The following is a 57,671-nucleotide window of genomic DNA, read 5'->3' as shown; positions in this document are numbered from 1 at the left end:
TGTTTAAAGGGGATGTGCTTACCCATGCTTGGGGGAAGACGGCGACATTAAAAGCAAATCCTTTGAACGTTTCGTTTTCTGCTGGTAAAGTGTTTATGATAGGACATGAAGGTCTTATTTTTGATCCGCAGATTCAGCTTATTTATCAACATCTTCAATTTGATAAGTTTCGTGATATTGATGGATTTGATGTTGAGATGAAAAAAATGAGTCAATGGTTGATGCGTATTGGTGGGCGTTTAAATAAAACATTTTCAGAATCTGAAAAGGATCATATTATTTGTTTTTATGGTAATATTCATCTTTCTAATCGTTTTGGTAAAAAACAATTTGTTCACTTTAAAGATGTTTTCCAGTTGGGTTCTTTTGGTTCTTCTTTAGAAACAGGTTTGGGTATTAATGCGCAGTTTTCTTCTAAAGTTACACTTTACAGTGATCTTAGCTATCAGCATAGGTTAACCAAGGCTGGTTTTTCTGGAGTTCATTTTTCTGGTGGTTTGCGCTATCATTTTTAATAAATCGTTTTAAAAATAATGAATGTGCTTTTTAAAGTTTTGTTTTATTGTCGGGGTCAAAAGCATTGATGGTGCAGAATTTTAATCACTTCTTTTAATAATGGTATCATGAGTTTTAATAAGTATAAAAGGATCACGTTGATTTATTTTTTATCTGGTTGATAGGGATGCTTAAATGCTTCAAAAAAATTGACAATAAGACTGTAAATCTATTTGTGTTATTTTGGCTATAAATATTTGGGATGTATTCGTCATAAGCTTTTTTAAATAGTAGCATTATTATCCTATCATGCTGTAAAGTACTGTCATTTGAGGTCGCTGATATCAATTATGAAAGGCAGGGAGATATTGGTTGCTGATTAAGAGCTTTTGCTGTTAAGCAAAGGAGGGGATTTGTAAAATATACAGCTCTATCGTTTCGTGGATGATGCGCATTTTTCTGCTTTAAAATTTTGCAAAAAGCGTTTTTGAAGTTGTTTGTATCGTTTGAATTGTTGTCGGTGGATAATAAGAAAAGTGGTAAAGCGTGAACACTTTTACCATCAAATTCAATATCTTCCGTTCTTATAAGAATAAATCCTTTAAAAAAATTGGTCTAATGGCTGTATTGAATATATAAACAAGATCATGTCTTATTTGTTAAATAGATATGAAATATAAGTTTTAAATCAAAGTGGGGGAGGTAAGATCTTTTTTTCTTCTTTGAGACGTGGGGAGAAGAGGTTGAGCGTATCAAAAAAGTCGTTTAGAAGTTTTTATTATTGTTTCCAATACAGAAACATTGAAGAGCTTTTATTAAAATGGGGTGTAAAAGTAGATTATATTTTCCTGAATTCCTGTTTTTTGAAATATGCATCTTTAATGGAAAAATGTTTGCAAAGTTTTAGGCAATCTCATTGTGACTTCGTTTGTATATCGATAAGATTTATATCAAAGTTGAGCGTCAGTAGAAATATCTTTATCGGACTATTGATAAACATGGTGTTTCCATATGATGCTTAAGGTGTCATCGAGCCATTTATGGTAATTGTGTGCTTCTTCGTTTGAGTTATGAACAGAGAAAATAAAACCAGGATATCCGCCAAATGCTGGTGGAGGTAGTGAAATATGATTGGTTTCAAAGAAAATGATAGTTCTGGCGGTTTGAGGATGCTGTGCAACCTTATCTAGACCTGAAAATTCAGAAAACCGTCCATAACCATGAAGAGGAATAATGTAATTTGCAGCCACTTTTTTAGCTGGGAGTATATCGGGAAGGTCTAAGTTTTTTTCAGCTAAAGCGGCATTCATACATAGTTTTGCAAATGAAATCCCTGTACCTTGCTCAACAATAAAATGGGAGACACCCGATCCACCTATACGAGCGCCTATCTCAATGACATAAGGTAAATTATTAGCATCTAGGCGTAGCTCTACATGGGCAGCCCCCATATTTATACCAAGAGCTTTAACTCCAGAGCATGCAGCCTCACATAAAGCAATAATTAAAGGATCATCTATATCACAGCGTTGACGATAAATTGTTTCTTCAAACCATGGTCCCTCAGGCTGTCCCTTGTCTCCAACGGATAGAACGTGTACACCTGTTGTATCAACAAAGCATTCTACGACAAACTCTTTTCCTGGCAAATACTGTTCTACGACTAAACCTACAGGTTTATTTTTATCATTAAAACGTGCCATGTCTTTATGCTGAACATTCCATACGGCTTTAATGAGATTAGAAAGTTCAGCGGGATTTTTAGCTAACATGACGCCTGTACTTGCCCATCCAGAGACGGGTTTAATAACGAGCGGATAGTCTAAGGCATGTACTTGTGATAGGTCTTCTGGATTATCTATATAAAGGAATCCTGGTGTTCTTAAGCCTGCTTTAGCAAAAGCTTGACGCATGAGATATTTATTTCTGGTTAATGCTGCTACTTCTGGTTCAATACTTGGAGTATTGATTTTTTTTGCAGCCAAAGCTGTCCATAGAATGGCTTCTTCGCGAAGGGTCATAACCCCAGCAATATTGCGTTCTTTTGCTCCTGTTGCAAAAGTGTCTAAAGCTGCCTCTGGGTTATCAAAAACAGGAAGTTGCCAAGTTGAAGTGACTGCTGCGGGGTGTTGAGAGGGAGCGCTTTCAGCGGTATCATAGATCATTACTAATTCGATATTAGCTGCTTGTGCTGCTTCAAATATAAATGGTAGTTTTGCATTGCGCTGGCAAACTAACGCGAGTTTTTTCATTTTGTTTCCTCATTAAATTTGGAATTTTGGACACGACGTTTCTGTTGCCATGTAGATACCTTTGATGCATCTATAAATAAGAGTGTCATCCCTATAACAACTACAATCATAGCAATTATTTTGATAATATTGAGAGAAGGGCTCGAGCCGATTATCCATTCACATGCAACCACTGCAAAAGGGGATAATACGCCGATAGTATTGGCGTATAATACGCCTCCTTCGGCTAAAACTTTTTGATATAATACGTAAACTGGTGCCGAGCAAACAGTTCCTAAAATCAATATTTTAAATATATCTTCTAACTTAAGATATAAGAGTGGGGCAGGATCAAAAATAAATAATGGCATAAATGATGCTGCAGAAATTGTCGTGATCCAAGCCAATGAGGTGAGCAAAGGTAAATTTTTAAGATAACGTTTAGACAATAAGCCATAAGCAGAATAAGAAAGTGCTGCTGTTAAGGCAAGAGCTATTCCTATTAGGCTGTATCCACCTTCTCCACTGTTTATATTGAATGCCACAGCTGCTACACTGACAATTATCACTCCACTAAGCTTCAGCCATGAGAATTTAAGGACATTTGTCAATGCACCTAATATATAAGTAATTCCTGGAATAGTAGCGAGCACCATGGTTAAATCACTGGCTTTGAGCGATTTTAATGCACCAAAGCTGCATACAAAATACAGGGAGAATCCTAACACTGAGAGAATTAAAAAAGAAGGTATCATGGAAAGCAATGGTAGGGATCTGAAAACAGCTTTCTCACGAAATATTGCAATCAGCCATAAGGTGGCAGCGGTGGCAAACAACCTAAGTCCAACCGCATGCAAGACGGGTATATTGCTAACCAAATTCTTAGATAATAACCAACTTATGGAAAACAATGCTAGAATGGCAAAAGTAAATAATAGTAATCGTCCTTTTATAAAACTCAATGATTTAATCCTCTAATCACTCGCTGTGCATAAGATGATGTTGAAAAATTAAATCGTGACTGTGAAGTTTGCGGCTTACCAAGATTATTTTGGATATAATCCCTAGCTCCTGCCAAATAAGCGTCATCATCTAATGCTTCAAGTGCTTCTATATCTGCTATCATCAATATTATTACTTTTTCAAGACGCTCCAAATCAAATTGAAGATAACCTTGATTTGTTTCAATCAATGCTTTGTTCCGCGTCAATATTTCAAAAAGCAAGATCCCTGTACCAGCATCGAATGTCATATGCTGATCAGAATCTTGTGGATAACGAAATATGCGTTCTAATAGGACAAATTCAGTTATTTCTTTCCAAAATTTTGGATGATTTTGTAGCATAATACGCACTGTAATTAAATCAACTTTAGTTTCTTCTAGAAGACCTGTAAACCAATTTAATTTTATATACAGATTTTTATCTAATGGCCGCGGTCCGGTATGATGTGCATAGTCATGATAATAGCCCCACAAACAGCGAGCATCGTAAATGTCTTCTTTAGATAAGTTACGACTATGCAATTGACCGAACAGGAATTTACTATCTCGACCGAGTAAACGTTCAGCTTCCACAATTGTTTGCTTGTTGTAAATATCAAAGAATTTACTGAAAAAAAACAAAGCAAATGCTTGCTTATCAATTTTTTGAGCAGCCGCTACAGATTCTGGGAATAGAACAATGCAATTGCCTTCTAAAAAACCTCTTGATGCTATTCCCATTTTTATACATTGAAATGGTGATACATAATTATTTGTATATTTTGAGGCGTCAGCAAGATAGGCCGTTTCATGACGATATCCTGTAACTAATTCCAGCCGGAATCCTTCTGGATCAGGTCCATTTGTTGCACGCATTGGAGCCAAGAAAAACAAGGGCGCATCTGGTAATGGGGCTTTGAAAGCAGCCAAAGTGTTATCAAATTGAGGAGGGGTCGTTAAACCGCTGATCATCCACTGATGAAGATCATCAGAAATGGTCGCTAAAAGTTTTGGAGATAATCCGTCAAGAATATTGGCATGGTGGTTCAGCAGAGTGATCAATTCATTGATCATATTATTATCTGCTGAAGTTGGTTCTTTAATGCTTCCATCTCGTTCTTGGCGCATACGGAATTTGTCAACTAAGTTAACAATGGAAAGAAGCGCTTCAGATTTTTTCATGATGAGTTGACTTTAGTGAGTGGAGCAAAAAGGCCATTGGCACTTGTCCAAAATTTTCGACAATACTCAGCCTATAGCGATTTGCCGCAACCGATGTTGTGATACAAGCATCGGCTCTTTCAGCCTTACAAAGAACGGCTGCATCAGCATTGCTGTTGGCAAATACTTTGTCATATTGATGAGCTACCAGAGATTGCGGGGCAGGATGAGTCGCTACGGTTTTAATTTCATCAATGTTATTGCGTTTAGCTAAAACCATAGAGTGAGTAGGCATGATAAAGCTGTCAAATAATTGCATATCACCTAAACGGGTGAATATGAGTGTATGCAAATCAGGGTAAGCAGCACAGCTTAAGAGATATCCATCCTTTTTCTGAGCAAGTTCATTAAATGCTTCTTCAAGAGTTGCGTATAAGATAATACGTGATTCTAAATCAGTGGAAGAAATATTTTGATTGTGATTGTCAAGCCACCACTGTGCTGCAGCTGTGTAAGTTAGTATCTGCAGGGCCAAGTGTATAGATAAAAGTATTATTCTCAGATTGTATGATCTCTATTCTTTTAATTATGTGCCTAAATTTAAACTAGTGCAATATGTAGAGTATATCAAGAACAATACGTTAAGTAATTTAGTGCTTTACAAAATATATGTATATGTGAAAACAAATTTGCGATAAATTTTGTCTTTTCATTATTCTATCATGCCGTAAAACAGCGTCGTTTAGGGGAGTAATTGAGCAGAAAAATTCTATGCAGGGTATTTATTGGATATGTTAGACGAATGATTGGAATGGTTAAGCGAAGGTGAATGACACGTAAACCGTACTGCTCTATCATTTTTTGGATGAGAAGCGTTTTTGAATCTGTTCATATTGATAATACTATTATAGGTGAATAATAAGCAAATTGGTAAGGCGTGAACATCTTTGCTATAAAACTCAATATATTTAATTATCTTAATTAAGATAATACTTTTAAAAATTGCTTTACTATTATGATTGTATTGAATATATAAAAGGCAATCATCATTGTCTTGTTTGTAAAAGAAACATGAAATATAACTCTTAAATTTTAGAGTGGGGGGTGGTAAAGTCTTTTTTCTTCTTTGGAATCGTTAAGAAGGTCAGATTAAACCTTATTGAAGCTACAGAACCTAAAGAAACAGTCGTTTTTTTGAAAAGATCAGAGGTAAACAATATGCGTGAGATTTTGGATCATTTTGATATGCCATTGAATAAGAAGAGTTCTGTTCAAAAGATTCAAAATCTTACATGCCAATCACATCCAAAACGGTTTTATAAGCAAGTGAAGATTGCGTGTGAGGAGGTCGGCTTTACGATTTTGTTGGATGGACGTCCCGTAAAAACGCCCGCAAGGCGTCATTTTCATGTGCCAACAGAAGTGTTTGCTAAGTACGTTGCTCAGGAATTTGAGAACCAAAAGCACGTTGTTGATCCTGCAAAAATGCCGATGACGCGTTTGGTTAATACTGTTATTGATGGTATTGCTGATGATATGCAGGTGGTTTTTGAAGATTTATTGCGTTTCGTTGCATGTGATATGATCTTTTATCGTGCACAGACTCCTAAAGAGTTGGTGCAAAAACAATCTGAGCAATGGGATCCTTTATTAGATTGGGCAGAAAAAAAACTGGGTGCAAGGTTTTATTTGACAGAAGGGCTGATGCATGTGGAACAATCACCAGAAGCACTTCAAGCTGTGAGTCATTATTTACGTAGCGTTGAGTCTCCTTATATGCTTGCTGCTCTTCATATGATGACAACCTTAACGGGATCTGCTCTTATTGCTCTTGCTGTTGCTGCGGGAAACATTGATGCTGATCATGCTTGGTCTATTGCCCATTTAGATGAAGATTGGATGATGGAACAATGGGGAATAGATAAAGAAACAATGGTGCGTCGTGCTCATAAAAAAGTTGAATTTAAGGCTGCTGCTACAATTGCTACAACTTGTTTATAGGGGTTAAATTTTTTATTTACGTGCATTCTTTTTGCTCAGAGTATTTTGGTGACTTTTTGAGGATTGGTTTTTACTTTTTCAAGTCCAGGAAATAGTTCATTGGTTATGTTTAAGAGCGCTTCGTCATTCCCACGGATAAAATACCATTGGTTATCGTGAAATAGGGCAATAATTTCAGTTTGAATAGAGCATTTTTTTCCAGCATTTGTTGTGGTTACAAGTTCCACGGGTATAACAAAATAAGGGGTGCCATTATCAAGTATACCTTCACGTTTTTGTTTTTGGTCAATGTTTATTGTTTCAATCTTGTAACTTTCTGCCAACCGTTCTATTTGGCTTTTCATGATTTGTCGAAATTGTGATTGACTAAGATTTTTTTTGGCGGTTAAGCGGTTGATGATTTGGGGAGGAATAGCATTTAAGATGGCATTTGCATCGGCATTTTTAAGTGCTTTACTATAAGCGGATGTCGCTTTTTCAAGGGCAGTGAGTTTTTGATTGGTTATTGTATGTGCTTGAGTTGTTGATGTGATAAAGACAATGCATAAAAGAACGGGAACGAGAAAACAAATTCGCGGCATTAGAAACCTTGTTAATTCATTTGAAGAGATTCAACACATTATAAAGGAAAAGCAGATGAGCAAAAGCCTCTTGCGCTTTTGCATGAGAAGAATATCCACAAAAATGGAGGCTTTTGCCTCCATTTTAAAAATCAAAAGAATGCGTATTGATTGTTTAAACAGAATAGTACATATCAAATTCAACAGGATGGGGTGTTGTTTCGTAGCGCAAGACTTCTTGCATCTTTACTTGAATGAAGGAATTAATCTGATCATCGTCAAAAACGTCGCCGGCTTTAAGAAAGCCACGATCTTTATCAAGTGCTTCAAGCGCTTCACGCAGACTTCCTGAAACAGTAGGGATTTCTTTGAGTTCTTTTAAGGGAAGATCATAAAGATCTTTATCCATAGCATGTCCGGGATGAATTTTGTTTTTGATGCCATCAAGACCAGCCATTAAAAGGGCTGCAAATGCCAAATAGGGATTTGCTGTTGGGTCTGGAAAACGAATTTCTACGCGTTTTGAATTTGGTGAGGAGCTCATTGGAATACGGCAAGATGCAGAACGATTACGTGCTGAATAGGCAAGAAGAACAGGAGCTTCATAACCAGGAACCAAACGTTTATAGGAGTTTGTGGATGGGTTTGTAAAAGCATTGATTGCTTTTGCGTGCTTAATAACACCACCGATAAAAAATAAACAGGTTTCTGATAGTCCGGCATATTCATTTCCTGCAAAAATGGGTTTGCCATCTTTCCAAATGGAGATGTGGACATGCATTCCAGAACCGTTATCACCAAAAACTGGTTTTGGCATGAAGGTTGCTGTTTTCCCGTAACTGTTTGCTATTTGATGTACAACATATTTAAAAATTTGCATCTTGTCAGCCTCGCGAACGAGTGTATCAAAACGAATACCCAATTCATGTTGGCCTGCTGCTACTTCGTGATGGTGTTTTTCGACCTGTACGCCCATATCTTTGAGTGCTGTGAGCATTTCAGAACGCATATCTTGGCAGGAATCAATCGGCGGAACAGGAAGGTAGCCTCCCTTTATTCGTGGGCGATGCCCTAGATTGCCTGTTTCATATTCCGTATCATCATTGGAGGGAAGTTCACTTGAATCGAGTTTAAATCCTGTGTTGTAAGGATCCGTTTTATAGCGCACATCATCAAAGATAAAAAACTCTGCTTCTGGACCTACATTGATTGTATCTCCAATGCCTAAAGATTTCATATAAACCTCAGCCCTTTTGGCGATAGAACGAGGATCTCTACGATAAAATTCACCAGAGACAGGATCAAGTACATTACAAAATATGACCAAAGTAGATTGAGCAAAAAAAGGATCAATATGTGCTGTTTCTGGATCTGGCATTAAAACCATGTCAGATTCATTAATTGTTTTCCAACCAGCAATTGAAGAACCATCAAACATGACACCATCACTAAAAGTATCCTCGCTGATTTCTGCGATATCCATTGTAATATGATGCAATTTTCCTCGTGGATCAGTAAAACGTAAATCAACAAAACGGATTTCGTTGTTTGTAATCTGTTTGATAATATCTGATGCGGTTGTCATATTCAATTTCCTTAATATGGCGTTGAGGTGGATAAAAAAGTGAATTTTCTCGTTATTTATTAAAGGGCATCGATACCGGTTTCATCCGTGCCTATACGAATAGCATCATCAATGGAAAAGACAAATATTTTTCCATCTCCTATATGTTTGGTTTGAGCTGCTTTACGTATTGCATCAACAGTTTGTTCCAGTTTTTCATCGGACACAACAATTTCAATCTTTACTTTAGGTAGAAAGTCAACAACATATTTCGTGCCACGATAAAGTTCTGTATGTTCCCTTTGACGACCAAAACCTTTCGCTTCTGTTACTGTAATGCCATGTAACCCAATTTTTTGAAGCGCTTCTTTCACTTCATCAAGTTTGAAAGGTTTTATAATGGCTTCAATTTTTTTCATGCTGAAATTATCTCCAACGTTATTTTGTCTTTTTAGACTGCATCACATTATATTGACAACTGTAAGATGTCCAACAGATACTTTGTGCACAAAAAGTCGAAAATAATGACACTCTATGCCTTTTTAGGAGAGTTTCTTTTGTAGAATAAAGTCAAATACTGTTTTTTTGGAAAAAATCTTACAATTCTTGTACAAGAATTAAAATAATATAATAAAAAGAGTTTTGTTTCTTTTTTATTAGATAATACGCTGACTTATAAGGATAATTAGACGTTTTCTATACTGAGTAAAAAACTCTAATAGCGTAAGATTTTCTCATTTTAGATCTTTTTATCGTCAATCAATCAAAACGATACCTTTTTATATCATGAATAGTACGAGTGTGTGGATAAAAACATTTGAAAAAATAAAATGCTTTTTATGAAAGCTTTCGATAACTAAAGGTTTTGCAATATTAGGGAGTAGGGGGAGACAAATATTGGAAAAGAGTGTGGTGATGCCGATTATGCTCCTTCATAAACGTAAAGATGATGGTATACAATAATGGATTTATCATTATAGCATTAGGTTCCGTCGTGAAATGGGCTTGAGAGCGTTGAGGAATATTTCTTTAAAACAGATGTGTGAATTGGTAACGCAAATATATTTTGTTTGGGGCGTTTTGTCTCTTCGTGAGGAATGTGATTCCATTAAGGAACGCGATAAACAAAAGCGTGAAGCAATAGGCAATCTTCATTATAAGATACTGCTGCGGATGCCTTTGAAAATCGTAAAGATAAATTAAAAGGAGATGTAAGGATAGAAACTTATTTATACCCTTAAAGCTTCGTATTCTTTCCAAATTGGGCTGTTTGGTCGTTTCAGATATTAAAAAAACAGAGAATAAATACGCAATTATGCGCGCGTTCCTATTGGAAATACGAAAACTGAAACAGCTTATAAAGCGCTAAATTATTTCAGCCTTTGCTTTAAACATGTTGCACCACTGGAATTAGGTGTTGGTATTTACAGGTAAAAATAAAAGTACAGGCTTTGTTCGTATGCTGTATTTTACAATGGAAAGCGTTTTTAAGAATTGGAATTATAGAGAGAGGGGCGCAGTAAAACATCTTTTAGAAATTTTCCCGTGTAGGAAGCGGGAACCTTAATGATGTCTTCAGGGCGTCCAATTGCAACAATTTCGCCACCACGATCTCCACCTTCTGGTCCTAAATCAATAATCCAGTCGGCTGTCTTTATAACATCAAGGTTATGTTCAATGACTATAACTGTGTTGCCTTGCTCGACTAGTTCATGCAGCACTTCAAGAAGTTTGGAAATATCGTGAAAATGTAAACCTGTTGTCGGTTCATCCAAAATATAGAGTGTACGTCCCGTTGTTTTACGTGAAAGTTCTTTCGCAAGTTTTACACGTTGTGCTTCTCCACCAGAAAGTGTGGTTGCTTGCTGTCCTACTTTTATGTAACCTAATCCTACTTTAATGAGAGTTTCCATTTTATTATGAATAGCGGGAATAGCTTGGAAAAATTCCTCTGCCTTTTCAATTGTCATATCCAAAATATCGGCTATAGACTGTCCTTTGAATTTTATTTCTAGTGTTTCTCGATTATAGCGTTTTCCTTTACAGACATCGCAAGTAACATAGACATCAGGTAAAAAGTGCATTTCAATTTTTATGACTCCATCACCTTGACATGCTTCGCAACGTCCTCCTTTAACATTAAATGAAAAACGCCCAGCTTTGTAACCACGGGCTTTTGATTCTGGAAGATCGGCAAACCACTCACGAATCGGTGTAAAAGCGCCTGTATAGGTTGCGGGATTAGAGCGTGGGGTGCGTCCAATGGGGGACTGGTTGATATCAATGACTTTATCAAGAAATTCTAATCCTTCAATTTTGTCATAACTGGCAGGGCTGTGATGAGAGCCCATGATATGATGTGATGCTGCTTTGAAAAGCGTTTCAATAAGAAATGTTGATTTTCCTCCTCCAGAAACACCGGTTACGCATGTAAAGGTTCCAAGAGGGATGTTCGCATTGATATTTTTGAGGTTATTTCCTTTGGCGCCGATGACTTTAAGTGTTTTCATTTTTGATATTTTACGTCGTTTGGCAGGTATTTTAACAGCCATTTTTCCTGAAAGGTATTGGCCTGTGAGAGAGGCTGAATTTTCTATAATTTCCTGTGGTGTCCCTTGCGCTATGATTTCTCCACCATGAACGCCCGCGGCAGGGCCCATATCGACAACATGATCTGCTGTGAGAATAGCGTCTTCATCATGTTCAACGACAATAACTGTATTGCCAAGATTGCGTAAATGGCGTAGCATTTCCAAAAGGCGTTCATTATCGCGTTGGTGTAAACCGATAGATGGTTCATCTAAAATATAAAGAACGCCTGTAAGACCAGAACCAATTTGGGATGCTAACCGAATGCGTTGGCTTTCTCCACCTGAAAGCGTTCCTGAAGTTCGAGACAAGGTAAGATATTCCAATCCTACATGATTTAAAAAAGCTAAGCGTTCGCGAATTTCTTTTAAAATACGTATGGCAATATTACGTTGTTTTTCTGTGAGATATTGATGAATATTGGCAAACCAATCATCTGCCTTTAGAATAGAAAGATCTGATATTTGCCCAATATGCATTCCGTGGATTTTTACAGCAAGTGCCTCTGGTTTTAAACGATAACCATGACAAGCTGGGCAAGGCGAAGAAGACATATAACGTTCGATTTCTTCTCGAGACCAAGCAGAATCGGTTTCTTTCCAGCGTCTCTCCATATTGGGGATGATTCCTTCAAAAGGTTGGGTTGTTTTATGCGAACCAGAATTATTTTTATAGATAAAAGAAATTTCATCTTTTTTTGTGCCGTAGAGAATAGCCTGTTGTGCTTCATTAGAGAGTTCACACCATTGATCTGTGAGTTTGAAACCGTAAGCTTTTCCTAATGCTTCTAAGGTTTGTCTATAATAAAGTGAATCCGATTTAGCCCAAGGAGCAATGGCTCCATTCTTTAGGGTAAGGTTTTTATTTGGCACAATTTTCAGTGGATCCATTGCCTTTTTTATACCCAATCCATCGCAGAGAGGGCAGGCCCCAAAAGGATTATTGAACGAAAAAAGGCGTGGTTCAATTTCAGGAATAGAAAAACCAGATATAGGGCAAGAAAACTTTTCTGAAAAAATGAGCCGTTTGTGTGTATCATTTTTTGATTTATGAGCAGATTCCTTTGTTGTTTCTTTTTGTGTCAAGGGTTGGTCTGCCATTTCAGCTATGGCAAGTCCATTTGCTAGTTGTAAACAGGTTTCTATACTATCAGCTAAGCGAGAGGTGATATTCTTTTGTAAAACAATGCGGTCTACCACGACATCTATGTCATGTTTATACTTTTTATCAAGAGGTGGAATGTCAGGGATTTCATAAAATTCGCCATCGACTTTAGCCCGTTGAAATCCTCTTTTTAGAAGTTCTATTAGCTCTTTTTTATATTCTCCCTTTCGTCCTCGCACCAAGGGTGCCATAATAAAAATTCGTGTTCCTTCTGGTAAGGACATAATTTGATCGACCATTTGGCTTACTGTCTGGCTTTCAATAGGAAGTCCTGTCGCAGGAGAATGAGGAATACCAATACGTGCAAAGAGAAGACGCATGTAGTCGTGGATTTCAGTAACGGTACCTACCGTTGAACGAGGATTGCGACTGGTTGTTTTTTGTTCAATGGAGATAGCTGGAGAGAGACCGTCTATGCGGTCGACATCGGGTTTTTGCATGACTTCCAAAAATTGGCGTGCATAGGCTGAAAGGCTTTCGACATAGCGGCGTTGTCCTTCAGCGTAAATTGTATCAAAAGCTAAGGATGATTTCCCTGATCCAGAAAGTCCTGTTATAACAATAAGTTTGTCACGAGGCAGATCGAGATCAATATTTTTAAGGTTATGCTCACGTGCACCGCGAATGGAGATATATTTTTGATAAGTCATATTTTATCCTTGGCATATGTAACAAAAACTGAGCACCTAAAATGGAATAAATCTGTTTTTTTAGAATTACAATGTGTTTAACTGCTTTAATGCTAAAAGAAGGTATAAGTTTTGTGAAAAGAAAAATACAAATGAGCAGCTTTTTATTCTCTCGTGGTGGAATAAACTATGCGTCTTTATCATCTTTTGTTATAATTGCACGGATACAATATTGGGAAAGGATAGCAATATCCATATTGAAGGTCAATTGCAGACATGTAAATTGAAGGTCAAGATGGTTATAACTGTTATAAAACAGAGTATTTTACGAATTAAAATTTTGGAGTTTATGCGATGGCTGGTAGCCTTAATAAAGTTATTTTGATTGGTAATCTTGGTGCGGATCCTGAAATCCGTCGTTTGAATTCTGGTGATCAAGTGGCAAATTTGCGTATTGCTACTTCAGAAAGTTGGCGTGATCGGAATACAAATGAGCGAAAAGAACGCACTGAGTGGCATAATATTGTTATTTTTAATGAAAACCTTGTCAAAGTTGCAGAGCAATATTTAAAAAAAGGCAGCAAAATTTACATTGAGGGGCAGTTACAGACACGAAAATGGCAAGATCAAAATGGAAATGATCGTTATACAACAGAGGTTGTTTTGCAAAAGTACCGTGGCGAATTACAAATGCTTGATGGGCGGGGAGCCGCGGGCGGGGAGCAAGGGGGAAGTTATAGTGGTGGCTTTGCCGATAGTAACTCAAATCAGAGAAATACGTTTGGTCAAAATAATAATCAATTGGGAGAAAGTTTTTCACACAAATTAGATGATGACGTACCTTTTTAAGAGTCTTTACTTGTAGTATTATGATTACTTTATGATTTGTTTGTTTCAGATTTTTGAAGTTTAGCGAAGTGGAAATTGTTGATTATTATTGGTAATTTTAACATAAATTAATAACATCTTGAAAAATATTGTTAAATTTCTTTTTTGTCATGGGGGAGAAATTAGCATTTTAGTGTATTTTTCGATATAAATTAAAGTGAAATGATTCTTTTTTGAAAGTTTTGAAATTGTGACCGATCTTACTCCACACCCAGAACGTGATGTGCTAACCGGTATTGAACCAATCAGTATTATTGATGAAATGCAACGCTCCTATCTCGATTATGCGATGAGCGTGATTGTTTCACGTGCACTCCCTGATGTTCGTGATGGTCTTAAGCCTGTTCATCGACGTATCCTTCATGCTATGAATGAGATGGGTCTTTCTTTCAATAAGTCATATCGTAAATCTGCTGGTGTTGTTGGTGAGGTTATGGGGAAATTCCATCCCCATGGTGATGCTTCAATTTATGATGCTTTAGTGCGTATGGCGCAGGACTTTTCTTTAAGAAATCCATTGATTGATGGTCAGGGAAATTTTGGTTCCGTTGATGGTGATCCACCCGCGGCCATGCGCTATACTGAGTGTCGTTTAGAAAAAGTTTCAGAAGAACTTTTAGCTGATATAGATAAAGATACTGTTGATTTTCAGGATAATTACGATGGGCGTGAGCGCGAACCTGTTGTCTTACCAGCGCGTTTTCCCAATCTTTTGGTTAATGGGTCAGGGGGGATTGCTGTGGGAATGGCAACCAATATTCCTCCCCATAATCTTGGTGAAGTCGTTGATGGTTGTATCGCTTTGATTGATAATCCCGATATCACGCTCGATAAAATAATTGAAATTATTCCTGGTCCGGATTTTCCTACAGGGGGTATTATCCTCGGCCATTCTGGTGTTCGTGCAGCTTATGAAACAGGGCGTGGCTCAATCATTATGCGTGCTAAAGTTGAGATCGAAGAAATTCGCAGTGGTCGACAAGCAATTATTGTGAGTGAGATCCCTTATCAAGTTAATAAGGCAACGATGATTGAGAAAATGGCCGAATTGGTGCGCGATAAACGCATTGAGGGAATCTCTGATTTGCGTGACGAATCTGATCGTGATGGATATCGGGTTGTTATTGAGCTGAAGAAAGATGTCGTTGCGGAGGTTGTTTTAAATCAATTATATCGGTATACGCCGCTACAAACTTCCTTTGGTTGTAATATGGTTGCTTTGAATGGGGGAAAACCAGAACAGATGACGTTGCTTGATATGCTTCGTGCATTTGTTTCTTTTCGGGAAGAAGTTGTCAGTCGGCGAACAAAATATCTTTTGCGTAAGGCGCGTGAGCGAGCACATGTTTTGGTTGGGCTTGCCCTTGCTGTTGCCAATATTGATGAAATTATAGCACTTATTCGCAAAGCTCCTGATCCGCAGACAGCACGTGCACAGTTAATGGAGCGACGCTGGCCAGCAATGGATGTCGCGCCTTTGATTAAACTTATTGATGATCCTCGTCATATTATTCATGAGGATGGTACTTATAATCTCTCTGAAGAACAGGCGCGTGCTATTTTAGAATTGCGTTTGCAACGATTGACAGCTCTTGGGCGTGATGAAATCGCTGATGAATTGAATAAAATTGGCGTGGATATCGCTGACTATCTTGATATCTTGGCATCACGGGTACGCATTATGTGTATTGTTAAGGATGAGTTGAGTGCTCTTCGTGAGGAATTTGCAACGCCGCGACGTACCGTCTTTGGTTTTGGTAGCGCTGAGATGGAGAGTGAAGATCTGATCGCACCAGAGGATATGGTGGTAACGGTGAGCCATAGTGGCTATATTAAACGTGTGCCTCTTAATACCTATCGTGCACAGCGACGTGGTGGTAAGGGGCGTTCTGGTATGTCCACGAAGGATGAGGATTTTGTAACGCGATTGTTTGTTGTCAATACGCATACTCCGGTTCTTTTCTTTTCATCGCGTGGGATTGTTTATAAGGAAAAAGTTTGGCGATTGCCGCTGGGGACACCCCAATCGCGTGGGCGGGCTTTGATCAATATGCTTCCCTTACAACAAGGTGAGCGTATTACAACGATTATGCCTTTGCCTGAAGATGAAGCGAGCTGGAGTGCATTGGATGTTATGTTTGCGACAACACGTGGAACTGTGCGTCGTAATAAATTATCAGATTTCGTTCAAGTTAATCGTAATGGTAAAATTGCAATGAAACTTGATGAAGAAGATGAAATTCTTTCTGTTGAAACCTGTACAGAATATGATGATGTTGTTCTAACAACAGCCAATGGACAATGTATCCGTTTTCCAGTTGTTGATGTTCGTGTCTTTGCTGGGCGTAATTCTGTGGGAGTTCGTGGTATCAATTTAGCTAAAGGCGATAAAGTCATTTCGATGACAATTTTAGAGCATGTCGAGGCGACGTCCATTGAGCGTTCTGCTTATATTAAACGTGTAATGAATGAACGGCGTGCTTCTGGTGCAGATGCTGATGTTGAAGATATTGTAACTCTTGATGAGGACGATGGGGGTGCTGAAACAGAGTTAACAGATGAACGTTATGCAGAACTTCATGCACGTGAACAAATGCTTTTGACGGTGAGTGAGTTTGGTTATGGTAAACGCTCTTCGTCCTATGAGTTCCGGATTTCCGGACGTGGCGGAAAAGGGATTCGTGCAACAGATCCATCTAAAACAGCTGAAATTGGTAAATTGGTAGCGGCTTTTCCGGTGAAGGCGCAAGATCAAATTATGTTGGTATCAGATGGGGGACAGCTTATTCGTGTTCCTGTTGAGGGAATTCGTACTGCTGGGCGCTCAACTAAGGGAGTCACAATTTTTAATACAGCCAAAGGTGAAAGAGTCGTATCGGTTGAACGTATTTCTGAACCTGAAGATGATACGAGTTCATTAGATGATGAAGGTGAGAAGCATTCTGATACAGTTGATATGAGCGAAGAAAAATAATTTTGAAGAGGATGGAGTAAAATCATGAAAATTGCTCTTTACGCAGGTTCTTTTGATCCTCTTACAAATGGTCATCTTGATGTTTTGAGGGGGTGTTTTGTGTTAGCTGATAAGGTGGTCGTCGCTATAGGGATACAGGCTGACAAAAAAACACTCTTTAGCTTTGAAGAGCGTGTTGATTTCATTACGCAGGTAGGGAAAGACTTGTTTGGTGTGGATTCTAATCGATTACAGGTTCTTTCATTTAGCAACCTTCTAATTGAGAAGGCGCGTGAAGTTGGTGCTTCATTTCTCATTCGTGGATTGCGTGATGGTACTGATCTTGATTATGAAATGCAAATGGCAGGGATGAATGGCGTTATGGCTCCTGAATTGCAAACTGTTTTTTTGCCGGCAAGCGTTTCTGGGCGTGCGATAACTTCTACATTGGTACGCCAAATTGCCTCTATGGGAGGTGATGTGACACCATTTGTACCGCCCAATATTGTACAAGCTTTGAGCTCGAAATTCCAATCTTTTAGGGGAGAATAATTGTGTTTCGTAGAATTTTTGCTGTTTTGATATGTGTGTTTTGTTTTTTTTCATTGTCCGCTGTCACCGGTAATTCTAGTCCAGCAAGTGATGCAAGCCTTCTTATTTTATCTCTCAAAGATGGTGATGTCATTATTCGTTTGCGTTCTGATTTGGCGCCAAAACATGTTGCGCAAATTAAAAGATTAACAGAAGAGGGGGCCTATAATAATGTTGTGTTTCATCGCGTTATTCCTAATTTCATGGCACAAACTGGTGATGTAAAGTTTGGAAAAAAAGGCAGTAGAGATTTTGATCTGAAACGCGTTGGTATGGGTGGCTCAAATTATCCCAATATACCGGCAGAGTTTTCAAAGCAGCCGTTTAAGCGAGGTACTGTTGGGATGGCACGGTCACAAGATCCGGATTCCGCGAATTCTCAATTCTTCATTTGTTTTGATGATGCTGCTTTTTTAAATGGTCAGTATACGGTTGTTGGAGAGGTTATAAAGGGGATGGATGTTGTTGATAAAATAAAAAAAGGTACGACAAGTAATAATGGATCTGTAAAAAATCCTGATGTTATTAATGCTGCTACTTTACAAGTTGAGAAATGAATCAAAGGAGCTTTCCATATGGCTGAGAATAAAAATCCAGAGAATACTTTAATTCTTGAAACAACAAAGGGCAGAGTTGTTATTGAGTTTTTGGCTGATTTAGCGCCAAAACATGTTGCACGTATTAAAGAATTGGTACGTGAAGGTGCTTATGATAATGTTATTTTCCATCGCGTTATTGATGGTTTTATGGCGCAAACTGGGGATGTGCAATTTGGAAAGAAGGATAGTGAAAAATTCAATTTATCCCGTGCGGGTATGGGGGGGGCAGAAAAACCAAATTTAACAGCAGAGTTTTCAAATCTTTCTCATAAGCGTGGTACAGTTTCTATGGCACGTAGTCAGAATCCAAATTCTGCTAATTCTCAGTTTTTTATTTGTTTTGCAGATGCTCCGTGGCTTGATCGTCAATATTCCATATGGGGACAGGTTGTTGAAGGTATGGAAAATGTTGATAAAATTAAACGTGGTGAACCTGTTGCAGATCCAGATTCAATTACCAAAGCCGTTATTGCTGCGGATGCAAAATAGTATAAATTATACTGGCTTCAATTGTAAGTTTCTAAGAAAAAATACTCTTTTCTGATCAATAAAGGCATACAAAACTCTTTTGTAGTATCACGCTTACCTTTTATAATTTTGAGCTAAGAATTGTCCATATATTTTCTTCAATAGGATCTTCCTGAAGAGTATAATGCAAAGGATTTGTACAAACACCTGTCAGAATAAGAAAACGCAAAGTCTGTTGTGTTATGGTTGTTGTTTGGAAAAGTATTTTATAAAAAATTCGGCATTTCTCTTCAATTCATTGTCGGTCTATTAATGGTTTTATGATGTTACTTTCCTGAGAGAGCGTGTGCTTTTGTTGCTGTTTGTAAATCAACATCCAATCTTAATGTAGCAGCACACATATTAATACGGATAAGAGCCTTACTAGCTGCTCCAGTTTTGCCTGGCAAGGTGGAAAACCAGCGTTTATGTATATCTCATTGGTGTCATCTTTAAAACAAGAAAACAGTTTAATCTTAGAAGAATGTAAGGGCGCAGAGGTGAAACAAATGGCTAGTCTTGTCATCTTCTTTTTAATTCAGCTTTACTTTTTTAAAAAGTATCTAAAGCAATGTCATTTAAACAATGAAGGTTATGCATAGTCTTACGCTTTTATTTTTCTCGTTTTTTAATAGAGGAACGCTCCAAACGGAATATACTTATATTGCATATTTACGTGTTTTTTAAGAAGCATTTCTCAGTACATATCAACATTCACTTCCATAATGACGTTCATGGCGTGTATAGTTTTAAAGCTATAAATAGTATAAATCTATTATGCACCACCATCTTTAAAGCTTGTGAAGGAGCAAGTGGGGACCGTCATACGCTTTTTCAGCCTCTAATGTTACGATAGAGCTTTTGGTATTTTAGAATCTTTACAAAAAGCATTTTTAGTTTTTTTAAGTGTTTTTATTTACACATTAATTTCTTTTGTGAATTATCTCAATTGCCAAGAGCTATCACAATATTGTGAGTGGATAAATGATTATGCTCATTTCCGCTTTTATTAAGCGTGAGGATCGCCGTGCCCAGTAGATGAAAATTTTTTATCTGTAAAAGTAAACAATATTGTAGGCCGTACAATGCGTTCAGAATTTTCTTCTAGGCGTACAAAGTTACTGCTTATGGAAGTATGTGAAGATGAGATTATTGTGATAATAATTTTGCAGTTCTATTAAGGCTTTAGTGCGTTAAGCGTAGGTATTGTGAGGTATGATATTATAAGGGTTTTACTATTTTTCTGGAGCTAGATTATCACTTTTATTATGGTGATTTCTTAACAAGAAATGTTCTTTTATCTCGTTTAATTTTTTATGCTGGTTACAATATTGAGCGAATCAAAAATTAATTCATAAAGCTTATGACAATGCTCGTAAGGGGATATCTTCTTTCTTTCTATAGAGATATGCATTGATGGAATCAAAAAGACGAGAGTTATGATAAAGACATTTCATTATAGAAAAATTGCTCAAGATGGGTATGCACGTCGAGGCGAAATTATAACGGGGCGAGGATGTGTTCGTACACCCGCATTTATGCCTGTTGGAACGGCAGGAACCGTTAAGGCTATGTATATGGATCAGATACGTGATCTTGGTGCAGATATCATTTTAGGGAATACTTATCATTTAATGTTACGTCCAGGAGCTGAACGTGTTGCGCGTTTGGGAGGATTACATGAATTTTCACGCTGGAGTGGACCTATTTTAACCGATTCTGGTGGCTTTCAGGTTATGTCATTGGCGGGAATCCGTAAAATTACTGAACAAGGTGTGATTTTTCGCTCTTACATTAATGGAGCTTACTATGAAATGAGTCCAGAGCGTTCTATCGAAATTCAAGAACTTCTTGGTGCGGATATCCAGATGCAGTTGGATCAATGTATTGCATTACCTGCAACTGAAAAAGAAATGGAAGAAGCTATGGAACTTTCATTGCGGTGGGCGCAGCGTTGTAAAACAGCTTTTGGAGATCAGCCCAATAAAGCATTGTTTGGGATTGTTCAAGGTGGTGATAATATGAAACTGCGTGAACGTTCTGCTCAAGCATTAAAAGAAATGGATTTAAAAGGTTACGCTATTGGAGGGCTTGCTGTTGGTGAGCCGCAGAGTGTTATGACAGCAGTATTGGATACTACTTGTCCGATTTTACCAGAGGATAAACCACGCTATCTTATGGGGGTAGGGACACCTGATGATATTTTACAAAGTGTTGCTCGTGGTGTTGATATGTTTGATTGTGTTATGCCGACGCGTGCAGGACGTCATGGTTTAGCTTTTACCCGCTTTGGTAGAATTAATTTGCGTAATGCGCGTTATGCAGAAGATCCACATCCTCTTGATCCGCAGTCACTTTGTCCAGCAGCACATGATTATAGTTGTGCTTATTTGCATCATTTGATCAAATCTGGTGAATCTCTTGGGGGTATGTTGTTGACTTGGAATAATCTTTTTTATTATCAACAACTGATGCAGGGAATTCGTGATGCCATTGAAGAAGGCTGTTATGCGGATTTTTGCGCTGAAACGCGTGCTCTATGGGCACAAGGACGCTAAAATATTAATCGTACTATGGCGCTTCATTTTCTTATTGAATTTATTCTTGTACTTACAAATTTAGTTAAAAATATGAAATTAGAAACACCTTCCAAAATTATAAATTTCACTATCCTAAGATATAACAGTGCGGTTTTATAGGGTATATATTCTTTTTCTAATTACTATAAAAACAGAAACTGTTACTCCGGTACGCGCTACCTGATCCGGAGAAAAACAGTTTATTTCTGTTTCTGATGACTGTTTAAAGCAACAATGTTAATGAGGCGTTAGCGAACTCTTAAAGAAGTATGAAAATTGTATTTTTATGAGCTACTTTGTGTTTTTTATTACTAAAGGTAAAGAATGGATTACATACAACCGAATAGATAATTTTTTAGTATATTAAAATAAAAATAAAATAATATTACAACATTTTAAATATTATAATTGTATATTTTAAGTTTTTATTATCTTAATAGTAAGTATTATTTATAAAATATATATATTGAAATAAAACTTATTATATTTTTTCTGCTCTGTTTATAGAATTTATCTGAAAATAATCATAATATATTTACGTGAATATTTTAATTTAAAGATAATGAGTTAGATATCTGATGCGATTCCTCTGTTAGAGGAGGGAGGGGTAAAGCTGCCTAAAAGAGGATATTTAATAAATCTAGAAACCAAGCACTATTATCATGAGGATTTTTAAAAAACTCTATAATAATTTATAAGAATGGCGTAAAGTTGAAATTATAGCTTATCAATTTGGAGGATCTGCATTTAGATAACAAAAATAATGCAACAATAATTTTGGGAGAAGTTTGATCTTTGTATCAAGATAATGGTGAGATGTGGTTCACTTGTTTGAAGTGCATTATTCGACAAAGTTTAGAATTATTTATAGGATATAGTATATCGTTGCAAAATAAAGTTTTCACTGTAAAATTGGAACTGCTGAAAATAGGAGACAAAATTTATTATCTGGCAGATCCGATAAAAATAGGTGAATACGTCTATAATCTCGAGGGTTTCAAAGATTTTCCACTAAAGAATCTTACTTAAAACTTCATAAAATGCTTTATATATCAAAATATTTCTAAAACTTTAGTGGAGACTATTGGGCATGCGTATAACAATGTTTTGAATTTTTGTTTGTGTGTATTACAGATATCTACAGTTAAAACTCCTATCCAGAAGTGATGATATGAGGGATTCTTATAAACAAAAGGTTCTTGTATTGGGAATTGATTCGAGAATACGGCGTTTAATAATTTTAGCTCTTGCCGTGGGGAGTTTTGCTATTGGTACTGCAGAGTTTGTTGCAATGGGGCTATTGCCAGAGATGGCACGAAGTTCATATGTTGATATTCCTACCGCTGGTCAATATATTTCTGCTTATGCATTAGGAGTTGTGATTGGAGCACCTCTTTTAGCTGTGGCAACAGCTCAGGTATCACGCAAAATTGTTTTGATAGGATTGATGCTTTTTTATGCCTTAGCAAATATTGCTAGTGCCTTTGTTTCTGATTTTAGCATATTAGTAGTATTACGCTTTCTCAGTGGACTTCCTCATGGAATTTATTTTGGACTTGCGGCTATGGTTGCCTCTTCAATGGTAGAAATGAAAGAACGTTCTAAAGCTGTTGGATATGTTATGCTTGGCTTAACAATTGCAACCGTTTTGGGAGCACCCAGTGCTACTTGGATTGGTCAACTTATTGGTTGGCAGATTGCTTTTGTCCTTGTGGGTATGATTGCTTTATTATGTTGTTTGCTTATTTGGAATTTTTTGCCTTGTGATTTAAGTTTTCCAAAAACGAATCCTTTGCACGAAATGGGTGCATTAAAGCAAAAGCAGGTGTGGCTTCTTTTGTTGATGGTTTCGGTGGGAGCGTCAGGATTATTCTCTGTTTTCACTTATATCAAGTCAACATTAATGCATATTTCTGGTGTTTCACTTGAGTGGGTACCATTTATCATGCCATTAGTTGGATTGGGAATGGTGGTAGGAAATCTCCTGGGGCCTAAATTAGCTGTTAAAATTGGTATTTCGCCGATGATATTTTTTTCTATGCTTTGGAGTGTATTTGTTTTTTTTGTTTTTTTATTTTTGTCCTATGCTCCGTTAACAGCAGCAATAGGATGCTTTTTTGTTGGAACTTCTTTTGCTGCTATGCCTTCTATACAAACAAAAATTATGGATGTTGCACTACAGGGACAGATTTTGGCAGGAGCATTAATGCAGTCTGCTTTTAATATTGCTAACGCTCTTGGTGCAGAATCTGGAGCATTAGTTTTAAAATTGGGCTATAGTTATGAATATACAGCTGTTTTAGGAAGTGTTCTAACTTTGTGTGGATTAATGATTTTTTGCGTCTCATGGTATATGGAGAAGCATGCTTAATACTTTTCATTTTTTTTTAATGAAAAAGGTATTTTTATGTTTATTTAATTATTGGAATGTCCTGTTGGATTTTTTAATATGCAGTAAGAAATGCGCAGCGCTAATGGAATAGCAAAACAAAATAAAAAGCCAATGAGCACTATAAGAAGAGTTTTTGCTGCTAAGATCATTCCTATTGTTCCTCCAGGATTAAAGAGACCGGCAAGATTGGTGATAACTCCGGCTAGAGTTGCACTCAATGCAGCTGAAAATAGTTGTACGGAGGTAAGGGATTCACTGGCACGTAGAGAATCTTCATCATTTGTACATTGTAAGATCCGTGTGAGCAAATGTGGCCATGCTATGCCCGCACTGATTCCAATAGAAAATAGTGCTAAGCAAATAATAAAAATATATTCAAGTGTGGAAACTTCTGTTGGGATGAGCCATAAAAGAATCGCTATGCCTAACAGTTTAAATAGGGGTGAGTATATAATGATGTTGCGAATTTTTTTTGTGGAGACAGCAGCACTTGAGAGGGCTCCACACGTCCACCCTAGGCTCATAAGTGCTGCTATATAACCGGCTATAAGTGGAGCTTGTCCATGAAGTTCTTGAAGAAAAAGTGGTAAATAAAGTTCTATACTGTACACGACTGTTGTCATAACGAGTATTAATGCGTAAACGGGAAAAATTTCAGAAGAGAAAGAAAAGGATTTGTGCGGCAACATAGGATGAAAGCTATATGATTCGATTTTTGCTAGAACAAAGAGAAGACTAAGTCCGATAACTAATCCGCAAATTTTTGCCATTGTTGTGTCCATAGCTCCTCCGACAGAAATGATAAAAATCAATAAGGTGAGTGTGAAAAGCTGGAGAAGAGGGAGGGGGGATGTTGGAATAAAGTTTTCATTCTTTTTAGGTAAAATTTTAAAGGCTATGAGTAAGAAGAATATAGCTAATGCGCCAATGATCCAAAAGGATGCTCTCCATAGGCCATAATATACAGAAATTCCTCCTATCGCTGGCCCTAATAAGGTTGATATTCCCCACATTCCAGAGATAACACTTAATGCCTGTGACCATAAAGATGGGCTGAAAACAATACGTACCATGGAATAGGATAGAGATAACAAAGAACCACTTCCCAATCCTTGAATAAAGCGTCCTATTAAAAATAATGACATAGATGAAGAAATGCTGCACAGGAAAGTGCCTAGGGTAAAGATAAGTCCAGAGATAACATAAGCGTTGCGAGGACCTAATTTTCCTAATATTTTTGTTGCAAGTGAAGTACCAAGGAGTGAAGCTATAATAAAGACAGTCGCCACCCAAGAATAATATATCTCATTGCCAATATGATTTATAAGGGAGGGTAAAATAGTAATAACGATATAAACGTTGGTGGCATGTAATACAACACCACCTGTAAACGTTAAAAAGCAAAGACCATTTTTACCTAATAAAAGCGCAGACCAGCTTTGTTTTTTCACTGTTTTTTGTTATTTAATAAAAATTCATCCTCTTTTTACTTATAAGGTACTTCTTTGAATTTGCCAAGAGAAATTCAAAGCTCTGTTTAGAGCTTTGAATTTTAATTTAAGTAATAACTTAATTGCCCATTGCTTTTTTGAGATTCTCATCAATTTTGTCGAGGAAACCTGTTGTAGAAAGCCATTTTTGTTTAGGCCCAATCAAAAGTGCGAGATCTTTAGTCATAAAACCTTCTTCGACGGTTTTAATACAAACTTCTTCCAAAGTCGTGGAAAAGTTTTTTAATTTCTCATTGTTATCTAGTTTAGCACGGTGTGCCAGTCCACGCGTCCATGCGAAAATAGATGCAATAGAATTTGTTGATGTTTCTTCATTTTTTTGATACTGGCGATAATGGCGTGTTACGGTGCCGTGTGCTGCCTCTGCTTCAACAATTTTACCGTCAGGTGTCATGAGAACAGAAGTCATGAGACCGAGAGAACCAAAGCCTTGGGCAACAATATCAGATTGAACATCACCATCATAGTTTTTACATGCCCATAAGTATCCACCCGACCACTTTAATGCAGAAGCAACCATATCATCAATAAGACGGTGTTCGTAATATAATTTACGGTTTTCAAATTCAGTTTTAAATTCCGTATCAAATATTTCTTGAAAGATATCTTTAAAACGACCATCGTAAGCTTTTAGAATGGTATTTTTTGTTGAAAGATAAACTGGAACATTCCTTTGTAGTCCATAATTAAAGGATGCGCGGGCAAAATCACGAATTGACTCATCAAGGTTATACATAGCCATAGCAACCCCTGCGCTTGGGGCATCAAAAACTTCATGTTCAATAATTTGATTGTCATCACCTACAAATTTAATACTTAATTTCCCTTTTCCTGGAAATTTAAAATCTGTTGCCTTGTATTGATCAGCAAAAGCGTGACGTCCGATAATAATTGGCTTTGTCCAGTTAGGAACAAGGCGAGGGACGTTTTTACAGATAATGGGTTCGCGAAAAATGACCCCTCCTAAAATATTGCGGATTGTGCCATTGGGTGATTTCCACATTTTTTTTAGGTTAAATTCTTTAACGCGTGCCTCATCAGGTGTGATGGTTGCACATTTTATACCAACTCCATATTTTTTGATAGCATTGGCAGAATCGATTGTTACCTGATCATTGGTTGCATCACGATTTTCGACGGAAAGATCATAATATTTGAGATCAATGTCGAGATAGGGATGGATTAATTTATCTTTGATATATTTCCAGATGATACGGGTCATCTCATCCCCATCAAGTTCAACAACGGGGTTTTCTACTTTGATCTTTACCATTAGAAGTCCTTTTTTTATAGAAGTCCTTTTTTTAGCGATACTGCTTTATAGCACTTTAAAGTTTATAATGAAAAGTAAAAACAAGGGAAAAAAGCATTCAAATATGAGCTTTTAGAATATATTATCAATAGAGTGTAAAATTTTATTGGAGGATTTAATTTTTGAAAAGAAGTTTTTTGAAAAGAAGTGATGTGTTTGCAAATCTATAATTATTCTATGATTGATGAAGAATCTGTTTAATAGATAAATTAGTTAGATCACTGGGGGGCAGGGATTATGCATTTTTATTATCAGAGTTTCCATTTAATAAGTTGATCGTATTCTAAATTATAGTTTCTTGATTTGTTGTGTTAGGTGAATAAGAATCTATTTTTATATCGCATTTCAATTCTAAGATTACAGTCTGTTTGTTTATAGAAAAGTTTAATGTGATACAAAGGCACTGTAATTAGAAATTCTTCATATAAAATGTGTTTTGGGGTAAATTTCAGTTTTGAAGGTTGGAAGAAACGTATAAATGATGTGGCTGGTTTTAATTTAAAAATTAACGGCATACGCGAGAATATGGCTTATAAACTTATCGTATAACGAGCTAGAATCCTCTAATTTTTATATTTTATCAATTTTTATTGTTATAAACTGTGCGCAGTAAAGCACTATTCTCGAAATGAAACAAAGAAATTAATCATCTAATGATTCTCGTATCTTTTTTACGAAGAGACCCCCTTAAAAATTTTATTCCCTCGTTTTATTTATGCATTCCTCATTTTAAAAAATACAAATAAAATGAATATATTATACATAGAAAAAAGGATGATGGTACGCCCAAGGGGAATCGAACCCCTGTTTCCGCCGTGAAAGGGCGATGTCCTAACCGCTAGACGATGGGCGCAAACCATTGATGAGGCTTATAGAGAGGATCTTTTTACTTCGCAAGCCCTCTGTGTCATTTTTTTTGAAAAAAGTGTGTTTTATTGAATAATTTTTGAGCAATTCCTGTTTGGATTGTTTCTTTTCAGTTTGAGTAGTAGGCAAAAATGATCAAAACATTATTTTAAATGTGTTTATTTTTTGCATATTTTATCGTTTGTTATCTTTGCTTGCACATCAGAATATTATTTAACTTGCTTGAAAGAGCCTTTATACAGAAGATTTTTCATTTGAGCTTATCATAAAGCAAAAAACTGTATAATTTATAAAGTAAAAAGAAAATATTTATTACAAAATTAACAAATAATAACAATCATAAAAAGTTTTTTGAGGCATAAGCCATATATTACTTTTAGTTTTAAATAATATAAATAGATTTTTTTATGGTAAAAATGAAATATTAAAGAAATTTTTACAGAATATATTAAAAATATTTTTCTTATCTTTACTTTTACATATTTGTAAGAAATTTAAAATTAAAATCTCTTCACTTGTTCCCTCACATGTTGAGAAGGTTATTTATTTGAAAATGAATTAGCGTGGATAAAGGGCAGATTGAGGTTTTTGTCATTTCAATTTGCTAGTTTTTCAAAGGGGTGGCAATAAGTTGAGGTAAAGTATTCGAGTTTTGCAAAGTTATTCTCCATATTTATAATATTTCAGAATTATGGTGTACACATATTAAGTCTTGTTTTTACTTTAATGTAAGGTTCTATTTTGATATATGAGCGCGTTAAGATTTTTGCATTAAAGATTTATAGTTCAAACTATGGAATGGTAGTAAGGAATGTTTTATTATTTACTGATCTACTTTGTTTTATCCATTCTCTTAATTTATCATATGAAAGAATGTTTTTTGTTCCATATTTGTTGATTTAGAAGAGATGTTTTTATTCTTTCTTACTAAGTCCTTAATACTCTTTAACTTGTTATTGATTATTTTTTAGAACTTTTTTTTATGGAAACTTGCATTTATCAGTTTTACAGATTTTCATTCTGAATTAGATATTTTATAAAGATTCTGAAATCTTTGAAGACAATAAATATTATATTTTTAGGAATGTTGATTGAACAAGCGGGGATAATTCTATTGGAGAACATGAAGTGAATAGAGCGGGGTATTTCTTTTGTTCTTATTGATGTAAGTACTCTTTGTGTTGTTTGGCACATCATTTAAACGATTTTTCGGTGAAGATAGGGATCAGTGGTTAATAATGGCAGAAGCTTTAAAAGTTGGTGTTGCAGGACTTGGTACGGTTGGTACTTCAGTTGTTCGAGCTCTATGTGAAAAAGCGAATAGTTTAGCTTGTCAATGTGGGCGATTCATCAAAGTCGTTGCTGTTAGTGCGCGCGATAAAAACCGTAATCGTGGAATTGATCTCAGTGATATAAAATGGTTTGATTCACCTGTGGAGTTGGCTTCTTCTGATGAGATTGATGTTTTTGTAGAGTTAATTGGTGGTGAATTGGATGTGGTGTACACCGCTGTTAAGAGAGCGCTTGAGGCGGGACATCACGTTGTAACAGCCAATAAAGCTCTTCTTGCTCGACATGGAGTAGAGCTGGCTATAATTGCAGAAAAAAAAGGTGTTTTTCTTCATTTTGAAGCAGCTGTTGCAGGGGGAATTCCTGTCATCAAAGCGATGAGAGAATCACTTGTCAGTAATCACATATCGCGAATTTATGGTATTCTCAATGGAACCTGTAATTATATATTAACACGCATGTTTACGGAAGGTCTTTCATTTAAAGATTGTTTAGCAGATGCACAGAGACTTGGGTATGCTGAAGCAGATCCAAGTTTTGATATTGAGGGAAATGATACTGCTCATAAATTAGCTTTGTTGACAAGCTTGGCATTTGGAACAGCTGTTTCGTTAGATGATGTTTATGTTGAAGGAATTCATAATATTTCGCAAATTGATATTCGAGCAGCTGATGAATTAGGGTATCGGATTAAGCTTTTAGGGGTTGCATTAAAAACGGATTCTGGAATAGAGCAACGCGTTCATCCAACAATGGTACCAACATCTTCAATGATTGCACAGATAAATGGCGTAACCAATGCTCTTTCTATTCAAAGTGATTTATTAGGTGAATTACTGTTTTCTGGTCCTGGCGCCGGAGGAATGGCAACAGCATCAGCCGTTATTGGTGATTTGGCTGATATAGCAAAAGCGCGTTCTGGTTTTCAGTATGCACCTGTTTTAAGACGTCCAGCATTAGAACTTACTCCTCATAAAAAAGCACGTATTTCGCATCATGCAGGGGGTTATTTTATTCGTTTAAATGTTCATGATCGTACTGGTGTTTTTGCTGCGGTCGCAAGGCATATGGCTGATAATCACATCTCATTGGAGTCGATTGTTCAAAGATCTTTTGTAGAAGATCAAATTGAAAAAACAATTATTTTAATTACGCATGAAACAACAGAGGTGAATGTACGACAGGCACTTGCAGAAATTGAAAAAGATGGACATCTTGTTGCAAAATCTCAATTTATTCGTATTGAGCCTATGGCAGAGAATTGATAACTTTCTTGATAATGACAAAAAGGCAAGCTTGAGTTCTTTTGTCTCTTGTGGAAAATTTTCATCTTTGCCAAAAACTTTATTCTTAGTATTTAATAAGGACTCATATTTTTTCTGGTATTCATTCGGTAGGATTTTTTCATATGCCCACAACTCAGAAGATTTTAAATGGACTTGATCGTATTTTGACGCTTGAATTGGTACGTGTTACTGAACGTGCTGCTGTTGCTGCTGCACGCTGGCGCGGACGTGGCGATGAAAAAGCTGCGGATCAGGCTGCTGTAGATGCAATGCGGCAGGAACTTAATCGATTGCCTATTGATGGTACAGTGGTGATTGGTGAAGGTGAGCGGGATGAAGCACCTATGCTTTATATTGGAGAAAAAGTAGGTCTTCAAAGTGGATTGGCGATCGATATTGCACTTGATCCACTAGAGGGAACAACACTTTGTGCTAAAAATATTGCCAATTCTTTGGCAGTAGTTGCAATTGCTGAAAAAGGTAATCTCCTTTATGCTCCTGATGTTTATATGAAAAAAATTGCTATTGGTCCTGGTTATCCAAAGGGAGTAGTAGATATAGATGCTTGTCCTACCGATAATATCCATGCTCTTGCGAAGGCTAAAGGAGTGGCTGTTAATCAGATTGTTGTTTGTATTATGGATAGGCCTCGTCATGAAAAGTTAATTAATGAAGTACGAGCGACAGGGGCATCGATTCGCTTGATTGGGGATGGAGATGTTGCTGCTGTTATTGATACAACTGATCCAGAAGAAACAGGTATTGATATCTATATGGGGATTGGGGGAGCACCTGAAGGTGTTTTAGCTTCTGCTGCTTTGCGCTGTATTGGAGGACAGATGCAAGGTCGTTTGCTGCTAGATACAGAAGAGAAAATTGCTCGTGCAGCTAAAATGGGGATTAGTGATCCCAATAAAGCTTATACAATGGAAGAAATGGCAAAGGGTGATGTTTTGTTTGCAGCAACAGGGGTGACAGATGGCAATATGCTTTCTGGTGTTAAATTTACATCTCGTTACATTCAAACGGAAACTCTCGTAATGCGCTCCCATACGGGTACAGTCCGTAATATTAAAGCGCAGCATAGAGATCATTCAAAATTTGATTAATGTTTTCTTTTTTCGTCACTAAAAATAGAGGGAGTTTTTTAGGAAATACGCTTCCATGAATCTATTTTCATGGAAGCGTTTATAGATATGAGAATATCTTATTATTATGAGAGCTGGACAGAATGAACCCAGCCATTTTTATCTTCTATGTTCCCTTTTTGAAGGCCAACCAATTGTGTACGAAGCTGCTTTGTAATTTCTCCAACTGTTTCATTTCCAATAATAAATTCTCCCCCTTTATATTTAAAACGACCAATTGATGTGACAACGGCAGCTGTACCACAAGCAAAGACTTCTTTAAGGTGTCCACTCTTTGCATCTTCTTGAAGCGCTGCAAAAGAATAAGGACGCTCTTCTATTTTTAATCCCATTTGTTGAGCTAATCTTAAGATTGAATCACGAGTTATCCCTGGAAGAATAGTGCCGTTAAGGGCAGGGGTTACAAGTGTACTATCTGCCATAATAAAGCAGACATTCATACCACCAAGTTCTTCAATCCATTTATGTTCAATCATATCAAGAAAGAGTACTTGGCTACAATTATTTTGCGTTGCGCACTTTTGTGCCAGTAAGCTTGCTGCATAGTTTCCGCCACATTTTGCAGCCCCTGTGCCCCCTGGACCAGCGCGGCTATAATCTGTTTCAATCCATACACTGACAGATTTTTCTTCTCCTTTGAAATAAGATTCAACTGGAGAAGCTATGATACAAAAAAGATATTCTTGAGAAGGGCGGACTCCTAAAAAGTTTTCATTGCCAAACATAAATGGACGGATATAGAGGCTAGCGTTGGGATGATCAGAAACCCATTTTTGATCAATTTTTACTAATTGATGAACGGCATCCAGAAAAATATCTTTTGGCAATTCTGGCATAGCTAAACGCCTCGCTGATTCTATAAAGCGTTGTGCATTAGCATCAGGACGGAAGAGCAAGATGCGCTCATCTTTTGCACGATATGCTTTTAAACCCTCAAAAATCTCCTGTCCGTAATGTAAAACGGTACTTGCAGGGGTAATTTCTAAAGCTTTGTATTGAGAAATGATGGCATTATGCCAGCCTTTGTCTTCAGTCCATTGAATAGTACACATGTGGTCTGTAAAAAATTGACCAAAACCGGGACTTTTTAAAATTTTTTCACGTTTTTCTTCTGACAGAGGAGATGGGTGTTTTTCTATTTTAAAGGGAAGCGACGATATAGGAGATTTCATAAAAAAACCTTTTGAATATGTTTTATTTTTATTAATAAAAATAATGAGATATTTTGATCATAACTCTATTATTAACAAAACCTTTGTGTCAATGTTTTATTATAGAACACAAAGAGGTTTATTATAGAGTTCAAAGGCTATGATAGATATTTTAATTCTATTATCACCTCTTTTTCTCAACTTTATGAAGTAAGCTGGAACTTTTGTCTATAATTATCGTTTTCTCAAAATAAGTATCTGAATAATTTCATATATGCATATTTTCTAGAAATTAAAAGGTAAGGGAATTGAGAAAAGGAATCTACCATGATTGATAAAAATTATCACACATATGAAGAACGTATGGACGCAGAAAGAAGAGATAGTGAACAACGTGTTTCAATTGCTAAGGGTATTTTTGCTATTCTTCTTGCGGTCGTTATTATCTGGTTTATTTTTGGTTTTTTAGGATCTTTTTTTGCAAAATCTCCTGAACATAGTTCGCGTTATAATACTCCAGAAACAAGCCAAAGCGTAACAACGCCCAAAAAAGATTTAAATTCGTTTCCTTCTGTACCTTATACTTATAAGGGTACGCAGTGATTTTTTCATAAATATAATCTTTTAGATGGGACGAAAATCGACGTAGATTAAAGAATAAAGTCAGCACAAAGGCATAAAAAAGATTGGATGATTTTAATTCCTGAAGTTTTCAATAAGTAATTAAATGTTATGGAAATAAACAATGCAACAGTTTTAGTAACTGTTGCATTGTTGGTTTAGCGTGTGATGAAGCAGCTTCCTCCAAAACTCTTTATGTCTTCACAAAGATTTATGGCTTCGTTACGGCTTTGCGTTTGAATCCGAACACGGTAATAAGTACCTTTTCCTGGTATAAAAGCAGGTTGAATATTTAAAGAACGGGCACCGATAAGGAATCCAAATTTAGATTTCATATTTTTTAAAGAACCTCTAGCTAGCTCATGCGTTGGTTGAGATGCAAGTTGTACGTAATAACTTTCTGAATTTTGTGCTGCGACTCTGTTCGGTGATGTGGGGCGAGACGCGGTGGGTGTTTCAACTTGTGTATTTCTTTCTGCATGAGAAGGAATAGGGATAAATTTTTCTTCAATATTTGAGCTAGAAGTATTTTCTGCTATTATTTTATCAATATTATTCTTGAGATCATGGTCTATTTCTTGATTGTTTATATCAGAATCATGCGACGAAACAAGGGACGAATCTTGAAGTTCATTAGGAGTTTGATCAATGTTTTCTTCAGATTGAGCAGCAGTTTTGCTCTTTGTTTGATGTACGGGAGCTAGTGTAACTGTACCATCTTGATTTACAATAACAGTTTGTATTTCTTGCGTGGGAATAGTGTGGTTTATGGCCTCTGTGACTGCATCTTCAACATCAGATTCATTTAAAGAAGAAGATGAAACATTTGAAGATTCTTCAGGGTTTAATTCTTTTAAATTTTCAGGTTGTTCAGAGTTATCAATAAGAAATTGTTGTGTATTTTCTTGTTTCTCATTTTGTTCAGTTGTTTGTTTATAGATATCTAAATTATGTGCAACATCATTTTTCGGTTCAGTTGTTTCTGGTTTGAATTTAAAAGGCGCATTATCAGCGTGGATAATGACTGTTTCTTCATTTTTTTGTGATGGCATAAAAAAGTGCGAATAACCAGCAAATCCAATTCCTATTAAAATAAGTATAAAAATACCTTTAATGAAAGTTTTACCAAAAATAAAACTTTTTAAGGGAGGAGGAGCTGGTGGATGCGTGGGAACCTCATCTGAGCTTGTGTATGATGAATTCTCGCTAAAAGGGGGAAAATTATATTCCATATTAGCAGAAGAAAAATAGTCGGAATTTTGTTCTTTAGAGTTTATATAAACACCTTCTTTTGAATTTTGCATAGACTGATGAAAAACTTCACTAAAAACCTCATTTTTCTGTTGTTTTTGAGAAAAGTTATCCGTTGGGACATTTCCCACATTGAGTACATCAGCAAATTCTTCTTCTAAACCACCACTAGTTGGCACATCATATTCTGGCGCTTCATATGGGACTTCTGGAACCATAATAGGGCCAGTTTTTTCTACGATTTCCTCTGAAAATTTATAAGTATCAACATTGGGAGGGGGAGTATCTCTGTGCGTATAGTTATGGGCAAAAAAGCCATCCGTTTGTTTTGTATTCAAAGAGGCTGATGAGGAAAGAAACTCATCAGAATTATTTTCATTATATGAAATTTCTCTATTTGGGTTAGAGGCATCTTCGGTGTTATTGATGTATTGGGCTTGGGCCTCATTATATATTGGAACTTTTTCGTTATAAGTTTCTTGTTGTGAGGGGTTTTCTTCAAAAAAATGGGGATAATTGGTTGTATGATCTTTTTGTGAAGCCCCCTTTAAATAAGATTGTCTATCAACTGGTGGAGAATCCAAGGGTGAGGAGAAGGTACTTTTTGTTTGATTTCTGGTAGTGTTTTGTCTTTCTGACACAAGGTTAGAAGATGAGAAAAACTCATTTGCCTCTGTAGAAGAGGAGACATCAGGATAATCTTTTTTGATCCAATTTTCTTGATCAGCTGAAATTTTATAGGGATGGTTTATGGGAGTGACATAGAGGTTTTGATTGTCATCATAAGTTTGTTGTATATTCGTAGTTTCAGGCTGTTGTGAATTTGTTTGTGAAAAACGCTTGGTTCGTTCAACAGATTCTGGAATCTCTTTCTTATTTTCGCGTCTTTCAGATTTATCAAAAAAGAAATTTTCTGATTCTGATTGTGAAATAAGATTACTTTTTTTAAAAAAAGGATCAGCACTGGTTGCTGTTGTATTCTGTTGAGGGGATTGATTCTTTGGGATTGGTAATGGAGAAAGCTCATCTAAAATTTGTTCTTCATCATGACTGCTAGGTGAAGAATATTTCTCTTCAGATAAATTATTTTGTTTTGAATGGTTGAAAGAAGCAGCTTGTGCAATATCTGAGGCTGTTGCGTTGCTGGTTGCATGCAAGTCCCATTGTTTTTTTTGATCATCAAACGGTAAGTCATGTGCTAAATTATTTTCAAGTTCTTCTTCTAGAAAGGACAAATCAAAATCATCATCATGGGATGATGTTTCGGGGTGAGATGTTGATCGATCTGTCTGTAAAGAAGATTGCTCATTTTGGTTTCCGCTTTGTTGGTGCGGATTAAAAATGCGCGTAAGCCTTTCCAAAGGATCATGGTGTTCATGATCGTGTTTTGTTTCGTGTAGATTTTTGCGATCGTTATCGCTCATAGCTTTTCTCACATGGTGATTTGCATCTGCGTGCAATCAATGGTTGATTTTGATTTATTATATTAAAATTATAAATTTTCCCCCTCTCATGCAAGGATACATGAAAAAGTTTATCAATAGAGTACCTATTGTATGTATTTATAGAACTTTTTCAACGCATTTCTATTGGTGCTTCGACTCCTATGATGGTAAGTCCTGATGATAAAATATTGATAACAGCTTGTATCAACCCCAATCTTGCAAAGGATAACTCTTTATCATCAGGTTGAATAAAGCGTAAATTGAGACTTTCACTCCCTTTATTCCAATGGGTGTGAAAGCTGGAGGCAAGGTCATAAAGATAAAACGCTAATCGATGCGGTTCCTTATGAACGACGGCCTGTTCAATGATACGTGGATATTCAGAAAGTTTGCGTATTAACAATATTTCATGGTCATCTGTTAATCGATGAAGATGGGCGATTAATGTATCATTTGAAAAGCTTTTAATATGAAGCGCTTCTTGTGCTTGACGAAAGACTGAGTGACAGCGTGCACTTGCATATTGTACGTAAAAGATGGGGTTATCTTTTGATTGTTCTGTTACTTTTGCAAAATCAAAATCAAGAGGTGCTTCACACTTACGGTATAGCATCATAAAACGCACAGGATCACGCCCAACCTCTTCGACAACATCCCGTAAAGTGACAAAAGATCCTGCTCTTTTTGACATGCGTACAGGATGACCGTTGCGAAAAAGTTTTACCAATTGACATAAGAAGACGCTTAATTTAGCTTTATCCCCAGAAATTGCTTTTGCCATTGCCTCTAGCCGCTTTACATAGCCAGCATGGTCTGCGCCTAGAATATAAATCATTTCATCAAAATGACGATTAAATTTATCCCGAAAATAAGCAACATCAGCAGCAAAGTAAGTGTAAGAACCATCAGATTTGACTAAAACACGGTCTTGGTCATCACCAACATTTGTTGAACGGAACAAAGTTTGTTCACTTGGTTCCCAGTCTTCTGTATTTTGCCCCTTGGGAGGGGGGAGTTTTCCTTTGTAGATATAACCATTTAAAGTGAGGTCGTTGATGGTGTTACGAATGGCGCGTGCATTATCTGCATAAAGCATTCGCTCAGAGAAAAAGATATCATGATAAATATTAAGAGCAGCCAAATCTTCGCGAATCATGGACATCATTGCATGAATTGCACGTTCTTTCACAAGAGATAAGGCTTCATCTTTATCCATCGTGAGGAGTTGGTCACCAAACTCTTGAGCAAGTGATTGTCCCAATGGTATCAAGTATTCTCCAGGATAGAGTCCTTCTGGAATTTCATTAATTTCTTGCCCAAGAGCCTCACGATAGCGCAATAGTACAGAGTGGGCGAGGACTTCGATTTGTTGACCAGCATCATTGATATAATATTCTTTCGTAATGTCATAGCCCGTAAATTGCAGCAAATTGGAGAGAACATCTCCAATAACCGCTCCGCGGCAATGTCCTACATGCATTGGTCCTGTCGGATTTGCTGAGACATATTCAACATTGACGCGTTTTCCTTGTCCCATTGGGATACGACCATAAGAAGTGCCTAATTCAAGCATGGATTTTATAGTATCTTGCCAAAATAATTTTGTAAGCTTTATATTTATAAAACCAGGACCGGCAACATCTATATTTTCGATAGAGGAATCATTTTTAAGAAGTTCTATGATTTTATCTGCAAGTGCACGTGGATTGATTCCAATAGATTTTGCAAGCACCATAGCAGCATTGGTTGATAAATGACCATGGGAGGAATCACGCGGAGGATCAACAGTGATTTTTGATAAATCTAGATCTTCTCCATTTTTTCCTTTTATATCAGATAATTCAATTGATCTCTTAATTTTTTTTTCGAAGTTTTTAAAGATATTCATATTTAGCTTCCATGATGATGCCAAAAGCCATTAGACGAAATTATCTGTATGGTCAAATAACCGGTGATATTCACGTAGAGCGTAGTGATCTGTCATGCCTGAAAGAAAGTCAGCAATCAAACGTGCTAACTCTTGATTTTTTAAGTGCACTGTTTTGCTCTGCCAACTTTCAGGCATTGTATTTGGTTTTTCATAATAACAATTGAATAATTTTTGTACAATGCATTTTGCTGCATTGCGACGACTAAGAACTTGTTTATGGTAGTAAAGATTTTTAAATAAAAAGTTTTTTAGTTCTTTTTCATAAACAGTCATTGTTGGTGAAAAGGTGACAATAGTTTGTTTTGCTTGGTGAATATCGTTTATGCATGTTGGTTTGATGCGTGCTAAATTTTCTTCTGATTGTTTGATAACATCTTCAACCATGGTTGTTATTTGTCTTCGTACAAGTGTGTAACCGCGACGCGCTTGGTCGAGGTGGGGATGCTCATCTGTTATATCTTTTAATATTGCTGCTGTTAGTGAAACATCTTCAAATTGATCGAGTGTTAAAAATTGCGAACGTAGACCATCATCAATATCATGCGCATTGTATGCGATATCATCTGCAATAGCAGCACATTGCGCTTCTAGTCCTGCAAAACAATCGAGTGCAAGGTCTTGCTCTGCATTGTATTGTAAAATATCGATAGGAATTTCCTTATTCTTCGCGTGAGGACCTAAAAGGGGACCATTATGCTTTACAAGTCCTTCGAGGGTTTCCCATGTAAGGTTAAGTCCATCAAAATTTGCATAGCGCTGTTCTAGTTTTGTGACAATGCGTAATGCTTGTGCATTATGATCAAAGCCGCCATAATGTACCATAGCTTCATTAAGTGCATCTTCTCCAGCATGGCCAAAGGGCGTGTGTCCAAAGTCGTGAACAAGGGCAATGGCTTCGGCAAGGTCTTCATCAAGACAAAGGGCACGGGCTAATGTTCTTGCAATTTGAGAGACCTCTATGGAATGGGTTAGGCGAGTACGATAATGATCGCTTTCGTCAGCAATAAACACTTGCGTTTTATGTTTAAGACGTCGAAATGCATTAGAATGGATAATACGATCTCTATCTCGTTGAAAAGGTGAGCGTGTGGTGCTCATCGTTTCATGGAATAATCTACCACGGCTTGTTTGCGGATGAGCACTGTACACTGCTCGAGATTGGTAATTAAAGTTGATATTGCCTATATCCATTGCAAGTTGCCCATTATCATCTTAAAATTGAGAGTGGTTTATGACAAATAAACTGCTCTTTGAGTATGGAATACTCTTTCTTGATGGTTTAATGCAAGGATATATAAAATGAATGTGAAAATTTCAGATGTTGCTGCCAAAAAAATTGCACAGATACTTTTGCGTGAACCCGATAAAATAGCATTGCGTATTTCTGTTGAAGGTGGTGGGTGTTCTGGTTTTTCTTATAAATATGACTTGGTTTCTGAAATGTGTAAAGATGACCTCGTTCTCAAAAAAGATGGGGCAGTTGTGTTTATTGATTTACTATCACTTCCTTTCATGGAAGGAGCTGAGATTGATTTTGTTGATGATCTTATGGGGCAGTCTTTTCAAATCCACAATCCCAATGCTGTTTCATCATGTGGTTGTGGTGTGAGTTTTTCAATTTAAAATGATGGCTTTGTGATATTGTTTCTTGAAAAAAATATCATGTTGGTCAACAATGTGAAAATGGGTATTCTTATAAAAATAGTGCACCGATGTGTATGGTTGTGCGTGGTGCTTACTTTATTGATCTGGAGCCACTGTGCTTTTTCTGAAGAAGGAGAAGGGAAAGATCAGCAGCAGGGACAATCAAGGAGTTTTATTGTAAAGTCTCAAGAGCAGGAAAAAGAAAATGTAGCATCTCAAACACAACTCATTTTGAATGCTCGATTAACAAATAGTCATCCGGATATTGAAAAAGGGCTTATCTGGCGGGTTTATGTCCCTATTCTAGGGATTGATAATAAATTACCATTAGTGGCAACCTATAAGGGGGGAAGTGCACGTTTTGATCTCGAACCAGGAAGTTATCTTGTTCATGTCTCATTTGGTCATATGAGTGCTGTGCGCCATATTCGTTTAAAAAATGGACAGAGTCTTGTAAAAAACTTTAATCTTGAGGCTGGTGGTGTCATTTTAAATGCAACACTGCTCAATGGTGTAATGAATGAAAAGGAATTACGTTTTACCATTTATGAGGATGAAAAAGAAAATGATGATACGGGGGTGATTTTATCAAATATTAAACCCCAATCAGTTGTACGTTTAAAAGCTGGCCGCTACCATGTTGCTTCCCATTATGGTTCTATTAATGCGACGGCTCGTTCGGATATTCAAGTGGATGCTGGTAAAATGACAGAAGTTACCCTTGAACATCAGGCTGCTCAGATTGTCTTAAAGCTGGTACGACAAGAAGGAGGGGAAGCGCTTGCAGATACAAGTTGGTCTCTTGCCAATGATTCTGGTGATATCGTTTATGAAACAGTTGGTGCTTATGTTTCACTCGTGTTAGCGGAGGGAGAGTATATTGCAATTGCTAAAAATAAAGATAAAATCTATCAAAAAGTTTTTTCAGTCGTTTCTGGTCATGATGAAGATATAAGTGTGGTGGCGAATGAGCAAAATATGCAACGAATTGATGAAGATGTGGATTGATCGTTATTTATGGGGGTAACTATGATGAGAGACGGGGTATGAGTTTTGATTGAAATTTCAACAGTTGGTGTGTTTTTTGCTGGGGCGCTCTCTTTTTTGTCGCCCTGTGTTTTGCCATTAGTTCCTCCTTATTTGTGCTATATGGCAGGTGTTGGTATTGATGATTTTCGTTCAGAAAATCGTGATGAGAAAGTCTTTATACGGTGGGCTTTATTGTCTTCTGTTATTGCTTTTGTTCTCGGGTTTACAACTGTTTTTGTTGCTTTAGGTGCCAGTGCTAGCACAATTGGGAAATTCATCGGTTATTATCGTGATTGGTTTGCTCTTGCTGCTGGAATTGTCATTATTATTTTTGGTTTAAATTTTTTAGGGATTTTCAAGATCGCTTTTTTATTTCGTGAAGCGCGTTTTCAGACCAAAAAAACACCTGCTGGCCCTTTAGGCGCGTATATTATTGGTTTAGCTTTTGCTTTTGGTTGGACACCGTGTATTGGCCCCATTTTAGGCCCTATTATAACGCTTGCTGGAACAAAAGAAACTGTGGGAGAGGGAGCTATTCTATTAGCGGTTTATGCATTAGGTCTTGCTATTCCTTTTATGTTGGCAGCTTTATTTTCGAGCAGTTTTATGCGATTTTTAGGAGCTTTTCGTATTCATTTAGGAAAAGTTGAAAAAATTATTGGTGTTTTTCTTATTCTTACAGGAATTTTGTTTTTAACAGGCTCTATGCAGGATCTTTCATTTTGGCTTTTAGAACATTATCCTTCGTTGAGTTATATTGAAGATATTCGTTGGCACGATATTATGAATTTTTTTGGATTTTCTCGTTAGTCTTATGTGTTTTTATGGTTAGAAGTTGTCTTTCTATTGTTCTTGCTGCAGGTGAGGGGACGCGCATGAAATCGTCTCTGCCTAAGGTACTTCATAAAATTGCTGGATTGCCTCTTATATGCCATGTTCTAAAACAAATAGAATTGGTAGGCTCTTCACAATTAGCAGTCGTTGTGGGATTTGGTGCTAAGGAGGTTACGCGCGTTGTTCAGTCATTTGTAAAAGATGTGATGATTTTTGAACAAAAAGAGCGTTTAGGAACTGCTCATGCTGTTTTATCTGCTCGTTTAGCTTTGCAAAAGGAAGTGGATGATGTTCTCATTGTTTTTGGGGATACGCCTCTCATTCAGCAAGATTCATTGCACCAAATGCGTGCACAGCTTGCTGATGGAGCAGATGTTGTTTTTGCAGGTTTTCATACCGAAAATCCCACAGGTTATGGGCGTTTGATCGAGAAAAATGGTCAATTGATCGCAATTGTAGAAGAAAAAGGCGCTAGCGATGAAGAAAAAAAGATTTCTTTTTGTAACGGTGGAATACTCGCTATATGTGGAAAACATGCACTTTCTCTTTTAGAGAAGGTTGGTAATAACAATGTGAAAAAAGAATATTATTTAACAGATATTGCTGCTCTTGCAACACGCGAAGGATTAAATGTGCGTGTTGTTGAAGTTCCTTTTGAAGATATTGTAGGAATTAATAACAGTCTTGAACTTTCTGAGGCTGATTCTTTGTGGCAAAAACGTAAAGCGCGTGATTTAATGTTATCAGGTGTTACACTCTTAAAACCAGAAACACTCTATTTTTCTTATGATACAGAAATTGAACCAGGGGTGGTGATAGAACCAAATGTTTATTTTGGATTAAGCGTGAAAGTACAATCTGGTGCTGTTATTCATGCATTTAGTTATCTTGAGGGTGCTGTAGTTGGTAAGGATGCACAGATTGGTCCTTATGCACGTTTGCGTCCTGGAACAGAGTTGGCGAAGTCCGTAAAGATTGGAAATTTTTGTGAAGTCAAACAAGCTAAGGTAGGAGAATCTTCTAAAATCAATCATTTAAGTTATATTGGTGATGCCGAAATTGGTGCACATACCAATATTGGAGCTGGTACGATTACTTGCAATTATGATGGATTTAACAAATATAAAACCATGATTGGTGATTATGCTTTTGTTGGGTCTAATACGGCACTTGTTTCACCATTGGTAATAGGGGATGGCTCTTATGTTGCTTCAGGAAGTGTTATTACTGAAAATATTCCTATGAACAGTATGGCTTTTGGGCGTGCACGACAGGTTATAAAAGAGGGCTATGCGACAAAATTTCGAGAGCGCTTGTTAGAAAACAAACATAAAAAATGATTATTTTCAGTCTATTTCTTTGTTTCGTGTTAATCTAACGATGGATAGGATGTTTATTCTTAAAGATTGCCGTACTCCATGTTTGAATTATTTTATTATTTATAGTTTTAAATAAAAGCTGTTGGATTGTTTTATAAAATTTAAATCTTTAAGATGTGGGTTGGAGCTTTTTAATGTGTGGAATTATTGGAATTCTTGGAAAGAGGTGTGTTACGTCCTCTTTGGTTGAGGGGTTAAAACGTCTTGAATATAGAGGGTATGATTCATCTGGGGTGGCAACAGTCCATAATGGGCATCTTTATCGTGTACGTGCTGAGGGGAAGCTTGTTCATTTAGAAGAAAAATTAAAAAAAACACCTCTGGAGGGAAGTTTAGGGATTGGTCATACCCGTTGGGCTACGCATGGAATTGCTGTTGAACGCAATGCGCATCCCCATGTGACTGAAAAGCTTGCGATTGTTCATAATGGTATTATTGAAAATTTTGTAGAATTGCAAAAGGAACTCATAGAGGATGGTTATATCTTTGAAACAGATACGGATACGGAAGTTGTTGCACATTTAATAACGCGTGCATTAAAAGATGGTCTTTCTCCGCAAGAAGCTATACGTACCAGTTGGAAAAGGCTGCAGGGGGCTTTTGCTATTGCTCTTATTTTCGAAGGTGAAGATAACCTTATGATTGCGGCTCGTTCTGGTCCACCTCTGGCAATTGGTTATGGAAAAGATGAATTTTTTGTGGGGTCAGATGCGATTGCTTTGGCACCATTCGTTGATCATATTAGCTATATGGAAGATGGGGATTGGGCTGTTCTTACACGGGAAGGTGTCACAATTTACGATGTATATAATCAACCGGTAAAACGTCCTGTGACAACATTACTTGAAGAGGCTTTATTGATTTCTAAGGGTAATCATCGTCATTTTATGCACAAGGAAATGTTTGAACAACCTGAAGTGATTTCTCATAATTTGGCGCATTATCTTGATCTTGGAAATTATGCTGTTCGCCCCTTTGAGAATTTGATTGATTGGAAAAATATTCATCGTCTCCTTTTTGCGAGTTGTGGGACGGCTTATTATTCAACCTTAGTTGCGCGCTATTGGTTTGAGAAATTTGCCGCTTTAAGTGTTGATAATGATGTTGCTTCGGAGTTTCGTTATCGTGAACCTCCTATAACGTCCGATGTGTTGTCGCTGTTTGTTTCTCAATCTGGTGAGACAGCTGATACATTGGCTTCTTTGCGTTATTGTCGTGAGCGGGGTGTAAAAACAGCAACAATTGTGAATGTAGAGCAATCAACAATGGCAAGGGAGGCTGATTTTATTCTCCCAACACTTGCCGGACCGGAAATTGGTGTTGCGTCAACAAAAGCTTTTACCTGTCAATTGGCAACGCTTGCTTCACTAGCACTTAGTGCGGCTAAACAACGTGGCTATCTCTCGGCTCAAATGGAACAGCAATTGGTACAACAGTTGGCAGAAGTTCCACGTATTTTAAATGAGGTCTTAAAATTAGAGAGCAAAATTGAATGTGTTTGTCGTGATTTAGTGAATGCAAAAAGTATTCTTTATCTGGGACGTGGGACTTCTTATCCGATTGCTTTGGAGGGAGCCCTTAAACTGAAAGAGCTTTCTTATATTCATGCTGAAGGTTATGCGGCGGGTGAGTTGAAGCATGGACCAATTGCCTTGGTGGATGAAACAATACCTGTTATTGTTGTTGCACCTTATGATCGGTGGTTTGAAAAAACTTTTTCTAATATACAAGAAGTGGTAGCGCGTAATGGTCGTATTATTTTAATAACCGATAAAAAAGGAGCAGAAGTAGCCTATCTTAAGACTTTATCAACGATCACTTTGCCAGATGTTCCAGAATTTATTTCTCCTATTATTTATGCACTTCCTGTTCAGTTAATCGCTTATCATACGGCTGTTTTATTAGGAACAGATGTTGATCAACCCCGTAACTTAGCAAAATCAGTCACGGTTGAATAAAAGTATATTTCTGAATCTTTTGGAGAATAATCAAGTGTAAGAAATTGATTTATAATGATAGCTTATTTTTCCCACTTTTTTCTGTTGAATGAGAATATCGGAGACGGGATTTTTCTTTCTAAATTCTTTACGATAAAACAAAAAATATTTTCTTACCTATCAAAAAATAGATCAGCTATGTGAATATAATGATAAAAAAGACGCAATATTGCTTCTACTGTTTTAATACAAGAATAATTTAGATTGAAAGAAAAGATGCTGTTGTTGGCTTCTTACTCTTTCATGGAGCATAAAGATGGTAAGGGATTGTATAGATCATTTATGGGTTATTTTAAGAGAGAAAACCGTATTTGAACAGAGAGGTATTTTAATTTTTTATTAGAGGGTTTTTATTATCCTGCTCGCAAGAGGCGTGTAGCATCATCGTGTCCGAAAAGATAAAGTAGCAACCGTAAAGCTTGTCCTTTCTGAGAAGAAAGATGAGGATCGCGTTGTAAAAATAAACGAGCATCTTTTCTTGCCATTGACAAAAGATCACTATGAACTGCAAGGTTTGCTATATGAAATTCAGGGACTCCGGATTGTTTTGTACCTAAAAGCTCTCCTTCGCCTCGCAGGCGCCAATCTTCTTCAGCGATTTCAAAACCATCTTCTGTATTGCGGATAATATTAAGACGTGTTGCTGCTGTTTTAGTCAGTGGATCTTTATAGAGCAAAATGCAGGAAGATTTTTTATCGCCTCGTCCTACACGTCCACGCAATTGGTGCAGTTGTGAAAGGCCAAAATGTTCCGCGTGTTCTATGATAATGATTGAAGCATCTGGAATATCTACTCCCACTTCAATGACGGTGGTTGCAACTAAAATACGTGTATTTCCACATTTAAAAGATGCCATAGCGGCTTCTTTTTCTGCTGTAGACATTTTTCCGTGGATCATACCAACGTGTGCTCCAAAGCGTTCATGGAGAAATGCAAAGCGGTTTTCAATTGAAGTGAGATCAAGAGTTGTCGATTCCTCCACTAAAGGACAAATCCAATAGAGCTTTTCTCCTTTTTCTAATGCAATTGCGATTCGCTCTATAAGCTCATGAAGACGTTTCAAAGAAAGCATTGCTGTTGTAATGGGTTGTCGTCCCATTGGTTTTTCTGTAATTTTAGATACATCCATATCACCAAAAGCTGTTAAGACAAGTGTGCGCGGAATGGGCGTGGCGGTCATAACCAGCATATCAGGTTTATTGCCTTTTTCTGTAAGAGCGATACGTTGATGGACACCAAAACGGTGTTGTTCATCGATAATGGTTAAGGCAAGATTGTTATAAGTAATGCTGTTTTGTATGAGAGCATGGGTTCCGATGATAATAGACACTTGACCTGATTGAATATCATTCAAGATATTTGTCCGCAATTTCCCTTTTTCTCGTCCTGTTAAAAGAGTTGTTTGTAATCCGACCTTTTCGGCAAGAGGAGCAATGGTGGAAAAATGTTGCCTGGCAAGCACTTCGGTTGGTGCCATTAAAGCTGATTGTCCTGAATTTTCAGCAATTTGTGCCATTGCCATCAATGCAACAACAGTTTTTCCTGCGCCTACATCACCTTGAAGCAGTCTTAGCATCGGTTCTGGCGAAGCAAGATCATTCGCGATATCTTCTACTGCTTTTTTTTGTCCGGTTGTGAGTTGAAAGGGGAGGACATTAAGCAATTTTTTAGTATAAATTCCTGTTGATGGTCGAGAAGTGCCAACAAGAGATTTAGTTTTCAAACGCACGAGTCCTAGCGCCAATTGACAAGCGAGCAATTCATCATAGGCAAGACGTTTGCGTGCTGTACTTTCTAGGGATAGATCGTTGGGATTAATGGGCGCATGGATACGGCGTAAAGCAACAGAAAAAGAAGAAAAATTTTGCTGCTTTTTTACATTTTCATCTATCCATTCTGGGAGCAGAGGAATAAAATCAAGAGCGTTTTGTATGGCGCGTCTTAGTGTCTTTGCAGTTAGTCCTGCAGTAGAGGGATAGACAGGTTCGATGAGAGGAATCTGATTTGATTGTTCGCTTGGAGCAATATAGTCGGGATGCGCCATTGAAAATTGCCCATTAAACCATTCAATTTTTCCTGATACAGTGACTTTTTTTCCTTCAGGGAGTTGTTTTTTTAGCCAAAGAGGCTGAGCGTGAAAAAAGACTAAATTTATTTTTCCTGTTTGATCATGGGCAATAACACGATAGGGGATTTTGTTGTGACCACGAGGCGGTGGTTGATGTTGATCGATGATAATTTCGAGCGTAACAGTGTCTCCTTCTGTTACACAAGCAATGTTGGGACGCATTCTGCGGTCTATGACGGAATGAGGCATTAATTGAAGAAGATCAATAAGAGTTGCTTCGCGTTGTGTAGGATTAACATTTAAGAGTTTAGTCAGTAAACCATAGACTTTAGGTGTAATACCAGAAAGAGTTCGAATAGAATTAAAAAGAGGGGTAAGAAGACTTGGAGGCATGAGCAAATTTAACCTGCTCTTTTTGTTTTTTCTAGACCTTTAGAAGAGCTTTTTGGGGATAAAGTCATAAAGAGGAGGTTGCTTTACTTACACATTGAATTTTAGGAAGAAAAATTAATATTTAAAGCTAAATACAATAAAAGGGTGCTAAAATTAAAGTGCTTAGATGAAGTATATTGTTTTTCTTTTTATTTTAGCTGTTTATTTGCTGTGAATAGAAGCATTTTCTTGATAGAACTCTCTTATAAATATTAATAAAATTGGGATATTGCTCCTATGTAGGATGATGGATTTATAGCTTTAAAGTTATGATAAACAGAAGTTTTTTTCTTTTATAAGGGGTGCTGTTTGGCATTTATTTTGTAGTGGGAAATTGTGAGAGTGGTAAAAAATAAAAATAAAATACAAGAGAACAAAAATTCTCTTCCTCGCTTTATTCATTTGAGAGTGCATTCAGCTTATTCTTTACTCGAAGGGGCTTTAAAAATCCCCCAAATTATTCAACAGGCGATTTCAGATCATGCACCAGCGGTTGCTATTACCGATACCAATAATTTATTTGGTGCTTTGGAATTTTCACAGCATTGTCTTTCTCATGGGGTCCAACCTATTATTGGTTGTCAGCTTACTGTTGATTTTTGTGATGAAAATGATCATTCACGTTTGGCTAAATGGCGTAATCCTTCTGATTTTTGCTCTATTGTTCTGTTGGCTGCTAGTGAAACCGGTTATGCTCATTTGGTTCGTCTTGTAAGCCGTGCTTATCTTGATAAACGTGATACTGATCCTCCTCATATTAAAGCTAATTGGTTGTCGGCACACAGTGAAGGAATAATTGTTTTAACGGGAGGCAAGGGAGGACCTATTAATCTTTCTTTGGCAGAAGAGAAAAAAGAACATGCTGTTGAACGCTTAATTTATTTGAAAAAATCTTTTGCTGATCGTCTTTATGTGGAATTACAACGGCATGGCTCTTATGATCGGAGAGTAGAAGCTGATCTTATTAAATTGGCTTATGCGCATGAAATTCCTCTTGTTGCAACAAATGAAGCCTTTTTTCTGAAGAAAGAAGGGTATGAAGCGCATGATGCGCTGATGGCTGTTTCAGAAGGACAAATAGTCTCTAATCCAGATCGCAAACGTGTGACGCCAGATCATTATTTGAAGTCACAAGATGAAATGGTTACACTGTTTTCTGATCTTCCAGAAGCTTTAGAAAATAGTGTTGAAATTGCATTGCGTTGTCATATTGCCACGCCTCTTCGAAAACCGATATTGCCTCGTTTTATAGAACAATCTGCTAATTCAGAAAATACTTTGGAAGTAGAGGATAGTGAGTTGTTAAATCAGGCTAAAGCTGGTTTGAAAATGCGGCTTGAAACAATTGGATTGGCTGAAGGGTATACAATTGCAGATTATGAGCAGCGGCTTGATTATGAAGTTTCAGTTATTACGCGTATGCAATTTTCTGGATATTTTCTTATCGTTTCAGATTTCATAAAATGGGCAAAGGTTCATGATATTCCCGTTGGACCAGGACGGGGTTCTGGTGCTGGTTCACTTGTTGCTTATGCATTGACGATTACTGATGTTGATCCATTGCGGTTTTCTCTTCTCTTTGAGCGTTTTCTCAACCCAGATCGTGTTTCGATGCCAGATTTTGATATCGACTTTTGTCAGGAGCGGCGCGAAGAAGTTATTCAATATGTTCAAAAAAAATATGGACGTGATCAAGTTGCTCAAATTATTACTTTTGGTAAGTTACAGGCACGTGCAGTTTTGCGTGATGTGGGGCGTGTTTTAGAAGTTCCTTATCGTCAGGTGGATTATCTTACAAAATTAATTCCTGCCACGCCAGGAAGCCAGGTAGAATTGGCTGATGCTATTAAGGATGAACCTAAATTTGAAGAGGAAAAGAAAAAAGATCCCGTTGTTGGACGCGCATTAGATATAGCACTTCAGTTGGAGGGACTTTATCGTCATGCTTCGACTCATGCTGCTGGGATTGTTATTGGAGATCGTCCGCTTTGGGAGCTTGTCCCGATGTATCGTGATCCTCGTTCTGATATGCCTGTTACACAATTTAACATGAAATATGTTGAACAGGCAGGGCTGGTAAAATTTGATTTTCTTGGATTAAAAACGCTTACTGTTTTGAAAATGGCAGTCGATTTTGTTGCCAGAAAGGGGATCAAAATAGATTTATCAAATATCCCTCTGAATGATGAAGCAACCTATGCTATGATGGCACGTGGTGAAACGGTTGGCGTGTTTCAGGTGGAAAGTTCTGGTATGCGCAAGGCATTGATTGGAATGAAGCCAGACCGTATTGAAGATATTATTGCGCTGGTCGCACTTTATCGTCCAGGTCCAATGGAGAATATTCCAACTTATAATGCACGCAAACATGGGGAAGAGGAAATTGCTTCTATTCATCCTAAAATAGATCATCTGATCAAAGAAACACAAGGTGTTATTGTCTATCAAGAACAGGTAATGCAGATTGCTCAGGTGCTTGCTGGCTATTCGCTTGGAGAAGCCGATTTATTACGTCGTGCTATGGGAAAAAAAATTCATGCTGAAATGCAAAAACAGCGTACGCGTTTTGTCAATGGAGCTGTTGCTGGTGGTGTTGATAAAGATCAAGCTGATATTATTTTCGACCTTTTAGCAAAATTTGCCGATTATGGTTTTAATAAATCGCACGCTGCTGCTTATGCAATTGTTTCTTACCAAACAGCTTATATGAAAGCAAATTATCCCGTTGAGTTTTTAGCAGCTTCAATGACGTATGATATGACGAATACAGATAAACTTAATGATTTTCGGCGTGAAGCATTAAGGCTGGGTATTGAAGTTATTGCACCTTCTATACAAACATCTCATCGTGTTTTTGAGGTTGGTGATAACTGTATTTATTATTCTCTTGCTGCCATTAAAGGAGTGGGAGAAACTGTTGTGGATCATATTGTTGCTTGTCGTGGGGATAATATTTTTAAGGATCTGGAAGATTTTTGTGCGCGTGTTGATCCTCGTATTGTTAACAAGCGTGCGATGGAAAGTTTAGTTTGTGCTGGTGCTTTTGATTGTTTTAACATTGCACGTGAGGTTTTATTAGCCAATCTTGGAATTCTTCATGCGCGTGCACTTCGTATTCTCGATGACAATTCTAGCGGGCAGGTTGATATATTTGGAATGGCAGGCGGATTAAAAGAACCATTGATTTTATCGCAAACAACTCCTTGGTTGCCGGCTGAGAAACTCTATCGAGAATTTCAAGCTATAGGTTTTTACTTTTCTGCGCATCCATTGGAGGAGTATCAAGCAATTCTGGACAAAAAACGCATTCAGACTTGGGTTAATTTTGCCAATGCCGTTAAAGGAGGAGCAACGGCTGCACGACTTGCTGGAACTGTTGTGGCAAAAAACGTGCGTAAAACAAAATCTGGTAAAAAAATGGGAATTATTCATTTTTCTGATACAAGTGGACAATATGAAGCAGTTCTCTTTTCTGAGGCACTTGCGGATTATGAAGAGATGCTAGAACCTGGAAAATCTTTTATTATTACGGTGAGCGCAGAAAATCGTTCTGAAGGAGTTAGTTTGCGAATTGAAACAATTCAGTCGTTGGAAAAGGAATCATTAAAACAGCATAAAATGATGCGTCTTTTTATAAAAACAGTTGATATGCTTCCACAAATTGAACAAAATTTAAATCTTGGGGGGAATGGAGAGGTTGGGCTTATTTTAATTCAAGAGAATGGATTGCGAGAAGTCGAAATTGCGCTTCCTAAGCGATATAAGGTAAATCCACATGTCGCAAATGCTATGAAATTAATTCAGGGTGTTGTTGATGTAGAATTGAGTTAACAGAAAGATTAAAGATGGGAGCTAATTTTGAGTGGTGTTTTTGCTTTTAGGAGAGCTAAAAATTAAGCTTTTAAAATCGGATTTTAGGTTTTGGAAAATATGGCTTTTATTTGAGTAAACTATGATGGTTTTTTAGTGTTATAGAGTCAAAAAATCTCTTTCTTTCGTAATATTCAAAGTATTGAAAGAATTTTATAAGTTTTTATCATTATTTTTTATGGAATTCATCGCATCATACATGTAAAGCCAATTGAGATCTGACATAATGCTCTCTGGTGTACGAATTTTCATCATAAGATTGCGTGCAATTGCTATAGGACCGGTTGCGTGATAGGCTAATCTATTGAAATCTCCGCGTTTTTTTACCGCTGCAATACGGGGGGTGCGTGTTATTTCGTAAAGCGAAAGTGCTTTCGTTAATGAAAAATCTTTCAATGAAAGTGCTTCTGCTAATGTGGCAGCATCTTCAATTGCCATAGCGGCACCTTGTGCTGCAAAAGGTAAGACTGCATGTGCACAATCGCCAACAAATACTTGTCTCTCTAAGCCGATAAAACGATTTTGTTTCATTTGAAAGAGTGGCCAATAGCTCCATTCATCGATATGATCAAAGATTTGTAATATTTTTGAATTCCAACCTCTAAAAAGAGATTTTAGTTTTTCTTTATCTCCTTTATGAGCCCATCCTTCTTTTGAATTTTCTCCATGCGTAATGGCGACAAAATTAAAAATTTTTTCTGACGATTGAATGGGATAGACAACAAGATGATTTTTTGGTCCCATCCAAGCTGTAATTGTATTCATATTTTGCAACGAAGAACGAAATTTTTGAGGAAGATTATCAAATGTTGTTGTTGCACGCCAAGCAATAAAGCCACTAAAATTTGCTCTTTCATGAAAAGGAGATTGTTGCCGTAATGTTGACCAAACTCCATCACATCCGATCAGAAGGGGCGTTGAATGAAGCTGTTCTGTTGTTGTATCTGTTTTTATTGTTGTTATTTTAATGTTGGTTGCAGATTGGGTAGAAGATACAATCGTTTCGCCTGCTTTGTATTTGATCAAAGGATTTTCAATCACTGCATTATATAAAATTTTTTGTAAAGCCGCGCGGTGGATCGTCATATAAGGGGCTTTCCAATATTTTTCTGTTAGATTGATAAGATGAGCCTGTAGATGTATTTTTAAAGATAATCCATCTTTTAACTCAAGAAAATGCGGGATTGTCGCGACTTCAGTGAGTTTGTTAAGAAGTTCCCAGCGAGCAAGAATAGATGTTGCATTTGGTGTCAGTTGAATACCAGCGCCTATTGTTTCAAGTTGCTTACACTTTTCGATAATGGTGCTTGCAATTCCTTTGTGAGCGAGTGCTAAAGCGGTGCTTAAACCAGCAATTCCTCCTCCAATAATGAGGGGTGATCGGTCCACAAATGATTTCATATTAAACAAGCAGAATTAAAAGAGTAGTTATTAAGAAAGTCCAAAAACGCGATTATAATAGCTTTTCTGGATGATATAAACATCCTTTTGGGTTTGTTTGATCGTATGATAGCGAGGGAACATAACGATAAAGGGTTGAGCAATAAGGGCAAATTTTCTCAGTTGCTTCTCCCATGTCGATAAAGATATGAGGATGATCGAATGGTTGTGTAGCGCCTACACACATAAATTCTTTCACACCAATTTCGATTGTTTTATATCCAAGGTCATTTTGGAAATGGGGAATATTGTGATCAGCCATGGCGTACAAACTCCAGAATAAATTGTCTCATCAGCTATAATTGGGCTCTTTTATTTTATAGGCGTGAGTTTGTAATAAAGCTTATAATAATGCAAGCTGCTTTTTAAGACAAATTTCTCCTCCTTTTATGCTATATTAGAATAACTGTCGTGTTTTTAGCGCTTTGCGCATAGAAATAGTTCCAAGTATTTTTAAATATTAAATGAAAACACGATGAGAAAAGTTAGGCATTGATATATTATTATGATGATAACACATTATAAAATGTTATATGGGATATTTCGTCAAGGATTTTAGAAAATATAAAAGAAAATTATTTAGGATATATGGAACAGAGGGTGGTAGATAAAATTTCTATATCAAATATAACAATGAAAAATCCGGTACGGTTTATTAATCGAGAGTTTTCATGGCTACAATTTAATAATCGTGTTTTGATGGAAGCGGCTAATTCTAAACATCCTTTATTAGAACGTCTACAATTTCTTTCTATTTCAGCGGCAAATCTTGATGAGTTTTTTATGGTTCGTGTTGCAGGACTAGCAGCTCAAATTCGTGCTCGCGTTACAGCGTGCAGTGCAGATGGACACACTCCACAGGAACAACTTGATATTGTATTAGCTGAGATTTCAAAGTTGCAGGCTCACCAACTACGAGAATTGAATGTTTTACGTGATGAATTAAAAAAGAATGATATTGAAATTATTTGTTCTGATGATCTTTCAGAAATTGAAAAATCATGGCTTGAAAAATATTTTCTTGAGACAATTTTTCCTGTTTTAAAACCTTTGCCTGTTGATTCTACTCATCCTTTTCCATTTATTCCTAATTTAGGGCTTTCTATTGCTCTTCAATTGTCTGGAAAAACTGATCAGAACTCACACACAGTGCTGTTGTCTATTTCAATGCTTTTAAGGCGTTTTATTCTTCTTCCTCAAGAGGGCAGTCATTGTCGTTTTATTGCATCTGAAGATGTTATTTGCCTTTTTATTAAACATGTATTTCCTAATTATGAGGTTAAAGGAATTGGTACATTTAGAGTAATCCGAGATAGTGATATTGAAGTAGAAGAAGAAGCTGAGGATCTTGTTCATTTTTTTGAAACTGCTCTCAAAAGGCGGCGCCGTGGGCAGGTTATTCGAGTTGAATTTGACGCAAAAATGCCAGAGAGTTTACGCCAGTTTATAGCGAATAGTCTTGCTGTTCCTGATAATTGTATTAATGTTCTGGATGGATTTTTAGCGCTTAATATGATATCAGAAATTGTTTCTATTCCCCGTAATGATCTCAAATTTATTCCTTATATTCCCCGTGTTCCAAAATGTATTCGTGAACATAAAGGGGATTGTTTTGCGGCTATTCGTGAAAATGATATTGTGATTCATCACCCTTATGAGACATTTGATGTTGTTGTCCAATTTTTACGTCAAGCTGCTTGCGATCCTGATGTTATGGAAATCAAACAAACACTTTATCGTACATCAAATGATAGTCCAATTGTTGGCGCTTTGATTGAAGCAGCTGAACAGGGAAAGTCTGTGACTGCTTTGGTAGAACTTAAAGCGCGTTTTGATGAGGAAGCAAATATTCGTTGGGCACGGGATCTTGAATGTGCTGGGGTTCAAGTTATTTTTGGTTTTATTGCATTAAAAACGCATGCTAAGATGTCATTGGTTGTGAGACGTGAGGGAAAACGTCTTTGCTCTTATGTTCATCTTGGAACAGGAAATTATCATCCCATTAACGCTAAAACTTATACGGATCTTTCTTTTTTTTCCAAGGATGATGATATCGCTCATGATGTTGCGTTATTGTTCAATTATATTGCGCAATATGAGCGTCCGAATGAAACAATGAAGATTGCTTTTTCACCCTTAACATTGCGTGGTCGTATCTTAGAGCATATTGAGGGAGAAATTTCTCATGCACAACAGGGAAGGTTTGCTGCTATTTGGATGAAAGTTAATGCATTGGTTGATCCTGAAATTATTGATGCTTTATATCGTGCCAGTCAAGCAGGGGTGCAAATTGATTTGGTTGTGCGGGGGATATGTTGTTTACGTCCTCGTATTCTAGGAATTTCAGATAATATTCGTGTAAAATCAATAGTCGGGCGTTTTCTTGAACATAGTCGCATTTTTTGTTTTGGGAATGGTCAAGATTTGCCTAATGAAAATGCACTTGTTTACTTAGGCTCTGCTGATATGATGCCTCGTAATCTAGACTATCGTATTGAAATATTGGTTCCAGTTTTTAATAAAATAGTGCGTCAAAAAATTCTTTTACAAATTATGTTGGCTAATATCATTGATAATCAACAAAGCTTTGATATACTTAAGGATGGAACATCAAAACGTATCACACCGCAGATAGGTGAAAGTCTGTTTAATGCGCAGGAGTATTTTATGGCTAATACAAGTTTTGCGGGGAGAAAAGAGTCCTTTGAATCTTCTGTTTCGCGCTTGATTGCGTTGCGTCGGCAACAAGCCGAAATACATAAAGATTAAAATCCAATGACATATATAGATGCTCAAGGTCGGTTAAAAGGGCGTAAGCCTGTTGCTGTTATTGACATTGGCTCAAATTCTGTTCGGTTGGTTATTTATGAGGGGCTTGTTCGCTCACCAACGGTTTTGTTTAATGAAAAGATTCTTTGTGGTCTCGGTCATGGTGTGGCAAAAACAGGATTTTTAGAAGAAAAATCGATGAAAATGGCGTTGCAAACACTGAAACGGTTTCGTACGCTTTGTCGACAGATTGGGGCAGATGAGGTCTATACTTTAGCAACAGCAGCAGCACGAGATGCAAAGAATGGTGTAGCATTTATTCAGCATGCTGAAGATATTTTGCAAAGTAAAATATATCTTCTTTCAGGAAGTGAAGAAGCTATGTATTCAGCATATGGAGTTGTGTCTACTTTTTATCAACCAAAAGGTATTTCTGGGGATCTTGGTGGTGGAAGTCTTGAGCTGATTGATATTGATCATTCTGATGTTGGTGAAGGGATAACTCTCCCATTGGGTGGTTTAAGGCTACAGTATATGTCAAATAATGATAGTGCTGTAGCTACAAAAATTGTACATGAGCAACTTTATAAATCGTCTGTTGTTCGTACTCGTAAAGGTATAGCACGTTATTTTTATGCAGTGGGGGGGACATGGCGTAATTTGGCAAAACTCCATATGGCAATGAAACACTATCGGCTCCCTGTTATGCATGGCTATGAAGTTGATGCCGTTGAAATGGAGAACTTTTTACGTCTTGTAGCACGTGGCAATATTGATAATATGAGGGGGATTGCAGCGGTTTCTCAGAATCGTCGGAAACTTTTATCTTATGGGGCAATAGTTCTTATTGAACTCATTCAGTGTATGGAGTTTGAAAAGATAATTTTTTCTGGTGCTGGCGTTCGTGAAGGTTTTCTTTATTCACGATTGCCGCAGGCGCTTCGACTTTCAGATCCTCTCATTGCAGCATGCACAGAAATGGCTATTTTACGGGCACGTTCACCAAAACAAGCAGAAGAACTCATTGATTTTACGACGAATGCTTTTGAAGTTTTTGGAATTTCAGAAACTGAAAATGAAAGCCGTTATCGTCAAGCCGCTTGTCTCCTTGCGGATATTGGTTGGCGTATACATCCAGATTATCGAGGCAATGAAGCAGCAAATCAAATAGCTTTAGGATCTTATCCAGGAATTTCTCATGAAGGGCGCCTTTATGCGGCGCTTGCTGTTTTTTTTCGCAACACGAGTTTATTGGTTGATAAAGAATCTCTCCCCATTTTTCAATTAGCAACTCAAAATATAATTGAAAAAGCACGTATTCTTGGCGAAACTATGCGGATTGCTCATCTTTTTAGTGCTTCTGTTGCAGGTATTTTACCTCATCTATTGTGGCGTAAAAAAGCAGATCACATTATTTTGCAGATCCCAAAGAATTACGCTGGGTTATTAGGAGAACGTCCTCTTGGACGATTAAAAAAGTTATCAAAAATAATAAAAAAACCTCTTGCTTTTGAAATTTTTTGATTTTTTTCCTAATTTATTCGGATTTTATGTCTTATAATAGTGTCATTGACAATGGATAAACTAGGCAACCTAGCATCATGAGCTGGACAACGGGGGGATTGTTTCATAACGCTTATGTTATCCCCCACGCAAGGCATTTGTAATGTCCTGAGCATTCATAAAAGAAAACATAATTTTTTTATTCTGTTACTTGCGTCACAGGATGGAATTTGCACTTCATAAGCTTCGTGTGAAAATGAAAAGCCTTGTCCATCCTTACGTGACAAGGCTTTCTTTTTATGCCGCGTCGTTATAACGTTGCTGTTTTGCTTGCTCGATGACATTCAAAAGATCCGATTGTAACCAACGCGATAAAAAACCAAATTTTAAAGGTTTTGGGAGAGATCCATTGGTAACATGACGGCGGAATGTTGAGACACTCATATGAAGCAGTTTTGCACTTTCACGGTCTGTCAAAAGAATATCATTTTCTGTCATAATAAAATCCTTTCAAAAGTAAAAAAATGAGAACAAATCATAACTATTTATTAACCATATTTTTGTTCATTTTTGAAGGTATTTTATTTATAGAAAACAATATTTTATTATACAATTTCTGATGTGATACGTGATGAATCTTATTGAGAAAGAATGAGAGACAAGAGAGCTAAAGTTATCCACAGATAATGGGGTATTGCACCCCATATCTTAAGATTGACCGGTGACATAAGCCGCCCATTTATCCATATAGACACGGCGCTGTTCTAGATAATCAGTCCGACGATAGGCACGCTCTACTTTACCGCCGACCGTATGACTTAGAATGGTTTCAGCAACCTCATAGGGAGCATCGGTTGTTTCTGCTAGCCAATTGCGTAAACTAGAGCGAAAACCATGGGGGCAGGCTTCAATTTTATTTTTTCTCATATATGTAGCCATACATTTCTCAGCGAGGGGACCACGACCTCTAGCAGAAAAAAAGAAATCATTACGAGAGAGCAAGCGCGC

The 57,671-nt window shown here is 37.0% G+C and carries 38 protein-coding genes, 1 tRNA gene and 2 pseudogenes (1 of these 41 running past the window's edge); 20 read left to right on the top strand and 21 right to left on the bottom strand.

Annotated features, from left to right (window positions below; genetic code table 11):
- On the top strand, positions 1–515 hold the final stretch of the coding sequence (locus ACFINF_RS04695; RefSeq protein ID WP_375619879.1) for an autotransporter outer membrane beta-barrel domain-containing protein. 2,233 nt of this gene lie to the left of the window's left edge; 515 of the gene's 2,748 nt are visible here — the last part of the coding sequence; its start codon lies beyond the left edge, outside the window; the stop codon is at positions 513–515.
- Positions 516–1,481: 966 nt separating this feature from the next.
- Here the strand turns inward: ACFINF_RS04695 and ACFINF_RS04690 are convergent.
- From ACFINF_RS04690 to ACFINF_RS04675, 4 genes are all read right to left on the bottom strand, one after another.
- Positions 1,482–2,747, bottom strand: a complete 1,266-nt coding sequence (locus tag ACFINF_RS04690; protein ID WP_375619878.1) for an acetyl-CoA carboxylase biotin carboxylase subunit family protein — start codon at positions 2,745–2,747, stop codon at positions 1,482–1,484.
- Positions 2,744–3,604, bottom strand: coding sequence for a DMT family transporter (locus tag ACFINF_RS04685; RefSeq protein ID WP_375619915.1), 861 nt, complete (start codon positions 3,602–3,604; stop codon positions 2,744–2,746). The genes ACFINF_RS04690 and ACFINF_RS04685 overlap by 4 nt, the downstream gene beginning before the upstream one ends.
- Before the next feature lie 80 nt (positions 3,605–3,684).
- Positions 3,685–4,890: a DUF6421 family protein gene (locus ACFINF_RS04680; RefSeq protein WP_375619877.1), complete on the bottom strand. Its 1,206-nt coding sequence runs from the start codon at positions 4,888–4,890 to the stop codon at positions 3,685–3,687.
- A complete protein-coding gene (locus ACFINF_RS04675; RefSeq protein ID WP_375619876.1) occupies positions 4,877–5,404 on the bottom strand; it encodes a prephenate dehydratase domain-containing protein in 528 nt (175 codons plus the stop codon). Before ACFINF_RS04675 ends, ACFINF_RS04680 begins: the two co-directional genes overlap by 14 nt.
- Positions 5,405–6,087: 683 nt before the next feature.
- On the opposite strand from ACFINF_RS04675, the gene ACFINF_RS04670 reads away from it, so the two are divergent.
- Positions 6,088–6,870, top strand: a complete 783-nt coding sequence (locus tag ACFINF_RS04670) for an ATP12 family chaperone protein (RefSeq protein ID WP_375619875.1) — start codon at positions 6,088–6,090, stop codon at positions 6,868–6,870.
- Positions 6,871–6,905: 35 nt separating this feature from the next.
- Here the strand turns inward: ACFINF_RS04670 and ACFINF_RS04665 are convergent, their stop codons facing one another.
- The 4 genes from ACFINF_RS04665 to uvrA form a co-directional block, all read right to left on the bottom strand.
- Complete coding sequence (locus tag ACFINF_RS04665) at positions 6,906–7,451, bottom strand: hypothetical protein (RefSeq protein ID WP_375619874.1); 546 nt, start codon at positions 7,449–7,451, stop codon at positions 6,906–6,908.
- A 154-nt stretch (positions 7,452–7,605) separates the two neighbouring features.
- The gene (gene glnA / locus ACFINF_RS04660) at positions 7,606–9,015 is read right to left on the bottom strand and encodes a type I glutamate--ammonia ligase (protein ID WP_375619873.1); all 1,410 of its coding nucleotides are present in this window, start codon (positions 9,013–9,015) and stop codon (positions 7,606–7,608) included.
- A 59-nt stretch (positions 9,016–9,074) separates the two neighbouring features.
- Positions 9,075–9,413, bottom strand: a complete 339-nt coding sequence (locus tag ACFINF_RS04655) for a P-II family nitrogen regulator (protein ID WP_015856528.1) — start codon at positions 9,411–9,413, stop codon at positions 9,075–9,077.
- A gap of 1,068 nt (positions 9,414–10,481) precedes the next feature.
- Positions 10,482–13,397: an excinuclease ABC subunit UvrA gene (gene uvrA, locus ACFINF_RS04650; RefSeq protein ID WP_375619872.1), complete on the bottom strand. Its 2,916-nt coding sequence runs from the start codon at positions 13,395–13,397 to the stop codon at positions 10,482–10,484.
- A gap of 333 nt (positions 13,398–13,730) precedes the next feature.
- Between uvrA and ssb the strand changes: the two genes are divergently transcribed.
- The 5 genes and pseudogenes from ssb to ACFINF_RS04625 all read left to right on the top strand — a co-directional run bounded on the left by ssb (position 13,731) and on the right by ACFINF_RS04625 (position 18,896).
- Complete coding sequence (gene ssb / locus ACFINF_RS04645) at positions 13,731–14,225, top strand: single-stranded DNA-binding protein (RefSeq protein WP_375619871.1); 495 nt, start codon at positions 13,731–13,733, stop codon at positions 14,223–14,225.
- Between the two features lie 229 nt (positions 14,226–14,454).
- Entirely contained in the window at positions 14,455–17,238 is a 2,784-nt protein-coding gene (gene gyrA, locus ACFINF_RS04640; protein ID WP_375619870.1) for a DNA gyrase subunit A, read from the top strand.
- Between the two features lie 24 nt (positions 17,239–17,262).
- Positions 17,263–17,782: pseudogene (gene coaD / locus ACFINF_RS04635) on the top strand (pantetheine-phosphate adenylyltransferase).
- Positions 17,772–18,365, top strand: a complete 594-nt coding sequence (locus ACFINF_RS04630; RefSeq protein ID WP_375619869.1) for a peptidylprolyl isomerase — start codon at positions 17,772–17,774, stop codon at positions 18,363–18,365. Before coaD ends, ACFINF_RS04630 begins: the two are co-directional and overlap by 11 nt.
- A gap of 18 nt (positions 18,366–18,383) precedes the next feature.
- On the top strand, positions 18,384–18,896 hold the full coding sequence (locus ACFINF_RS04625) for a peptidylprolyl isomerase (RefSeq protein ID WP_375619868.1): 513 nt from the start codon (positions 18,384–18,386) through the stop codon (positions 18,894–18,896).
- A gap of 305 nt (positions 18,897–19,201) precedes the next feature.
- Here ACFINF_RS04625 and ACFINF_RS04620 read toward each other — a convergent pair whose 3' ends face one another.
- A complete protein-coding gene (locus ACFINF_RS04620) occupies positions 19,202–19,324 on the bottom strand; it encodes a hypothetical protein (protein WP_375619867.1) in 123 nt (40 codons plus the stop codon).
- A 1,029-nt stretch (positions 19,325–20,353) separates the two neighbouring features.
- Between ACFINF_RS04620 and tgt the strand changes: the two genes are divergently transcribed.
- Together tgt and ACFINF_RS04610 are read left to right on the top strand one after the other, a co-directional pair.
- Positions 20,354–21,472 (top strand): tRNA guanosine(34) transglycosylase Tgt, encoded by a 1,119-nt coding sequence (gene tgt, locus ACFINF_RS04615; protein WP_375619866.1) that lies wholly within the window; start codon positions 20,354–20,356, stop codon positions 21,470–21,472.
- 1,192 nt (positions 21,473–22,664) lie between these two features.
- Entirely contained in the window at positions 22,665–23,864 is a 1,200-nt protein-coding gene (locus ACFINF_RS04610; protein ID WP_375619865.1) for an MFS transporter, read from the top strand.
- A 44-nt stretch (positions 23,865–23,908) separates the two neighbouring features.
- On the opposite strand, the gene ACFINF_RS04605 is transcribed toward ACFINF_RS04610, so the two are convergent.
- From ACFINF_RS04605 to ACFINF_RS04595, 3 genes are all read right to left on the bottom strand, one after another.
- Complete coding sequence (locus tag ACFINF_RS04605; RefSeq protein WP_375619864.1) at positions 23,909–25,336, bottom strand: MFS transporter; 1,428 nt, start codon at positions 25,334–25,336, stop codon at positions 23,909–23,911.
- Positions 25,337–25,454: 118 nt separating this feature from the next.
- Positions 25,455–26,669, bottom strand: coding sequence for an NADP-dependent isocitrate dehydrogenase (locus ACFINF_RS04600; protein WP_375619863.1), 1,215 nt, complete (start codon positions 26,667–26,669; stop codon positions 25,455–25,457).
- A gap of 817 nt (positions 26,670–27,486) precedes the next feature.
- Positions 27,487–27,561 (bottom strand) — tRNA-Glu (locus ACFINF_RS04595).
- A gap of 1,252 nt (positions 27,562–28,813) precedes the next feature.
- Between ACFINF_RS04595 and ACFINF_RS04590 the strand changes: the two genes are divergently transcribed.
- Positions 28,814–30,130 carry a homoserine dehydrogenase gene (locus ACFINF_RS04590; protein ID WP_375619862.1) on the top strand — a complete coding sequence of 439 codons (1,317 nt, stop codon included), beginning with the start codon at positions 28,814–28,816 and terminating at the stop codon, positions 30,128–30,130.
- A gap of 143 nt (positions 30,131–30,273) precedes the next feature.
- Entirely contained in the window at positions 30,274–31,260 is a 987-nt protein-coding gene (gene glpX, locus ACFINF_RS04585) for a class II fructose-bisphosphatase (protein ID WP_015856516.1), read from the top strand.
- 104 nt (positions 31,261–31,364) lie between these two features.
- Here glpX and ACFINF_RS04580 read toward each other — a convergent pair whose 3' ends face one another.
- The gene (locus ACFINF_RS04580) at positions 31,365–32,471 is read right to left on the bottom strand and encodes a branched-chain amino acid aminotransferase (RefSeq protein WP_375619861.1); all 1,107 of its coding nucleotides are present in this window, start codon (positions 32,469–32,471) and stop codon (positions 31,365–31,367) included.
- A 306-nt stretch (positions 32,472–32,777) separates the two neighbouring features.
- Between ACFINF_RS04580 and ACFINF_RS04575 the strand changes: the two genes are divergently transcribed.
- Positions 32,778–33,053 carry a hypothetical protein gene (locus ACFINF_RS04575; RefSeq protein WP_375619860.1) on the top strand — a complete coding sequence of 92 codons (276 nt, stop codon included), beginning with the start codon at positions 32,778–32,780 and terminating at the stop codon, positions 33,051–33,053.
- 176 nt (positions 33,054–33,229) lie between these two features.
- Here ACFINF_RS04575 and ACFINF_RS04570 read toward each other — a convergent pair whose 3' ends face one another.
- The 3 genes from ACFINF_RS04570 to ACFINF_RS04560 all read right to left on the bottom strand — a co-directional run bounded on the left by ACFINF_RS04570 (position 33,230) and on the right by ACFINF_RS04560 (position 38,888).
- Entirely contained in the window at positions 33,230–35,746 is a 2,517-nt protein-coding gene (locus ACFINF_RS04570) for an SPOR domain-containing protein (protein WP_375619859.1), read from the bottom strand.
- 151 nt (positions 35,747–35,897) lie between these two features.
- On the bottom strand, positions 35,898–37,655 hold the full coding sequence (gene argS / locus ACFINF_RS04565; RefSeq protein WP_375619858.1) for an arginine--tRNA ligase: 1,758 nt from the start codon (positions 37,653–37,655) through the stop codon (positions 35,898–35,900).
- A 30-nt stretch (positions 37,656–37,685) separates the two neighbouring features.
- Entirely contained in the window at positions 37,686–38,888 is a 1,203-nt protein-coding gene (locus tag ACFINF_RS04560) for a deoxyguanosinetriphosphate triphosphohydrolase (RefSeq protein ID WP_375619857.1), read from the bottom strand.
- A gap of 108 nt (positions 38,889–38,996) precedes the next feature.
- On the opposite strand from ACFINF_RS04560, the gene ACFINF_RS04555 reads away from it, so the two are divergent.
- From ACFINF_RS04555 to glmS, 5 genes are all read left to right on the top strand, one after another.
- The gene (locus ACFINF_RS04555; RefSeq protein ID WP_015856510.1) at positions 38,997–39,320 is read left to right on the top strand and encodes an iron-sulfur cluster assembly accessory protein; all 324 of its coding nucleotides are present in this window, start codon (positions 38,997–38,999) and stop codon (positions 39,318–39,320) included.
- A gap of 39 nt (positions 39,321–39,359) precedes the next feature.
- A complete protein-coding gene (locus ACFINF_RS04550) occupies positions 39,360–40,349 on the top strand; it encodes a carboxypeptidase regulatory-like domain-containing protein (RefSeq protein ID WP_375619914.1) in 990 nt (329 codons plus the stop codon).
- Between the two features lie 45 nt (positions 40,350–40,394).
- Positions 40,395–41,180: a cytochrome c biogenesis CcdA family protein gene (locus tag ACFINF_RS04545; RefSeq protein WP_375619856.1), complete on the top strand. Its 786-nt coding sequence runs from the start codon at positions 40,395–40,397 to the stop codon at positions 41,178–41,180.
- Positions 41,181–41,194: 14 nt separating this feature from the next.
- A complete protein-coding gene (gene glmU / locus ACFINF_RS04540) occupies positions 41,195–42,544 on the top strand; it encodes a bifunctional UDP-N-acetylglucosamine diphosphorylase/glucosamine-1-phosphate N-acetyltransferase GlmU (protein WP_375619855.1) in 1,350 nt (449 codons plus the stop codon).
- A 173-nt stretch (positions 42,545–42,717) separates the two neighbouring features.
- The gene (gene glmS / locus ACFINF_RS04535; RefSeq protein WP_375619854.1) at positions 42,718–44,541 is read left to right on the top strand and encodes a glutamine--fructose-6-phosphate transaminase (isomerizing); all 1,824 of its coding nucleotides are present in this window, start codon (positions 42,718–42,720) and stop codon (positions 44,539–44,541) included.
- 392 nt (positions 44,542–44,933) lie between these two features.
- Here glmS and recG read toward each other — a convergent pair whose 3' ends face one another.
- Positions 44,934–47,042, bottom strand: a complete 2,109-nt coding sequence (gene recG / locus ACFINF_RS04530) for an ATP-dependent DNA helicase RecG (RefSeq protein WP_375619853.1) — start codon at positions 47,040–47,042, stop codon at positions 44,934–44,936.
- 381 nt (positions 47,043–47,423) lie between these two features.
- Between recG and dnaE the strand changes: the two genes are divergently transcribed.
- Entirely contained in the window at positions 47,424–50,912 is a 3,489-nt protein-coding gene (dnaE, locus tag ACFINF_RS04525; RefSeq protein WP_375619852.1) for a DNA polymerase III subunit alpha, read from the top strand.
- 192 nt (positions 50,913–51,104) lie between these two features.
- On the opposite strand, the gene ACFINF_RS04520 is transcribed toward dnaE, so the two are convergent.
- Together ACFINF_RS04520 and ACFINF_RS04515 are read right to left on the bottom strand one after the other, a co-directional pair.
- Entirely contained in the window at positions 51,105–52,352 is a 1,248-nt protein-coding gene (locus ACFINF_RS04520; RefSeq protein WP_375619851.1) for an FAD-binding protein, read from the bottom strand.
- A 52-nt stretch (positions 52,353–52,404) separates the two neighbouring features.
- On the bottom strand, positions 52,405–52,653 hold the full coding sequence (locus tag ACFINF_RS04515; protein WP_375619850.1) for a zinc-finger domain-containing protein: 249 nt from the start codon (positions 52,651–52,653) through the stop codon (positions 52,405–52,407).
- 326 nt (positions 52,654–52,979) lie between these two features.
- Here ACFINF_RS04515 and ACFINF_RS04510 point away from each other — a divergent pair, with 326 nt between their 5' ends.
- Both ACFINF_RS04510 and ppx read left to right on the top strand, forming a co-directional pair.
- Entirely contained in the window at positions 52,980–55,160 is a 2,181-nt protein-coding gene (locus ACFINF_RS04510; protein WP_375619849.1) for an RNA degradosome polyphosphate kinase, read from the top strand.
- A 6-nt stretch (positions 55,161–55,166) separates the two neighbouring features.
- Positions 55,167–56,684 (top strand): exopolyphosphatase, encoded by a 1,518-nt coding sequence (gene ppx, locus ACFINF_RS04505; protein WP_375619848.1) that lies wholly within the window; start codon positions 55,167–55,169, stop codon positions 56,682–56,684.
- 276 nt (positions 56,685–56,960) lie between these two features.
- Here ppx and ACFINF_RS04500 read toward each other — a convergent pair whose 3' ends face one another.
- Both ACFINF_RS04500 and ACFINF_RS04495 read right to left on the bottom strand, forming a co-directional pair.
- Entirely contained in the window at positions 56,961–57,161 is a 201-nt protein-coding gene (locus ACFINF_RS04500) for an AlpA family transcriptional regulator (protein ID WP_015856172.1), read from the bottom strand.
- Positions 57,162–57,371: 210 nt separating this feature from the next.
- Positions 57,372–57,671 (bottom strand): annotated as a pseudogene (locus tag ACFINF_RS04495) (integrase); the annotation flags it as partial.

The sequence above is a fragment of the Bartonella sp. TS25HLJMH genome (assembly GCF_042193505.1).
In the GTDB taxonomy this organism is placed as follows: Bacteria; Pseudomonadota; Alphaproteobacteria; order Rhizobiales; family Rhizobiaceae; genus Bartonella; species Bartonella grahamii.
Note: the sequence above shows the minus strand (reverse complement) of the source record. Positions and strands in the feature narration are given on the sequence as shown.

Bases quoted from the DNA above. Each gene is read 5' to 3' on its own strand.
- ACFINF_RS04665 (WP_375619874.1), bottom strand. From the start codon at position 7,451: ATGCCGCGAATTTGTTTTCTCGTTCCCGTTCTTTTATGCATTGTCTTT.
- glnA (WP_375619873.1), bottom strand. From the start codon at position 9,015: ATGACAACCGCATCAGATATTATCAAACAGATTACAAACAACGAAATC.
- recG (WP_375619853.1), bottom strand. From the start codon at position 47,042: ATGCCTCCAAGTCTTCTTACCCCTCTTTTTAATTCTATTCGAACTCTT.
- ACFINF_RS04570 (WP_375619859.1), bottom strand. From the start codon at position 35,746: ATGAGCGATAACGATCGCAAAAATCTACACGAAACAAAACACGATCAT.
- ACFINF_RS04575 (WP_375619860.1), top strand. From the start codon at position 32,778: ATGATTGATAAAAATTATCACACATATGAAGAACGTATGGACGCAGAA.
- ACFINF_RS04670 (WP_375619875.1), top strand. From the start codon at position 6,088: ATGCGTGAGATTTTGGATCATTTTGATATGCCATTGAATAAGAAGAGT.
- ACFINF_RS04690 (WP_375619878.1), bottom strand. From the start codon at position 2,747: ATGAAAAAACTCGCGTTAGTTTGCCAGCGCAATGCAAAACTACCATTT.
- ACFINF_RS04515 (WP_375619850.1), bottom strand. From the start codon at position 52,653: ATGGCTGATCACAATATTCCCCATTTCCAAAATGACCTTGGATATAAA.
- ACFINF_RS04510 (WP_375619849.1), top strand. From the start codon at position 52,980: ATGGAACAGAGGGTGGTAGATAAAATTTCTATATCAAATATAACAATG.
- ACFINF_RS04555 (WP_015856510.1), top strand. From the start codon at position 38,997: ATGAATGTGAAAATTTCAGATGTTGCTGCCAAAAAAATTGCACAGATA.
- glpX (WP_015856516.1), top strand. From the start codon at position 30,274: ATGCCCACAACTCAGAAGATTTTAAATGGACTTGATCGTATTTTGACG.
- ssb (WP_375619871.1), top strand. From the start codon at position 13,731: ATGGCTGGTAGCCTTAATAAAGTTATTTTGATTGGTAATCTTGGTGCG.
- ACFINF_RS04580 (WP_375619861.1), bottom strand. From the start codon at position 32,471: ATGAAATCTCCTATATCGTCGCTTCCCTTTAAAATAGAAAAACACCCA.
- tgt (WP_375619866.1), top strand. From the start codon at position 20,354: ATGATAAAGACATTTCATTATAGAAAAATTGCTCAAGATGGGTATGCA.
- ACFINF_RS04550 (WP_375619914.1), top strand. From the start codon at position 39,360: ATGTTGGTCAACAATGTGAAAATGGGTATTCTTATAAAAATAGTGCAC.
- ACFINF_RS04625 (WP_375619868.1), top strand. From the start codon at position 18,384: ATGGCTGAGAATAAAAATCCAGAGAATACTTTAATTCTTGAAACAACA.
- ACFINF_RS04590 (WP_375619862.1), top strand. From the start codon at position 28,814: ATGGCAGAAGCTTTAAAAGTTGGTGTTGCAGGACTTGGTACGGTTGGT.
- glmS (WP_375619854.1), top strand. From the start codon at position 42,718: ATGTGTGGAATTATTGGAATTCTTGGAAAGAGGTGTGTTACGTCCTCT.
- ACFINF_RS04680 (WP_375619877.1), bottom strand. From the start codon at position 4,890: ATGAAAAAATCTGAAGCGCTTCTTTCCATTGTTAACTTAGTTGACAAA.
- ACFINF_RS04600 (WP_375619863.1), bottom strand. From the start codon at position 26,669: ATGGTAAAGATCAAAGTAGAAAACCCCGTTGTTGAACTTGATGGGGAT.
- ACFINF_RS04520 (WP_375619851.1), bottom strand. From the start codon at position 52,352: ATGAAATCATTTGTGGACCGATCACCCCTCATTATTGGAGGAGGAATT.
- ACFINF_RS04560 (WP_375619857.1), bottom strand. From the start codon at position 38,888: ATGGATATAGGCAATATCAACTTTAATTACCAATCTCGAGCAGTGTAC.
- uvrA (WP_375619872.1), bottom strand. From the start codon at position 13,397: ATGACTTATCAAAAATATATCTCCATTCGCGGTGCACGTGAGCATAAC.
- glmU (WP_375619855.1), top strand. From the start codon at position 41,195: ATGGTTAGAAGTTGTCTTTCTATTGTTCTTGCTGCAGGTGAGGGGACG.
- argS (WP_375619858.1), bottom strand. From the start codon at position 37,655: ATGAATATCTTTAAAAACTTCGAAAAAAAAATTAAGAGATCAATTGAA.
- ACFINF_RS04655 (WP_015856528.1), bottom strand. From the start codon at position 9,413: ATGAAAAAAATTGAAGCCATTATAAAACCTTTCAAACTTGATGAAGTG.
- ACFINF_RS04610 (WP_375619865.1), top strand. From the start codon at position 22,665: ATGAGGGATTCTTATAAACAAAAGGTTCTTGTATTGGGAATTGATTCG.
- ppx (WP_375619848.1), top strand. From the start codon at position 55,167: ATGACATATATAGATGCTCAAGGTCGGTTAAAAGGGCGTAAGCCTGTT.
- ACFINF_RS04500 (WP_015856172.1), bottom strand. From the start codon at position 57,161: ATGACAGAAAATGATATTCTTTTGACAGACCGTGAAAGTGCAAAACTG.